This window comes from Natrialba sp. INN-245 (genome assembly GCF_009807105.1).
GTDB classification, from domain to species: Archaea; Halobacteriota; Halobacteria; order Halobacteriales; family Natrialbaceae; genus Natrarchaeobius; species Natrarchaeobius swarupiae.
On record NZ_WUBV01000009.1, the window covers coordinates 1 to 55,285 of the forward strand.

General features: G+C 52.4%; 34 protein-coding genes and 1 pseudogene. 19 read left to right on the forward strand and 16 right to left on the reverse strand.

Annotated elements, in window-relative coordinates:
* Window positions 1-172 precede the first annotated feature (172 nt).
* From GRS80_RS03120 to GRS80_RS03140, 5 genes are all read right to left on the reverse strand, one after another.
* Window positions 173-634, reverse strand: coding sequence for an acyl-CoA dehydrogenase (locus tag GRS80_RS03120; RefSeq protein ID WP_235019624.1), 462 nt, complete (start codon window positions 632-634; stop codon window positions 173-175).
* On the reverse strand, window positions 631-1,626 hold the full coding sequence (locus GRS80_RS03125; protein ID WP_160046295.1) for a ParA family protein: 996 nt from the start codon (window positions 1,624-1,626) through the stop codon (window positions 631-633). The genes GRS80_RS03120 and GRS80_RS03125 overlap by 4 nt, the downstream gene beginning before the upstream one ends.
* 410 nt (window positions 1,627-2,036) lie before the next feature.
* The gene (locus GRS80_RS03130) at window positions 2,037-3,344 is read right to left on the reverse strand and encodes a hypothetical protein (RefSeq protein WP_160046296.1); all 1,308 of its coding nucleotides are present in this window, start codon (window positions 3,342-3,344) and stop codon (window positions 2,037-2,039) included.
* A gap of 338 nt (window positions 3,345-3,682) precedes the next feature.
* Window positions 3,683-7,159, reverse strand: a complete 3,477-nt coding sequence (locus tag GRS80_RS03135; RefSeq protein ID WP_160046297.1) for an AAA family ATPase — start codon at window positions 7,157-7,159, stop codon at window positions 3,683-3,685.
* Window positions 7,156-8,457, reverse strand: a complete 1,302-nt coding sequence (locus GRS80_RS03140; RefSeq protein WP_160046298.1) for a DNA repair exonuclease — start codon at window positions 8,455-8,457, stop codon at window positions 7,156-7,158. The genes GRS80_RS03135 and GRS80_RS03140 overlap by 4 nt, the downstream gene beginning before the upstream one ends.
* 1,249 nt (window positions 8,458-9,706) lie before the next feature.
* Between GRS80_RS03140 and GRS80_RS03150 the strand changes: the two genes are divergently transcribed.
* Complete coding sequence (locus tag GRS80_RS03150) at window positions 9,707-14,629, forward strand: DUF4011 domain-containing protein (RefSeq protein WP_160046299.1); 4,923 nt, start codon at window positions 9,707-9,709, stop codon at window positions 14,627-14,629.
* A 239-nt stretch (window positions 14,630-14,868) separates the two neighbouring features.
* Here GRS80_RS03150 and GRS80_RS03155 read toward each other — a convergent pair whose 3' ends face one another.
* The gene (locus tag GRS80_RS03155) at window positions 14,869-15,405 is read right to left on the reverse strand and encodes a hypothetical protein (protein ID WP_160046300.1); all 537 of its coding nucleotides are present in this window, start codon (window positions 15,403-15,405) and stop codon (window positions 14,869-14,871) included.
* Window positions 15,406-15,759: 354 nt separating this feature from the next.
* Window positions 15,760-16,140 carry a hypothetical protein gene (locus GRS80_RS03160; protein ID WP_160046301.1) on the reverse strand — a complete coding sequence of 127 codons (381 nt, stop codon included), beginning with the start codon at window positions 16,138-16,140 and terminating at the stop codon, window positions 15,760-15,762.
* A gap of 757 nt (window positions 16,141-16,897) precedes the next feature.
* Between GRS80_RS03160 and GRS80_RS03165 the strand changes: the two genes are divergently transcribed.
* The 9 genes and pseudogenes from GRS80_RS03165 to GRS80_RS03210 all read left to right on the forward strand — a co-directional run bounded on the left by GRS80_RS03165 (window position 16,898) and on the right by GRS80_RS03210 (window position 31,290).
* Entirely contained in the window at window positions 16,898-18,637 is a 1,740-nt protein-coding gene (locus GRS80_RS03165; RefSeq protein WP_200840311.1) for a hypothetical protein, read from the forward strand.
* Window positions 18,634-19,455, forward strand: a complete 822-nt coding sequence (locus tag GRS80_RS03170; RefSeq protein ID WP_160046303.1) for a hypothetical protein — start codon at window positions 18,634-18,636, stop codon at window positions 19,453-19,455. Before GRS80_RS03165 ends, GRS80_RS03170 begins: the two co-directional genes overlap by 4 nt.
* 2 nt (window positions 19,456-19,457) lie before the next feature.
* Entirely contained in the window at window positions 19,458-20,603 is a 1,146-nt protein-coding gene (locus GRS80_RS03175) for a hypothetical protein (RefSeq protein WP_160046304.1), read from the forward strand.
* A gap of 2 nt (window positions 20,604-20,605) precedes the next feature.
* Window positions 20,606-21,721: a hypothetical protein gene (locus GRS80_RS03180; RefSeq protein WP_160046305.1), complete on the forward strand. Its 1,116-nt coding sequence runs from the start codon at window positions 20,606-20,608 to the stop codon at window positions 21,719-21,721.
* Window positions 21,714-23,864, forward strand: a complete 2,151-nt coding sequence (locus tag GRS80_RS03185; protein ID WP_200840312.1) for a VirB4 family type IV secretion system protein — start codon at window positions 21,714-21,716, stop codon at window positions 23,862-23,864. The genes GRS80_RS03180 and GRS80_RS03185 overlap by 8 nt, the downstream gene beginning before the upstream one ends.
* Window positions 23,857-28,170, forward strand: coding sequence for a conjugal transfer protein (locus GRS80_RS03190; protein WP_160046306.1), 4,314 nt, complete (start codon window positions 23,857-23,859; stop codon window positions 28,168-28,170). Before GRS80_RS03185 ends, GRS80_RS03190 begins: the two co-directional genes overlap by 8 nt.
* A gap of 387 nt (window positions 28,171-28,557) precedes the next feature.
* Window positions 28,558-29,844: a hypothetical protein gene (locus GRS80_RS03195; protein WP_160046307.1), complete on the forward strand. Its 1,287-nt coding sequence runs from the start codon at window positions 28,558-28,560 to the stop codon at window positions 29,842-29,844.
* 48 nt (window positions 29,845-29,892) lie between these two features.
* Window positions 29,893-30,504: a hypothetical protein gene (locus GRS80_RS03200; RefSeq protein WP_160046308.1), complete on the forward strand. Its 612-nt coding sequence runs from the start codon at window positions 29,893-29,895 to the stop codon at window positions 30,502-30,504.
* Between the two features lie 427 nt (window positions 30,505-30,931).
* Window positions 30,932-31,290, forward strand: a pseudogene (locus GRS80_RS03210) (MarR family transcriptional regulator).
* Window positions 31,291-31,905: 615 nt separating this feature from the next.
* Here GRS80_RS03210 and GRS80_RS03215 read toward each other — a convergent pair.
* A complete protein-coding gene (locus tag GRS80_RS03215) occupies window positions 31,906-33,072 on the reverse strand; it encodes an ISH3 family transposase (protein ID WP_343161425.1) in 1,167 nt (388 codons plus the stop codon).
* A gap of 233 nt (window positions 33,073-33,305) precedes the next feature.
* On the opposite strand from GRS80_RS03215, the gene GRS80_RS03220 reads away from it, so the two are divergent.
* The 5 genes from GRS80_RS03220 (at window position 33,306) to GRS80_RS03240 (ending at window position 39,213) form a co-directional block, all read left to right on the forward strand.
* The gene (locus GRS80_RS03220; protein WP_160046309.1) at window positions 33,306-35,078 is read left to right on the forward strand and encodes a hypothetical protein; all 1,773 of its coding nucleotides are present in this window, start codon (window positions 33,306-33,308) and stop codon (window positions 35,076-35,078) included.
* Between the two features lie 599 nt (window positions 35,079-35,677).
* Entirely contained in the window at window positions 35,678-37,384 is a 1,707-nt protein-coding gene (locus GRS80_RS03225) for an ADP-ribosylglycohydrolase family protein (RefSeq protein WP_160046310.1), read from the forward strand.
* 295 nt (window positions 37,385-37,679) lie between these two features.
* Window positions 37,680-38,402, forward strand: coding sequence for a helix-turn-helix domain-containing protein (locus GRS80_RS03230; protein ID WP_160046311.1), 723 nt, complete (start codon window positions 37,680-37,682; stop codon window positions 38,400-38,402).
* A 71-nt stretch (window positions 38,403-38,473) separates the two neighbouring features.
* A complete protein-coding gene (locus tag GRS80_RS03235; RefSeq protein ID WP_160046312.1) occupies window positions 38,474-38,779 on the forward strand; it encodes an AbrB/MazE/SpoVT family DNA-binding domain-containing protein in 306 nt (101 codons plus the stop codon).
* On the forward strand, window positions 38,776-39,213 hold the full coding sequence (locus GRS80_RS03240) for a PIN domain-containing protein (RefSeq protein ID WP_160046313.1): 438 nt from the start codon (window positions 38,776-38,778) through the stop codon (window positions 39,211-39,213). Before GRS80_RS03235 ends, GRS80_RS03240 begins: the two co-directional genes overlap by 4 nt.
* Before the next feature lie 71 nt (window positions 39,214-39,284).
* Here GRS80_RS03240 and GRS80_RS03245 read toward each other — a convergent pair whose 3' ends face one another.
* From GRS80_RS03245 to GRS80_RS03255, 3 genes are all read right to left on the reverse strand, one after another.
* Complete coding sequence (locus GRS80_RS03245) at window positions 39,285-39,560, reverse strand: DUF3006 domain-containing protein (RefSeq protein WP_160046314.1); 276 nt, start codon at window positions 39,558-39,560, stop codon at window positions 39,285-39,287.
* A complete protein-coding gene (locus GRS80_RS03250) occupies window positions 39,560-40,687 on the reverse strand; it encodes a ComEC/Rec2 family competence protein (RefSeq protein ID WP_160046315.1) in 1,128 nt (375 codons plus the stop codon). The genes GRS80_RS03245 and GRS80_RS03250 overlap by 1 nt, the downstream gene beginning before the upstream one ends.
* Window positions 40,688-41,373: 686 nt before the next feature.
* A complete protein-coding gene (locus GRS80_RS03255; protein WP_160046316.1) occupies window positions 41,374-42,048 on the reverse strand; it encodes a hypothetical protein in 675 nt (224 codons plus the stop codon).
* A 322-nt stretch (window positions 42,049-42,370) separates the two neighbouring features.
* On the opposite strand from GRS80_RS03255, the gene GRS80_RS03260 reads away from it, so the two are divergent.
* From GRS80_RS03260 to GRS80_RS03270, 3 genes are all read left to right on the forward strand, one after another.
* The gene (locus tag GRS80_RS03260) at window positions 42,371-42,712 is read left to right on the forward strand and encodes a hypothetical protein (RefSeq protein ID WP_160046317.1); all 342 of its coding nucleotides are present in this window, start codon (window positions 42,371-42,373) and stop codon (window positions 42,710-42,712) included.
* Between the two features lie 102 nt (window positions 42,713-42,814).
* The gene (locus GRS80_RS03265; protein ID WP_160046318.1) at window positions 42,815-43,195 is read left to right on the forward strand and encodes a hypothetical protein; all 381 of its coding nucleotides are present in this window, start codon (window positions 42,815-42,817) and stop codon (window positions 43,193-43,195) included.
* 859 nt (window positions 43,196-44,054) lie between these two features.
* The gene (locus GRS80_RS03270; protein WP_160046319.1) at window positions 44,055-44,903 is read left to right on the forward strand and encodes a DNA-binding protein; all 849 of its coding nucleotides are present in this window, start codon (window positions 44,055-44,057) and stop codon (window positions 44,901-44,903) included.
* Window positions 44,904-45,891: 988 nt separating this feature from the next.
* Here GRS80_RS03270 and GRS80_RS03275 read toward each other — a convergent pair.
* Window positions 45,892-47,190, reverse strand: coding sequence for a uracil-DNA glycosylase family protein (locus GRS80_RS03275; RefSeq protein ID WP_160046320.1), 1,299 nt, complete (start codon window positions 47,188-47,190; stop codon window positions 45,892-45,894).
* A gap of 406 nt (window positions 47,191-47,596) precedes the next feature.
* Entirely contained in the window at window positions 47,597-48,235 is a 639-nt protein-coding gene (locus tag GRS80_RS03280; protein ID WP_160046321.1) for a hypothetical protein, read from the reverse strand.
* A gap of 249 nt (window positions 48,236-48,484) precedes the next feature.
* Here GRS80_RS03280 and GRS80_RS03285 point away from each other — a divergent pair, with 249 nt between their 5' ends.
* Complete coding sequence (locus GRS80_RS03285; protein WP_160046322.1) at window positions 48,485-49,846, forward strand: GIY-YIG nuclease family protein; 1,362 nt, start codon at window positions 48,485-48,487, stop codon at window positions 49,844-49,846.
* 101 nt (window positions 49,847-49,947) lie between these two features.
* On the opposite strand, the gene GRS80_RS03290 is transcribed toward GRS80_RS03285, so the two are convergent.
* The 3 genes from GRS80_RS03290 to GRS80_RS03300 all read right to left on the reverse strand — a co-directional run bounded on the left by GRS80_RS03290 (window position 49,948) and on the right by GRS80_RS03300 (window position 53,715).
* Window positions 49,948-50,184 (reverse strand): hypothetical protein, encoded by a 237-nt coding sequence (locus GRS80_RS03290; protein ID WP_160046323.1) that lies wholly within the window; start codon window positions 50,182-50,184, stop codon window positions 49,948-49,950.
* A 677-nt stretch (window positions 50,185-50,861) separates the two neighbouring features.
* A complete protein-coding gene (locus GRS80_RS20285) occupies window positions 50,862-52,244 on the reverse strand; it encodes a hypothetical protein (protein ID WP_200840313.1) in 1,383 nt (460 codons plus the stop codon).
* A 175-nt stretch (window positions 52,245-52,419) separates the two neighbouring features.
* On the reverse strand, window positions 52,420-53,715 hold the full coding sequence (locus tag GRS80_RS03300; protein WP_160046324.1) for a hypothetical protein: 1,296 nt from the start codon (window positions 53,713-53,715) through the stop codon (window positions 52,420-52,422).
* Between the last annotated feature and the right edge of the window lie 1,570 nt (window positions 53,716-55,285).

Sequence of the window (55,285 nt, forward strand, 5' to 3'; positions counted from 1 at the left end):
TTCCGTGAAATCGCTCTGATGTGTGTCGTCTACAACATCAAACGTGCCGTCAAACAGTGAAATCCACCGCCTTACAGCGATTCAACAAAGCCGTTTGGACACATTCTTAGCAAGCAGATGGCTCAACTAACCAGATTTGTGAAGACTGGAAATAGTGACACGAAGCATTTGACTAGTCGAGAAGGCCGAATCCTTCCTCGCGCATCAACTTGGCAACGCCCTCGGGATTCTGGAATGCAAATTTGAGTGCAAACTCCCGTGCGTCTGTTTTCGGAACCTCGCCCGTATCAAGGCATTCTGCAAGCTCACTCCGAAAGTCGGATTCTTGACTGCTCACGGTTTTGCGGAGATGAAGCTCAATCCGATTGTCTCGCTCGTCGCCGACGTTGCTCCGGCGGATAAAGTACGGGTACTCTTGTGGATCTTCTCCATTCTCATCTGTGCCTGCTTCTGATTCTAATTCCGTGGAACTGTCCGTCTCATTTACCGGTGACTGCCCCGTATCGTGGGTATCGCCACGCTCAGACACGTCGTCTGGTGATATTTTGGTGTCGGCCTCTTCGGATTCAGTATCATCATTGTCGTCTCCCGAACCGAAATCGAGGTTCCCAGATCCAGATTTGAAGTTGTTCACGAGGCTTTCACCTCCGTTTCACTGTTATCTCGGACGTCGAATTTCTGGACGCCCTGGTCCTGAATTTCGAGTACCAGTTCTGAGTCGATCTCGACGTCGAAAGTTTCCGTTGCGATAAATGCGGCGAGCCCGTAGATGTCTCGAAGTGTTTGGAGCTCTCGATCGCGAATCCGTCGGTGGCCCGGTTTGCTCACCATTTCGTCGTTTTCTTCGAACGTTTTCCATCGCTCCTCGATGACTTTATATGCCGATCCTCGAGCCTCCCACATCGTATCCATGAGGCTTTCGCGGTAGTCGATCGCGACCGGGGTGTCGAAGTCGTCTGTTTCATCGAACTGTTTGTAGTACTGCTTGTGGGCGTTTGTTTGGCCGACCCCGGAGGGAACGACACAGGAGAGTCCGATCTCGATATCTAATTGGTTCCCCATGTTGGTGACGAGTTCTTCGAGCCCTTCGAGACTCAGGTTCCCCTTTCCAGCGGGTTTAACGGGCGCCACGAGTGTCCGCAGTGCGTAGATTGCGTTGTAAAGGAGATCTTCGGCCCGTGCGTTCGGATCGATAAGCACCGCGTCGTACTGCTCATGTAGCTCCTGTTCTTTCCAGAGGCAATCATGAAGCAGTTCATACCGCGGGTACTCCTCTTTTGTCATGTTCTTCATTCCTACCTCATAGGAGATCTTTTGCTCAAGATTAGAGGTAAAGTCGCTGAGCATATCGTGACTTGGAACGACGTCAATGCCCTCGTTTGAGGTTTCGATTAGATCGTCAAAGTCTCCATCCGGCATTTCGAGGATGTGTTTCACCAAATTATCGGCATTTGGGTCACTCCGATGTTTGCCGACATCCAATAGGCTTGTCAAGTTCCCCTCTTGTGGATCAAGATCGATCACACAGACGTCCAGCCCCATCCGAGTTAGGCTGGCCGCTAAATTCGTTGTTGTAGTCGTTTTGAACGTCCCGCCTGATTCTGAGTAGACGACTGCTGTTATCATATCTACTGAATTACGGCGACTGTTACTTAAATCTGTGTCAGACAACTATCTTGGACATCTGTTACGATATTCTATAACAGATGTCTGTAATAGATATCTGTAATATGTGTCTGTAATAGTGATGTCTTGCGATTAGGGCTGATTCTTCTCGAAAAGTGTCTACCTATGAGTTAATAATATGGTCTCTGTACCAGATTTCTGTTACAGTTATCTGTAACTGAAACTCAAAACAGACATCTATACCAGAATTCCGAAACAGACATTTACACAAATACCCGATCGATCTAATTGCACTCGAGACTCTCTCCCTATCTTCTGGGAAATAGTCGAAGATATTCTCGGAGATGTTTGTCCGACGTATCAGTACTCGAACGGCGAAAAATGACTCCCAATCTGGCGATGGTGGCCTGTTATCTATTCTCTCCAAAGGCAGCGTGCAGCTGCTCTCGCATGAATTCACGCCGGATACGGCGAGATCGTGAGTCTGAAAGGTAATTTCGCATGACGACTTGAGGATCGCTACTACCCTGTTCTGCAGCTATGTCTTCGACGCCCTCGAGAACGCCCTCGAGGACTGCTGTATAGGTATCGTACCAGAAGCGACGACAGAGTTGTGGACTCGGGCGCTCGCCTTCGATTCGTTTGGGGAGCCCTGCTTTCGATGCTAGATCTTGGAACCAGTTCCGGATCGTATCTCGTGTTACGTGCGGTGTTTCTCCTTGTGAAGATGGGAACAGATACCCAGTCCACGACTCGTCGTCTGCTAGCTCGTCGATTCGGGAGTCGAGGATATCGAGGCCAAACAGTAGCGACACTTCTCCCGGTCCGTTCTTCCGGTTCTCGAACGCAATGAAAGGGACGTCGTCTTCAGGAACATCGCGATGAAACTGTGAGATGTGTAGTGCTGCGGCCTCACTCGCCCGAAGTCCCCAGCCAGCTAATGCGACCACTAGCAGTTGCTCTCGTGTTGTCGGTGCTGCCTGCATCAGTTTGCGAACGTGCGTCGCTGAAAGGATTGGCGTAGGAGACTCCTCGATCTCCCACTTGAATTCGTCGTAGAGACCACTCGCAGGATTCATCGAGGCGATTCGCCTCCCGACTAGATGCTGGTACCAGGCGTCGACGACCCGTCGCACACGCTGGAGCGTTTGGGCACTGTATGAGCGCTCTGTCCCTTCGTTTAACCAATCGAACGCTGCGTAGCACGCGTCGACGGCTTCGTAGTCTGGTCTCTCTTGTTCCCGCTGAATTGGTGTAAGAAGGTCACCTGTGCCGTTCGCTTCACAGTACGCATAGACGTAGAGATTTAGCCGTGTTCGGAGCGTGTTGACCGAAGAGGTCGAGAGACTGTATCGGGATTTCCGCCGATCGAGGAACTGTTCTAGGGCATCGATCGTATCTTCGTCTTCTGTTGCCCACGTGTAACCATCGTCATCGTCACCGAGACCAAGATTTTCGTCCCAGAACTCTCCGAAGGAGCGATCGTGATGGCGCCGTAGTGCTGCAAGAAACGACCGTGCATCGTGATCTCGAAACCACTGGTGGGTCGGTTTCTCACTTTTCGGATCGATACCCTCTAATTCGAGGCATGGGGCGATTTGGTCCCAATACAGATCGACGAAGTCCTCGAGTGAGCACGACGTCCATCGGACACCATCGAATGAAGGCGTCCGCTCTCCCTCGGTTCTGGCTTCCTGATCGACCTCTGACTGGCTCATTGGACTGTATTCCAGGGGTTTCGTCTGTTCGAATCATGAGTGGCGTGGATTCCTGTTACAAGCCCACTCGCGCTGCCGTCCGGCAATTCTGAGAGTGGCATATTCGGGTTGTTCAGCGTTTTAGTTGGATTCCTTATTAGTTTGTGGGTTTGGCTGACTGCGAGAGTCTGCTGAACCCACGCCATCATCCGAAGTAAAATGCGCCGAGGGAATAAACCCCATATCGCGATACAATTTCCCGGCCTGGCTGATTACTCTCTGATTCTCATCTTCATTGGGCCAGAGACCCCAGAATCGGTGACCAGCTAGGCACAAATACCGAGGTCAACAAGAAAGGATCAATTCTCGCCTAGGCGTGAAAGCAGATCGTCAGTCCTGTCTTTGGCCCCTTCGTGCGAGATGCCTTCATTGACGAAGCGCTCGATGATTCGGGCATGGATCTGGCCGTGATCCAGCGAATTACGTGGTTCGATGTATCCGTTCTCTTCGAGATAGGTCTCCAGCTCGCTCGCCTTCCCACTTTGGAAGCGGTTCACTTCGCCATTGTGCAGGGCCTCAACGATCTGCCTGCCATCCCCATTGGCTGACTTAGCAAGGTCACTGACCTCGTCGATGAAGTTACCACTCACAGCGTTAGAGGCTTCGAGAACCTCTCGATCCACAGGCTTGCCACGACCCACCTTCCAGGCGTCGACGAACTGATCCAATGCTACCGCGTTCTCTTTGGCCACCGTCAATTGATCAGAATCGACTGTGAGGAGGTCTCCGTTGCCCCACTGGAGCAGGTTATTCAACTGTCCCCAGTGCTCGATTCCGAGCTCCAAAAGTTGATGGAGTGTCTCGACATCGTCAACGACGTACCATAGGTGCGCCGTGCCGACGCCGCGATGTGGATTGAACGAATCGACTTCGAGTGCTTCCTTGTACGAGGCGTGGTCGTGACCGTTGGGGCTGGGTAAATTTAGAGTGAACGATTGGATCGAGTCTATGTCGGGAATCTGCACTGAATTTTCGACGTTACGGACTGTCGCGAGGTCGATGATTTCGTGGTTGACACCGTTCGTGTCCTCCAGCGCAGCGGTCCATTTTGCCACTTCGTCCCCCTGGGCCGTGAAGTAGAAGACTTGACGACCGTTCCGAGCAAGTTCAATTGCCGATTCTATGATCGTTTTTCCCCTGCGGTCGTCGGTGTTGGCGAGTGTCTCGTCGAGGAGGAGTGGAATCCGAACTCCCTGTTCCTGTTGTTCGACGAAAGCAATCCGAACGCCGAGCAAAACCTGCACCCGAGTGCCGCTGGAAAGCTCATCGAGTGCGAGTCCCTTCTGTTTGGTTTCGTCGAATGCGCGGAACTTCGCTTCGTTCTCGTCGAAATCCAACCGATACCGGCCTCGGGTGATCGTTGCCAGGATTTCGCGAGCACGCGCGAAGACGTCTGGACGGTTGGTCTCCATCGTCGCCTCCTGAACGTGATCCACCAGCACATCGCCGACCATCTCAGCACAGTCGTCCTCGAGTTGGTCTTTCAGATCATCGAGCGCCCGGTCACGCTCCGCAAGCGCCGTTTCAACCTGGCCGTCGGACTTCGCCTGTCTGATCTCCGCCTTAATATCGGCAATCCGTGACTGCAGGTCGTCGAAATCTTCGGCAGTTCGTTCCGCTTCACGGAGATCTTCTCTGAGGTCAGCAATCTCTTGATCCTTGAGTTCCAGTTCGAAGCCTGGGTAGCTTTGGAGTTCTTCGACCTCCGTGTTCGCCCGAATCTCGGCCTCTCGTACAGCCGCCGTCGTCGATTCGTATTCTTCGACCTGCTTACAGAGTTTCTCCAACCTATCGTGGTCATCGGGATCAAGATCCAGGTCTGCAAAGATTTCGTCGCGTTCGTCCTCCAAGTCATCTATTTTTCCGGTCGCTTCCTGAATCGTATCGGTAGCCTGGTCGAACTCTCTCTGTGCGGTTTCGCGTTGTTGTTCACGGCTCTCGAGATTACGAATTGCCTCGGTCGCCTCACCGGAACTCTGGAGCTCGTCGTAGTCGTAGGGAGCGAGTTTCGCTAGGAGTGTCTCGCGAGCGGTCTCATTCTGCTCGTCGACGGTGACGATGCTCTCTTGAATTCCATCAACCTTGTCATGGACTTCCTGCCAGTCGAGCACTCGCTTGGAAATCACAGCAAGTTCGACATCAGAAGCGTCTGGAGCGGCGCCCAATTGATCTTGGAGTTTGGCACGGGTTCCCTCCAAACCCTGCTCTTTTTGTTCGAGGGTCTCCGAATCCGTCGCCAGGCTGTCGCGCCATTCGGACCGTCGCTCGGCCAACTTATGCTCCGCAATTGCGTCGTACAGCCCGATTAGACGGGACCGAACCTCGTCCTCGTTCCATACCTCCGGTGGATTCAGGCCGGTTTTCTGGAACGACTCGCGGTGAGGTTCTTGTGAATCGCCCCCGTCCGAGACTTGGGAGCGAGTGCGATGCCCATACCATAAGATACCAACGGCAACGACCAGGATGGAGAACAGCAGTGGATGCACCAGTAGACCCAGCGCGATTCCCGTCGAGGCGAGAGAAATGGCCGAGAACACCGCAATTTTGAATGCTTCCAAACCGTCGTTCGAATCGGTAGTAGCGGCGGCAGCCAGCCACTCCTCCAACGATTGACTCGCTCGTTGCAGAGTGGACAGATCGGGCTCAGGATGCTCCCCGTCCTCCAGTAGTCGTTGGACAGCCTCTCGGCTTTCACGTTCGGACTGGAGTTCCTCGGCCTCTCGTGCGAACTTTGAAACGGTCTTCCACGTGACCGGTTTGAGCTCGACAAGGTCCTTGGCATCGACCTCTAATGGGATATCTTCCCGGGCAGTTTTCCGCTGCCGTTTGGCGTTGGCCAGGTCTCCTTGGAGATCACGTTTCCGGTCCTCCGCAGAATTGAGGTCATCACGAAGCTCTTTCAGATGATCGATCCGGCCTGTGGGAAGGCCCTCACCAGGAAGATTGACCTCTTCGAGTCGTTCCTGAGCGTCCGTTTTCGTCTCCTCTGCCTCGTCTTTTTTTTCGGTCCACTCATCGATGTCCTCCTCGAGGGACCGAACTTGGTCGATTTCGTTCCCGTCGACCTGGTCTAATATATCGGGGAACTCGTCGAGTCTCGATTCAGCCTGCTCCAGTTCGTTCCTCGCCTGTGCATAGTCTATCGCCTGCTCGAGCAGCTCGGATCGTTCTTGAGCTTGGCGCGCTGCTTCCAGTTCGCTGCGTAACCGCGAGAGTTCGTTCTGCTCTTGGCGCAGTTCAGAGACCTCATTCCGTGCCTCACGCAACTCCTGAATCGCTCCCTTGGCGTTCTGGACGACGTTGCTGTTGGCCCGACTCGGGGAATCCGAATACCCGAGCTCGTCGTATGCTGCCGAGAGATCGTAACCACCGGCCGATTCTCGTTCAATTATCTCTGCGAACGATTCGTTGTTGTTGTCTCGCTGGAGCAGGTCGTGGAGCGAGAGACGGTAGCGGTCACGTTGATCGGCTGGAGGGAGACTCGGACCGTTTGCTTCCTGGCCGTCGCGTTGGTAGCTCGAGCGTCCATTATCGACTTCGACTCGCCAGGCTTCACTGTTCAGTGAGAGTCGCCCAACGAGAGAAGCGCGTTCGTCGGCGGTCTCTGGCCAGCAAAGCCATTCGAGCGACTCAGCGAGCGTCGTCTTTCCTGCTGCGTTCGGCCCATGAACGATATTGATGCCGGAGCACAAGTCGTCGACAGTGAAGCCGCCAGTTTCGAACCCAGGAGCTTGGACGATCTGGATTTTCTCGACGCAAATCGGATCCCTGGTCATGCCTTACCCTCCTTCTGGCTGAGTAAGGTGTCGAGCAGTACCCGTGCCTGTTGTTCGAGATGGTCGATAGCGTCAGCGTCGTTCAGATCGTTGAGTTCAGTTTCGCGTCGGAGTGGGTTGTACGCGTTCGCGCTGTGAGCCTGCCGCATAGCGGCCAGCGAGTCACCGATCACGTCCCCGTAGTTTCCTCGAGAATTGCCATCCTCGATTTCGAGCAAAAGGTTAGCGAGGTAGGCAGCTGCATTGTCCCCTTCTGCAATGGCTTCGAGATCGATTGTTGGACGGGTATCTACCTCGATTGATTCGATCCGGACCGAAACCGACCCCTCCCGAAATCTGAGATCCCGCTCCATCGATCGATGCTGATCGACAAGCGCTGAATGGGCATCCGTCCGACCGGTGAGACGAACCCTAACGAGGCTGAGTTCCAGCGATCTCGTATCGAGTTCGGATCGGACGTGTTCCTTGATCCCCGCTGAAATCATGGAAGTCACTTTCTGTGGGCCATCCGTGCCGGAAACATCGACCTCAACCTGGTCGTAGCGAATAGATGCTAAGGGAACCTGTTCAGCCCGTACGTCTCCATTTTGAGATATCGTGATCGTCCACGGGCCATGGGCCCGCCGTTCGCCTGGATCGAGGGGTTGTGGCGATCCCGAATACAAAGCAAGCGGACGCGAGTCGATCTGGATACCCGGACTGTGAATATGGCCAAGCAGCCAGGCATCTACCGACGTATCTCGGAGTTCACTCGACTGAACCGGTGCGTATCGGCTCCTTCGCGAGTTCAAGTCGGCATGTAGCACACCAATCTGCGGTATATCGTTCACCTGTGTGGGGGAATACTCGTCGAGCGGTGATTCATAGACGTGTTCGGCCGGGAATGACCACCCGTCGAAGTGCACCAGTGGTTCGCCGTCCCGTTCGAGGGTCCACCGTTCCCACTCACCGCCTCTCCCGAGAAACTGAAGTGTGTCAAAGTCAAAGTTGTCGATCATCTCGGGGAGGGCATCAAAGTCGTGATTCCCGGCCACTACGACCACCGGAATCCCCTGATCATCGAGTCGAGCGACCCCGTCCTCGAACGCACCGTATGCCTCGAAGTACCGATTTTCCTGATCAACGATATCGCCAGCAATCACGACCACGTCGACGTCCCGATCGATGGCTTCCTGGACCGTCGATAGCCAGACAGATTTGGGCGACAGCTCGGGACCATCCAGATCGTCCGGGATTCGGCTTGGGTGACGGCCGAGGTGGAGGTCTCCCGTACAAAGTAATTCTAGAGCATCTTTCATGAGTACGACCAGTCAGTGAGATAGAAGTATAAGTCACTGGTAAATAAATTCCACCCATTCGTATGGAACTGTAGATACACATGCGTATCCGCTTCCATGAGTAGGTATCCGCTAGGGCAGAGTTATACGAGAGGGTTGAATCGTAATTCCATGACAAATGAGCGTAACGCAGAAGGGTGTCTCCTCGGGGGTTGGCCTGTGGTAACGCACTAGGTCGACCAGTCGAATTCAAGAGCGCTGAGGAGATCGCATCCCAGCACGGCTATGTGACAGAGATGCTTAGCCACGGCACGCACGGCCAGCCATCGGGGACGATCACCGACGACACAGATGGCCCTTTGTATCGCGGAGAGCCTCGTTGACTGTCGTGGGTTCGACCCAGCGGATGTGGCGGAACAATTCGTTGACTGGCTTGATTCTGGGCCGTTCGACATTGGACTAATGACGTGTGATTCTCTGTCCCGAATCAGACAGGGTACTTCGTGGGACGATGCTGGCGTGGATGTCTGGGAATCGCGCTCGGAGGGGTCTAACACAGGTAATGGGAACTTGATGCTGTGTGCGCCGCACGCGATCGCATATCGTCAATTCAAGACAGAACTCACCCACGTCAGTCTGCTATCGTTGTCGATCACACATACCGACCCGCGCTGCCAGTGAGGCTGCGTTATTCTCAACCGCACGTTCGTACCTGATCCGCTCGAAACCGCGCTCAAGGGTATCTATAGGGCTCTCGATGAACTTCGGACTGCATTCACAAAGGTGCAAGAAGTCGTCACCGGCGAACGCGACCCGGCAGTGTTTGGATCCCAGCTTGCGACATCTGGGTACGTCGTCGACTCGCTCCAGGCCGGCCTCTATTACGGCTTGACCGCCAAGTCTGTCGAAACGGCGGTCGTTCAGGCTGTGAACAGCGGTGGCGATACAGACACTGTTGGTGCTATTGCAGGGGCTGTCGCTAGTGCGCGATTTGGTTCGACCAACGTACCGAATCGGTGGATGGAGAAGATTAAGGAAGGTGGATGCGTGGCACATGACGATGAGCACGAACCTCGAGGCAATTGTCAATATTGCCCAGATATATTTCGCCGGAATTGATAAGTGTATTCGGGTTTCTCCAAGAGATAACCAATGAATAGATTCCGTATACTCGGTTTGTGGGAACTATCTTGTAATAGAACATACTTTAGAAATGAGTGAGTCTTCGACATTTTCGTGTACAGATTGTGGCCGAACGTTACCTCAGTGGATGCAAGATGAAGCAGTAGGCGAGGTATGCAACGAATGTGACAGCTCGAGTGACACTCACAATGCTGATGAGGAAGCCGATACGAAGGGAACAGCCGACGACACCGGAAGCAACACGAGCAAAAATTCGGTGGTAACCCTAGATCGATCAGCTGAGCGGTTCTGGAAGGGCGCATCAACCAAAGACCTCGATCTCTCTGCAGCAGATCTCGAGCCCTCACAGACCACTGAACAGTCCACGGACGTTGACCCACTCGACCGACGAATCGATAGCTGGAAAGAACAGCTATTGGATCTCACGAAGCGGAACAAACTCGTCGATTTTTCCCCGACGAAAACGAAGTCTCTTCCACTATATAGGGCTGATGCGCTCGCGATCGCAGAGACACTAATGGCGGAGAAGCCACTCAACATCCGGAAGTCCGCTCATAGTGATCATGGTGGAGGGCCACCGGATGAGAGTGAGATCCAGTCAAACGAAATCGCCTCGACACGGTCCGAAGAAAGCACGGCTCGCTCACTTCAGAACCTTCGTCTGAATCAGAAACGGGCAATGGAAGAGAAGGGAGTCAACGCTCTGTTCATCGGCTTCTGTACGCTCCGGTGGTTTGAAGTCGAACACAGCGACGAGCCGCTCCGCTCTCCACTCTTTCTTCTCTCAGTGGACTTAGAGCGAGAGACGTCAAATCATTCTGAGCGACACGACTACGAACTTTCAGTCGCTGATTTCGAACTCACGCTGAACCCGGCACTCCGGAAAAAGCTCGAACACGAACGCGGGTTGGCGCTTCCGTCGGATGAGGCGTACTCACTCGAATACCTTGCCGCCTCGGTCAAACTCGTTGATGACGCGATTTCAGGGTTCGACCGATGGCGGATCGACGGCGAGGTCCTGCTCGGTATCTTCGACTTTACGAAGTACACGCTCTATGAGGACCTCGAGAAAAATCGTGAGGCCGTCAAGGCACATCCACTAATCAAGGCAATCAACGGAGATCCGTCGGCCCTCCGCAATCCACCGGAATCACCACGAGGTGATGAGCTCGACGAGGCGGTTCCACCCGAAGACATTTTCCAAGTCCTCGACGCTGACTCGAGCCAACAGGAGGCGATTGAGGCAGCCAAACGAGGAATCGATTTCGTCCTGCAAGGACCACCCGGGACTGGGAAGAGCCAGACGATCGCGAACATCATCGCTGAAAAGCTGGCTGCAGGGGAGACCGTCCTCTTTGTGAGTGAGAAACAGGCAGCACTGGACGTCGTGAAAAACCGACTTGATGACGTCGGACTTGGCCGATTTTGTTTGGAAGCCCACGGTGAGAAGGCGAACAAAGAGGCAGTCCTCCAAAGTTTAGCATCGGAACTCCGGTCGGACCCAATTCGGTATCCATCTGACCGTGATGACGTCACGTCCAACCTAGCATCGGTCCGACATGAGTTGAACCAATACGGTGATCTCCTATTTGCTCGCCCAGGAGACGGAGAGACGACCGTTTACGACGCGATGGGGCGTGTCGCACAGCATCCGGATGCACCCTCCATCTCTCTCGATCTCGAGACCCCCCTCGAATACGATGATACAGATGTTGACGAGATGCTCGATGTCCTTCAGCGCCTGTCCGAGTATGAATACGAGGTGACAAACTACTCGGATCATCCCTGGAAATCAGCGGCGATTGAATCCTGGCGGATCGATACTGCAGAGACTGTCGAGCGAGACCTTGAGGTCGCTGTGACGTCCATTGAGGGCCTCCGGAAAGCCGCATCTACATTGGCTGACTTTCTAGACGTCTCGGTCTCGACAGCAAGCGAGTTCGAACAAGCAGTTGAGCTGGTTAGGCTCCTCGATGATCGTCAAGACGTTACTCTGGAAGGACGATTCTTCGAGCAATCGTTCTACGCTCGAAAATCACGCTTAAAACGGTTCCAGGAACACGAAACAGAGATCGTCGACCTTCGCCAAAAACTCGCGGCCAACTACGAGCAGAGCTTCTTCGCAGAAGATGGCAACGAACTCTACGCAGAGCTATCAGAGTACGGCCTCTTTAAGATTATTCAGCCCTCGTACCGCTCGTTACGTGGACGACTACTCGAACACACGAACAAAGAGTACGACCCAGGATATGACGATCTCCTCGAGGACGCACGCACCCTAATGGAACTCGAAACCCTGGAAGCGGAGCGCTCAGAGTACAACACCATCCGTACCCAACTTGGGTTTCTCTATGAAGGGGCAGAAACAGACTGGAATCTCATCTGGGAGATTCATGAGTGGATCAACGCATTCCGCGCCCTCGATGACTTCGATACAGACCACATCGAGAAGGCGATCACCAAGGGCCAATTCGATGAACCCCGCTCGCCCGTCCTTACCAAAGCAACTGAAGGGATAGACGCGCTGTCTACGACCAGACAGAAGATCGAAGCTATCATCGATATCGACGAATTCAGCATCCAAGGAGAGTCCCTCGAGCAGGCTCCTTTTACAGCATTGAAAGGCCGACTCGTCACGCTCAACGATTCGATTGACGAACTTCAGCGATGGATCGAGTTCTCACAGCGTCTCGAGGAGGCCCGTGAATCGGGTCCTGCAGTCGCCACCTATCTCGAACAGTTCCTTGGTGGGAAGTATGACGCCGATACCCTTCCAGAGGGCTTCGAGAAGGCGTTCTTCACTGAATGGTTGAACGCTGTTTATGACCATACTGACTTAGGATCGTTTAGCGCGACTGAAATCGAAGGCCAGCTCTCTCGTTTCCGAACTCTCGACAAGCAACAGCAAGAGTACGCCAAGGTTGCAATCCAGCACGAAGTAACGAAGCGGTATCCACAGATCGAACTGGAGCATGCAAAGAGTTCCGAGCAGGTATTCCTCCGCAGGGAGATGAACAAGAGCCAACGACACAAGCCGCTTCGGACGCTCTTCCGTAACGCTCCGTCGTTGATTAGCACGCTCAAGCCGTGTCTTATGATGAGCCCACTCTCGGTTGCGCAGTACATCGAGCATGGAACCATCGAGTTCGATGCCGTCATTTTCGACGAGGCATCTCAAATTATGCCACAGGATGCGGTTAGTAGCCTTATCCGAGCCAACCAGACGATCATTGCCGGGGACACGAAACAGCTCCCACCGACCTCGTTTTTCAACGCCGGCGTTGACAGCGCCGACGGCGTTATGGAGGATCTCGAAAGCATCCTTGACGAGGCGGCGTCAGTCCTCCCCGAAAAACGTCTGCTCTGGCACTATCGGAGTAATACAAACCGACTGATCGATTTCTCCAACCAGAAATACTACGACAACCGGCTGAAAACCTTCCCCGAGAACGCTAGCGACGGAGCGGAACTAGGTGTTGACTTTGAGTACGTCGAAAATGGACTCTACGACCGTGGTGGCTCAAGCACGAATGAGCCGGAAGCCAGACATGTCGTCGACCTAATCGAGGCACATGTTGAGGAGCGTCCTAGCGATAGCCTCGGAGTAGTCGCATTCAGTCAGGCACAGTCTCAAGCGATACGCGACGAACTCGAGCGACGTCGCGACAGTTCCCCAGCGATCGCGAGCTTCATCGATGTCGATGATGCGCTGGAGGGGTTCTTTGTTAAAAGTCTCGAGAACGTTCAGGGTGACGAGCGTGACCGACTCATCTTCACTATTGGCTACGGGCCTGATAGCGAAGGCCGAATCACGATGAATTTCGGCCCGCTCAACAACAGCGGTGGGGAACGTCGACTAAACGTCGCTGTGACACGTGCTCGCGACCAAATCACAGTCGTCTCCTCAATCCGACACTCCGATATCGATCTTACAAAGTCCAACAACCGTGGTGTCGAAGACTTCAAACACTATCTTGAGTACGCGGAGGTTGGCGAGAATGCCCTTCGAAAAGAGACATCGTCTACAGACATCGACCACTTTGACTCTGGGTTCGAGGAAGCAGTTTGTGACGCCTTGCGTGCCCGTGGGTACGATGTCGAGACTCAGGTCCAGAGTGCGGGGTACAGCATCGACTTAGGGCTCAAACATCCCGACTACTCGGGGAAATATGTACTGGGTATCGAGTGTGACGGTGCTGCCTATCACTCCTCGAAGACCGCTCGGGACCGCGACCGAACTCGCCAGGCCGTCCTCGAAGATCTCGGATGGGAAATCCATCGTATATGGTCTCCAGACTGGACGGCGAATCGAGACGGACAGCTCGACGCGATAGATGAAAAGGTCGAGAAATTGTCGGAATTTATGGACACACCAGGTCGAGCTGATGGAGGCATTGCAGAATCAGCCCATACTGAAGCAATCGTACCTGTAGTGCCTGTGCCTATGTCGAATTCAGAGTTTGGCGGCTATCAGGACGAGATAACGGACTACGAGGAGCCGGATACAGTCTCCTCACATTGGGGAGAATTCGATGAGGCAAGTAGACAGCATATCTGCAACGACTTGACGACAGTTGTCGAACGATACGGGCCGATAGAAAAGGAGAACGCGTATCGGGTAGTCGTTGCTGGATGGGACGTCTCGCGACTGGGCAAGAACATTCGGAGTCGATTAGAACGTTATTGCCGTCGCGAACAGCACAGAAACAACCTTCGCCTCAAAAACGGATTCCTCTGGCCAACTGGTACGGATACAGTATACGTTCGAACGAATACAGATCACGCGAATCGGAAAATCGATCAGATCCCGCCACAGGAAATTGCGAAGGCAGCATACATCATCTTGGACGAAGGTGGATCGATGACGCGACCGGATCTCGTCTTGGAGACGGCGAGGCTGTTCGGCTACTCTCGGACGGGGAAACGGATCAAAGAACAGATCGATTCGGCTATCTCTCTGCTCGAGCGTTCAGCGGCAATGCGTCAAACCGACAATCGCGTATCTGCGGTCGTAATAGACATTGACGACGTTCTCACCACACACAAATGATGTAGGCTTTGTTGAAATCCTATTAGTCAGATACAATTCCTGGTGAAATACCTGTTATATAGGTTGGATAATAATCAATAATCCACTTGACAGATTTCGATGATGATTTTAGCGGCATGCAAGACAGAGAGGGTGAAGTCAGCACATTCAACCTTGTCGGAGCACCGCCACGGACTGCTCGATTGCATCGCCATTACCGTCCTTCGTTGAGTTATGAAAGAATCATTAATATATTCGGGTCAGTCGTTTGGTGCTACTTCTAAACCGATCTCAATGTCACGCACATCGCACATTTTTTGGAAATCCTGTTTTGACTCCCAACTAACATCATTTAGAAGAATTGTGACCTCAACCTCCCAGGAGCTTAGAAAGAATTCCGATTTGAAAGTCTCGCTCTCCATCAGGAGTTCACCAATTACTTCCTCCGGAATCTCGCCATCAGTGCTTTTTACCTCAACCAATTCATAACAGTGAATCTCTTTCTCGGGCCAACGTGCTTGATCCCTAGGCCAGCGAACGACGCCATCTATCCGTTTTTGTGTTTGGAGAGCAACCTCTTTGAATACAATTGCATGGTCATCCTTCCGGGTCTTCGATGGGTACTCTCCTGGTACAGTTTCCCAAACATCTGGTCCATCCGATGTTACCTTATCCAACCAGCGATTGAAAATATTTTCTTCCTCTTTATTTTGTATTTTACTTCTAGATTTATCAGTTAGAACATGGAGGAGATCATCTCCTGGTGGCTGTCCATTAGGGTCTGGTATTTTGGACATACTGTTACTAGAATTCGTGACCGTTTCAGTTAGGTCTTTTGACTGGTCACTGAGACGTAATACCTGGAGGCGAGATAATCAACTCCGTCACGAAAACTCTGCTTGGGGAGTAAATACACTAATAGCCATCGGATAGACTCCGTTCAGATTGACACGATCTTCGTCTGTATTGATCGAAACCGAATCAAAAATATCATCTGAGGGTGAGGGTGCGACAGAGCCACTGTTATGATCCTGTCCGACGCGTAGACAAACCATGCGAATTAACGGACACCGCTGATGTGGTGTCCTTGCTCTCTTTGATTCGACAGCCGCAACTGAACAGTATCAACAATCTCCTACAGAAGAGCATAGCTAGTTTTCTTTCGGATTCACTGGCCCAACGTATTCATTTTTCCACGAATCCCCATCACGCCACTGCCAATAATAATAGTGATATCCAGGTTTTGTTTCCTTAATCGTAATGTAGGCTCCGCTCGCAGGTACTTCTTCGTAGTCTTTTGGATCAGTTGAGATGTCACGATCTTCGAGATCCTCGAGATCCTCCTCATCAATCTCTTCTTCGTCTCGTTTTTCTTCGAGTTCACGCTTTTGCTTTGCTCGTTTCCAGGTTGCCAGATTAGCTGCGTACTCGGAGACCAACTCGAGCCGTTTTGGTGACTGGCTCTCGAGCGGATCTAAAACATATGCTGGCAGGTCTGGGGCAGATGGCTTCGATGGTCTGTTTTCGACCATGGTTACCCCACGTAGCCAAATACACTTAGTTTGTGGGGTAACTTTAAATCATGCTCCATCGAAAACTTGTAATTTGTGTGGGAAGTCATGTATACCCGATTCTTGCTGCGAAGCTGAGCGATAGCCTCAATTCACTCTTCACCAATCCACAATACTGCAATAATAAGTTATAGTTATTACCGTAACGGTTGGGTTTATATTAGGGAATATTGTAGTGGCCGGTAGAAAATATGTAGTATGTATTTATTGGAATGAACGAAATATGGGATGAAATGAATACCAATTGAATCAGATGCAATCCAATTCCACAGGATATGACTGACGAAAATCGCGGAAGAGACACCGAATTAGAAACGCACATTTGGGTAAGACGAGTGGCTCGACAGACGCTCTTTGCGGGCCTCATATTGTGTATTGTTGCCGTTCAACCGGCTCTCGCAGAGGATGTTCTCTGTGATACCGAGCGACTTCCAGAGATTATTTCCGGATTTTTTCAGATCACAACGACATTGGGGATCATTGGCATCGTTGTTGTGTGGCAAGCAGACTCTCTCGCAGAGATGTTCACGGTTTCGCCTGAACAACGACGGGGGTTGAAACAGCACAAGCGGTCCGCTCTCAAATCAGTGATCATCCTGCTTGTTCTGGGGCCCCTCTATACCGTTGCTGGATCAATCATGGGACTCCCACTGAGCGATTGTGTTGATCTAGTACCGTGGTAATGCGAGGCGACCATTCCCAACTTCAGGTGTGCATGATGGGACGTATAGCTGTTATACTCGGTGTTCTATTCATTATTGGCGGAGTTGCTACCACTCCTGGAGCTGCTGGTGACTCTCAAATACCGCAATCTGACACACTCGAGGACGAACTTGAGGAGAATGAGGATGCGACACTTTGGTCGAAGGAGGAGAACAACTGCCTGAGCGACGACGAGTACTATGAGGAACACGGTGAGAATCGATCGGCTCTCCACGGTCTTGGTGATTGTACTGACATTACGTTTGCGGAGCCACCAAGAGCTGCTCAGAACTGGACCAATTCTGATTTCAAATCGATCCAACCAGGAGACAGCGATACATCGGTTTACCCAGAACACGCCGAAACAAATTCCTCACAGTGGATCGCTGACGCTCACGCAACGATATTTGCCCTCCAGCCATCGACAATCGTACATCAGGGTCCGAACGAAACTCTATATGTTGCACCCACTGGCGAATTGCGCGGGATGGTCGACTACCGTGTCGATGTCCCTGAAGGCGATAATTCTGGAAATCGGACTGTTGATTGGTCGCTTCTCGAGCACGACATCCGCGAGATACGACTGATCCACGACGGTGAGACGATCGCTAATAATTCCAGCACCCACACGCCACAGATCGAGTACGACCTTGGTGATCGTAACTCGTCTACATTGACTCTCGAGGCAGATGTCGAGGCTGAACTCGAACGCACGGTCACTTACCAACACAGAGATGAAACAACTACCGAGACGTACACGGATTCCGTTACAGTCTCAAGTGAGCGTGAGATCGAGGTCTATAACCTGTCCGCATCGCTCTACTATGCAGCGTATCCGGATGGCGACGACGGTGTCGCGATCTATCAATCGCTTCCATGGCACGGATACGTTCTGTCCGAAGATGGTGAACGCACTGTCCGTGGTGTCTGGCGGTATTACACGGCTCGGGATACGGATTGGGATACGTTCGTTAGAGCATCCACAACTGAAACAGAACTCGACAACGAGACAGCCTCACCAGTTTATGTCAGAGCGTTCCCCTCCCGAATCGGCCCTCGTGCAGATCCAATTCACAGTGGGCCGACCATCGAAGAAGTATGGGGGGACGATAGTCCATCACCGAATCGAACGATCCACGAAAACGTCGAAATAGACGTAGTAGATGAGCCATACACGCGATCTCATGGACTTGCAGTTCGGGATGACGAGATCGATCGTGATCACCTCGAGGTTCAGGGGATCGTGCGCGGTGAAACAGCAACACTCGTGGGTCCCGAAGATGGGTCCGAACGCCAGGTTCACGAGAGCAATATCTCGGTTGAGATTCTCGAGCAAGACGACACGGAAGCCACATTTGAAATAACGTTGACTGATACCGAGTCGGGGAATCCGATCGCTCTCAATAATCCGTACGCAAACGACCCACGATTTGCACCGATCAGTGAACGAACGAGAGATGGGTACATTACGGTTGACGGCGAGCGCGTCGAGACGAACAGTTCTGGCGTCACGACCGTAACTGTGAGTCAGCCGGGACCATACACGGTCGAGTACCACCCTGGATCGTGGCGAACAAATAATCCGGCCTATGTTAGTGACGCCGAGCGTGTCTCGTGGCATCCATTGCTGACGGCACGGGGCTGGTTCGATCTCTTCATATTCGCTGTCTGGCTCACAACCCCATTCTTGATCGCATTGTATGCAGGTCTGAAACTCGGTTCGTTCCTCCGATTACCAGGCGACCATAATCCATGACTCCAACGAGACCATCAACACGACGTACCCTGCTGTGTGGAATCGCAACCAGCGCAGCTATCTCTGTGAGTGGCTGCTTCAACCGGTCTGAGACTGGTTCTGAAGTGGGATGGGACAATCCTACCTTCGAGGACATCTCGGTCGACGGAACGGAACTCGTCCTCGAGTTTGACGATGATGCATCGGTCGATCAAGTGAACGTCATCGATCCGAATGGTGAACTATACACTGAGCTGTCCGTTCCTGCTGGCGTCAGCCGAGAAACAGTTGAGATCGGTACCTCCTATCAGCCCGGTGAGTACGAGGTTGTCGCGCTTGTAGAAAGCAACGAACAAGACATCCAGACGGTGAACATCGAACCTGACATCCAAATCACCGATCTTCGACTTGGACGGAATCATCCTGACGAGATGTTCGAGGGAGCGAGTGATAATGAAATCAGATCTGAAGCAATTCTCACTTTGGAGAACACGGGAACTGGACCTGACGCCGCTACTCGACTGTCGTTTGAGGGAGATATTCCTCGAGAGACACCATCTGACTACGATGAGAGCGGAATTCAAGATATAGAAGACGATGTATCACGTTATGCTGATGCAGTTGACCTGCCCCCTGGTGAGGAAATTTTTCTCTATAGTCGTCGTCGACCATTTTCATCTGCATCGGAGAGGGTGTCTTGCACCCATAGCACTGAGGAAGGAGTGTTTGATGTAGCTGTTAACACCACAAACCGGGATGAGCCAATCACCGAGACGTTCTCGGTATCGTACACAGGTGAGAATCTAGTTGAGTGTGACATTGAGGTTGAGGTGATCTAGATATGTATCCAGCGTCTCTTTCTGAGTTTGGCCGTCGGTGGTTTGAGGATATTGTTGAAACGACCACTGAATGGTTCGAACAAGGGCTTGATGACGGTTATGATGTTCTAGCCGAGGAACTATTCGGAACGCCGGTTCCTGAGACCGATGGTAGCTTCGTCTTTGGAACACCTACGAATGACCCCTGGGTTGACCTCCATAGTTCACTCGTCGCTGGTGAATTTATGCTTTTGTCACTCCTGCTCCTCGTGATTTTTGTTCAGGCACGCCACACGATCCGTATATTCAATTTTGGAAGCGTCTATGAAGCTCGAAAAGCCAGAAGATCTGCCTGGACTGGTGCATTTTTGATTGTGACGTGGTACTGGGCTGCTGTTTTGATTTTGTATCTTGTTAATGGGTTTACTATCGCACTTATTCCTGGAATCGGGACTCTTGCTGATGGCCTGAGAGATTTCTTAGAAGTAACTATACAAAATCACATGCTCGCGTTAGCGCTGGCTTTGGTCGGTGGCCTTTCGATGTGGATGCTGCAAGCGTTGCTTTTCATTCGAACGATACTTTTGTATATATTTCTCTATGCAATGCCGATTATCGTCGCAGTCGCGTTTGGAAATTTACCGGTCATCTCTCGTATTGCGAAACAGTTCGCGATAAAATTTGTTCCATTGGCGATCATGCCGCTGCCAGTCGCCATTCTCTTTCGGGGCTACGACCTTCTCTTCGGTACTGGCGCTGAATCATCACTCGCACCAGAGAGCGCTTTTTTGAGTTATCTTGTTGGTGTATCGCTTCCCGTCTTTGCCCTACTCCTAGTCTGGAAGCTATTTGCGTTCAGTAACCCGCTTGCGGCCAAAGTCATCGGTGGTACGGCAAAAGGCGTTGCGACGATTGGAGCAGCGTTAGTTGCCACGAAAGTCGCTGGACCATTAGCAGGCGCAACAGCAGCACGGTGGGGAACGAAAGCAGCCGCTCTACAGGTAGCTGGACAGCAGTTTCGAGGCCGAGACGGTACTATTGGCCCTCGCTCTGGGAAGAGTGGTGCCTCCACTCGAGGGACGTCCTACGACAATGTCGTGTCCGATGCGTATGGCCAGCAAGGAGTTCCGCAGTATCGCCGCACAGAGAACGATCCTGGATACTACTAACAATGACAGACCGAGATGCAGCAGCACGGCGGATTATGAATGAATTGGGTGAAGAAAACCGTATTCCAATCGTTAACATCGATGAAGGAGATGTCTATGTTCTCCTTGGCTTACCGATTGCTTCCCTTCTGCTTGGTGGTTTAATTGGTGTCGACGGTCTTGTCTTACCCCTAGTCCTCATCGGAATCACACTGGGCGTTGCCTCTGTGTATGCCAGCCCACCACACCTTTCGGCGGCGACGTGGCTTACGGATCTCTATCGCTACTACTGCAAGCGCCCACGGGTCACCTATAGCGTTCCCGAAAATGACGAACACATTCGAGAGGACTCGAATTCAGTACGCAACGAGGGCGGTGTTATCAACTACACACCATTTGCTCCTGACGAGCGAACGCAGGATCTCACGAATATCGAGCGAGCGTGGCCGGGAGCAGGTGCAGTGCAGCGGGCTGATGGATCGATGGAAGCGTTCCTCGAGCTCGAGCCTGGAAACATGGACTTCGCGATGAGTGGTGACTGGGCTCGTATTCAGGAACTCGGTAGCGAATTCGCAAACAAAGAACTTGACTCTCCTCTCAAATTCCACGCAACAACCCGGTCGTTTCCAGTTGCAGACCTCATCACACAGATCGATAAACGGCTTACCGATGATGATGTCTCTGACAACCCTATCTTCGAAGAACTCCTCGAAGAGTACCGTGCGCAGCGACCGCGAGATCTCGATGGCGCTCAACAAATCCGTTACTTTCTCGGCGTTGAAGTCAACTCTCTTGAAGTCTACAACCGCTATCGAGACGAACAATCTCCGGCTGAAAGGTTGATGACACTCCCAGTAATTGGATTTCTGTTCAACCCATTCGTCACACGCCGCGAAAATTTCAGCGATGCAGAGCTTCGAGCGGAAATGTTCGAGAAACTCGATCGTCGGTGCCGGGCAATCCAAACCGAACTCGTTCAGAAAGCACCGGGTTGGTCAGCCAGACGACTGAGTACTGTGGAATTGTTCGTCCTTGCAATGGACTTTTGGACTGGTGAAGAACACGAATACGACGAGGCAGCGAACGCCGTTCGCGAGCAGCCAGTCGTCAGTTCCCAGCGGAGGGAAAACGATGTATAGTGTCCCCGTATTCGTCGATGTCCTCACTAGTTTCGACACAGGATACCTCATGGTCGGTGGTGGCCTTCTCCTCTTGCTTGTTTTCGGAGCTATTGGTATCGCACACTATCGTGGACAAGCACGGACTGACGAGGACGAAGTGGATTTGTCGGATCTTCTTGAGAAAGACATGGTCGAAACTGGAGACACTGAGAGGAAGGTCCTCAACGAAATCTCCGAACGACACAAAGGTGCTATTGCACCGAGCGCAATCTCGTGGGAAACACGGGTTGCACAGGTTGGTGAGCAGTGGACGTCGACGCTGTATATTGCGGACTATCCAGACTATCCGAAAGACGGCTATCTTAACGAATTGGTTGATCTGACCGATATCGAGTTCGATCTGACGGTCCATATCACACCAAAAAATCAGCAGCAAGCCCGTGACGAACTCCAGCGTGTAGCAGACGACTTGCAGGTCGATGCAGAGCTCGAGCAGAGCTCTCGAAGTGCTTACCTACGGGATCGAGCTAACGAAGCGGTTGAGACGTACAAAGCGGTTGAGAACGGGAGCAAAGTCTTCAGCCAGGGGATGTTCATCACTGTTCGCGCAGACACGAAAAACGAGCTTCGCGAGTCCGTTCGAACTGTTCGAAGTCGCCTTCGTGAACAACCAGCTGGTCTTTCACCGAAGACTGCCATCTGTAAACAAGATCTGGCGCTTCAGGCGGCAGCACCGATCGGATCAAATCCCTTTGGCCGTGAAGCGATATCGCTTGGTGGGGCCATTGGTGCATTACTGGCATCGCCGCACAATGCAACCATTCTTGAGGAGGGTGGAGTCGAATTTGGTGTCCACAGAAAGACCCAAAGTCCGGTCGTGATCGATCCGTTTGCTCGTGAAAATGGGTATGCGATGTTCACGATTGGCGATCCGGGATCCGGAAAGAGCTTCGGTGCAAAACAGAATTTTATCCGCTCGATGGAGCAAAGTGAAGATCGGATTGGGATTATCCTTGAGCCATTGAACAACTGGGCTGGTGTCGCCGAAGCACTTGGTGGCTCACGGATCACGGTCGGCGGAGAGATGGGACTAAACCCGCTTGAATTAAAGCCGACGCCAGAACGGATCCAGCGGGCAATGGGTGAGGACGCCAGTCCCTACCGCGAAAAGCTCGATAGTGTGATGAGTTTCCTCTCGAATTATTTTGCGCGTCGTGGAATCCAACTCGGTGATCGGCGAACCACACTCGAGACGGCAATCGAAGAGGCGTACGCTCGAAAAGGTATTACGGACGACATCGCGACACACTACAACGAGAGCCCGACGCTGCGAGACGTCCTCGACATTCTCGAGGAGATGGTGGACAATCCGGAGGGATTCGTCGTCCGAACGGACGAAGAGGCCCGGAAGATCGAGTCGGATGCGACGTGGTTGATCGATCAGTTACGCTCCTTTGCAGAGGATGGTCGCTACGAAAATCTTGGGCGACCAACCGAGTTCGACCTTCGCGACGAGAAGGTGATCTATCTCGACCTGGCCCAACAGGAGGGGAGCCTCGGCGGGAGCACAAGTCTCATCATGCAGTTGCTGATCACACTGGTCTACGAACGGGCGAAAGAGACGGAGAAGGAGGTCGTGTTCGTCATCGACGAAGCTCGATACCTGATGCAGGACGCAGCGAGTCTCAAGTATCTCGAGATTGTGTTTCGTCACCATCGTCACCACAACCTTTCGATTCGGATGGTGACCCAGACTGTCGACGAGTTCTTCCAGCACGCCGAATCCGAGGCGATACTGGACCAGTGTGCAATCAAGCAGTTCCATCACCTCGACGGCATGGATCAGCACTGGGCAGACGAAATGGGCTTGAACTCAGCACAGATGCGTTTCATTCAAGATGCAGTGCCCGGCAGCGAGGATATCGGCTATTCCGAAGCGCTCGTCGGTGTCGACGGTGACTGGCGTGGAATCGAGGTACACGCCCTCGAGAAAGAGAAGGCTGTGATCGACTTCGACCCTAAAGAACAGTCTCGAACTGCGCTCCCAGGTAGTTCTGCTCTAGAACAGTCGGGTACTCGTGAATCATCCATTGAAGAGCATATTGAAACGAATTCTGAACTTCTGACATGGACTGACGAAGGTGCTGGATCCGATGACTGAATACATTCAGGTGACGCCAACATCAGAGGAAGTAGAGTTGGGGGAAGTTCCAACCGCACTCGAGAGCCTGCATACTCTGACGAATCCAGATGCAGGCAGTTTTGCGAATCGGTTGAATCCGCTGTCGGATACGTCACCGCCAACATTTGAGTTTCTCGCAATCAGTGAGGGTGACGACGAACCGGTTGAGTTCTACTACGGCGTCGATCAGGCAGCACATCTCGAGACGTTGGAGAAGCGTCTCAGAACGATTTATCCGACCACGTTCGACGTAATGCGTAGCGAACTCAGTCTCGAGCAGACACTCATGAAGCCAGCCGAGTATCCGAGAGCAGCGTCTCAAGAGGACCTCGGACAAGGAGAGTTGCAGACTCCCCCATCAAATGAGGACGCTCCTGAACGAACTGATGGTGGCTATCCGACCATCGAGAAGGAGAATGCCAATTCGAAAGTAGAGAGTGAGAAAGTCAACGATAACGAGAAAAGCCACCAAATCGAGTTCGACGAAAAAGAAATACAGGATCGATCAGCACCGCCCACAGATCCATCAGAGGAAACGGTTTTCAGCCGTTCCTCACTCGAGGAAACGGAGCCAATCGGCGTCCAGTGGTACGGTCGGGCTGAACGCAAACGAGACTGGATGACGACGCTCAAATCTTTCACAAACCGTGAACCAGACCCGACAGAGTACGATACTGATCAGCCCCCACTGGCGACACTGATCGACCATCTGACGGAGATTGAATCCCTGATCGCCTTTCAGGTTGTCTGGCAACGCAAACCCAACTGGATTGACGACGCTGTGATCCGACAGGAGGACCTCAAAGACGGTCGTGATACATTTTGTCAACGATATATTGGGCCACTGTTCGAGGTCGGCGCTGTCGACCCTGATGATCGGGAACAGTATCCTGGGATCGAAGCTCGGGACCGCGCTGATCGGATCGAGATGAAACATCCAAAGCGGACGTTCACTGTCAACGCACGGGCAGTGGCACTTGCAACAAATGAGTCTCCAGGTAGCAATCGGGATTGTGTCGAAAGTCGACTCGATCAGCTTGCACAGTCGTTGACACCACTTGATGGCCCGTTCTATCAACTTGAAGGAAAACGTCTGCGGTCAAAGGGGGTTCTCAAACGGCGAAAACGTAAGCGTGCACTGTCGATTCTAGAGGCGGTTCTCGATGCCACCCTCGTCACGGGTCGTGGAAAGTGTCGTCCCGATCTCGTTCTGAATGCTGATGAACTCGCAAATCTAACCATCGTTCCCTCGTCTCAGGATCTCACTGTTGAAGGGACTCGTGGAACACGTTCTGAACAGCGATCTCGGAATCCTTTGCCAAGGCCGCATCCAGATCTGATGGAAGAGTTCCAATCAGGGATGGCTATCGGGTATGCACTCGATGAAAACGGTGAACCAGAGGATGTCCCAGTGCGAATCCCCCCTTCACTTCTTCCAACCCACTACGTCCGTGCGGCAACGACCGGCGGCGGAAAGTCGAAATCGTTGACCAACGACAAGCTCTCGCTATACGACCAGACCGACGGGCCGATCATCCTGATCGACGCAAAGGGTGACGGCCTCTGTGAGGACTACATGCGAGCCCACGCTCGTCGATTCGGTGTTGACGACCTCGAGGAGAACGTCCTGCACTTCCCGATTCCCAAGGTACTCCCCGGATTCGCGTTCTTCAACATCGAGCGCCAACTCGAGAACGGGGTCCGTCGTATTGATGCAGTCCAGAACAAGGCGGATCACTACGAAGAGATTCTGAAGATGGTGATGGGGAAGGAGCGCTACGAACGAGCAGTTGTTGCGCCAACGCTCATCAAGTATCTCATTAAGACACTCTATGACGACGAGTACGGCCGTGAGAACGGGCGCTACCGTGAAAGTGAGGAGTACTTCGCCCACGACCAACTCGAGTACATCGTCGATCAACTCTGGAGTGCCGGACCACCAGAGCCCGAGGAGGGCGCTGCACCACGCTCGAGTAACCCACAGGTACAACGGCGGATCGACCGCCAGCTGCAGCTCGATCCGAACACATTTGCGACCGTAATGGGCGGTGTGAGCAATCGCCTCGACTACATCTCCCAGGACGAGCATCTCCGCCGAGTGTTCAACAACACTGAGCCGCAGTTCGACTTCCGTGATGTCCTCGACGATCGGAAGGTCATCCTCTTCGATCTCAGTGGTCTTCGTGATGAGTCGGCGAAGGCGATTACCGGTGTGATCCTGACAGAGCTCTACAACGCGCTGAAAGAGCGTGGGGATGATCTTCAACGGAAGCCGGACGATTATGTGGTCAATCTGCTTATCGATGAGGCCTCGAGCCTGGCCGTCTCTGACGTAATGAACACGCTGTTGGAAAAAGGACGAAGCTTTCGGCTCTCTGTTGGTCTCTCACTGCAGTTCCCCGAGCAACTCGACGTCAAGGGTGGTCGAGAGGTCTACCTGAACGTCCTCAACGACGTCGGGAGCCCGATCATCGGCAAGATCGCCGTCGACAACGAGATTGCAAAGGTGATGGCTCACGAGGATATGGATCCCGTCGAGTTTGCCAACCGGATTCGGTCGCTTCCACGTGGTGAGTGGATTGTTCGCCTCCCCAGTCCGACATTCGGCGAGACCGGTCCAGAGCCGTTCAGTTTGTCTCCGCTTCCGATCCCACCTGGTCATCCCGAGAGTGAGTATCCACTTACCGCTCGCGAAGAACAGGAGTTTCAGGAGACGCTCAAAAGAATCCATGATCGTGCAGATACCGAGTACGGCACTGTAACAAATGTACCTCCCAGTAGTCAGACACCCGCGACTGTTCGCGATGAATTCGACCTCCCCACAGACGATCTCGATGTTGCACTTGCGACAGTTATTCGAAGCGTCCAACTCCAAAAGGGAGTTCGCGAAGAGAACGGTTGGGTGGCTGCTCCAGGAGTGGATCTCAAGCTTCGAAAACGGTTCGAAGCCGTTGATGCAGACCCACCTGCGATTACAGAGCTTGGTCAAATCCGTGAGCGATCGCACCTGATTGAGGTTACACTCGATTCAGAACGAAACGACATTGTTGTCCGACTCACTGACGAGGGTGAAGCGGTGGCTGAGCCCGATACAGGACATGTCAGAGCGGCGGGTGGCGATGAACATGATGCAATACTCCTCGATGTTGAGCGTGTCTTGGCCGAACACGGCTTTCGTATCACGGTATTCACCCAAGATGGCAGTGAAAAACCCGACGCTCGAGCGACACACCCCGACTCTGAGCACGTCTTCGACATAGAAGTAGAGTCAACGACGCCAGAGAATCCGGTGAAGGTCTTGCAGAACCTGAAACGCGCACACGACGCTGGCCATATCCCTCTGTTTGTCGTCGCTGGATCGAAAGAAGAGCATCAGGACGGGTTATCTACAGCTGCCCGTGTCGAACGAATCCTTTCATCGCCCGTCAACACGCTCAAGTCCGGAGAGATCCGTCTGTATACTACTGATTCGCACCTTACGTTTGATGGTGGCGCACACAAACGGGAAGGCGTTACCGCGGTTCGCCCCCTCACAAATGGCTCGAGGCGGACTAACTGGCTTCAGGACGACGAATCATACGTTCTTCTCGATGAAAATGAAGACGAACTCACTCGGGTCACCTCATTTGAGTCACTCACACGGGCCGACGTCCCAGCTGTCTACAGCTATAATCAGACCAGTGGCGAGTTCGTCGTCTATGAAAACGCCGAGAAACACCGCTACGAGACGAAGACGGAGTTTGAGCGTGAATGGACTCGGATCAAGCGTCCGTTTGTCCCTGAATCTGACCTTCCAGAAGTTAATTTCAACGGTCGCGAGTACGCTGTTCTTGTCTTAGGATCTACCGAGAATGACGGCAACTCTCTCGTCATCTACGACAACGGTGAGATAACGCCCTTCGCCGAGATTCACGAATGGCTTTCGAAACCAGAGTTAGAAACCGATCTAGGTCTACCGGAAGCGAGGCCCGACAGCTTCGAAGGGAGTGAACAAGGTGGTACCAACACTATCCCCAAGGAAGCATACAACGATCCAAATGCTGCGATTTCCGCATTTGTCGACGCCCGTCTTCGTACTGGCGAGGATGATTCTCTCACACCGGATGAGGTCTATGATGCGTATGTTATGTGGGCAACGAACCATGAAATTTCAGTCGAGAGCAAAAATTGGTTTGCTCGTCGTCTTGGGGACCACATTGAGTTTGAGCGCGAAACGGTCTATCGAGATGGAAAAACAGTCCGGTGTTATGTGGGGTTGGTACTCGATCAAGCGGAGGATCAATGATCGGGTCATTTTGTACGAGACGGCGTTGTTGGAGAAGGGGTAACTGTTCACTCAACCATTGTAGGCTCCCTTATGTATCAGTGGAAAAGACGCTACGATATTTCGATTCCACATCTAACCAAACACCCTCATTCGGGCAATATCAACGGTTTCACCGCTCTTACGGCAATCTTGAAATTCTCAGACGAGGTCTTACGGTATTTGCATTTGCCGTAAGGCCCTCAAGTCAGGCGATTTTTACTTCCAACCTGCGATTCTCACGGCAAAAACCAACTAGTATAGAGAGGGAGTACCCCGTTGGTAGAGGGATTTCGAGTTGGGGAATAGTCGATATAGTGAGTTGTTTGACTCCTGAGGAGTGCGGAGTCAAATCTGTAGCGAAGAACAATGAGTGAGAACACACCACCTATCGATGTTGAAGCGATACCGGAAACACTCCTGGAGCGGGCACAGTGGATTTGTTGGCGAGCGGAAAATCGAGATGGGAAATCGACGAAGGTACCAGTGGATCCAGAGACTGGTAGTTTCGCGTCGACGATGGACGATCGAACGTGGTCTACTCTTGAGCGGGCACTCGAGTATGCGGGGACAGGTGCAGCCAAGGGAGTCGGATTCGTCTTCACGGCGACGGATCCACTCGTTGGGGTCGATTTGGATGACTGCCGCGATCCTGAGACAGGCAAGCCACTCGAACCGGCGCCGTCGATCATTGAACGGCTGGATTCATTCACCGAGGTTTCGCCATCAGGAACGGGGTATCACGTGATCCTCGAGGGCGACCTTCCCGATGGTCGGAACCGGCATGGGTCGATCGAGATATACGATCACGCTCGCTTCTTTACGGTGACTACAGACCATGTCGGTGGAACGCCGACGTCGGTTATCGGACGACAAGCGGCACTCGAGGCAGTTCACGAGGAGTTCATCGCGTCCGAGACGAGTGATGGGGCTGACGGCGTCGACGGTAAGCCACCGGACACTGAAGCTTGTGATCAGTCACTAAAACTTGAGGACGAGGAACTCCTCGAGAAAGCACGGTCGGCGAGCAACGGGGAGAAGTTCGATCGATTGTGGCGTGGCTCGACTGCTGGGTACGAGAGTCAGTCAGAAGCAGACATGGCATTGTGCTGTTTGCTGGTGTTCTGGACTGGTGGCAACGCCGCTCGAGTCGATCACCTCTTCCGGCAGTCAGGGTTGATGCGAGACAAGTGGGACGACGTCCATTATAGCGATGGCTCAACATACGGTGAGAAGACGGTCGAGCGGGCGATTTCGAATACGAACGATGTATATGATCCGTCGAATGAGAGCGGAACATGTGATGTGGGTGCGCAGACGACAACTACACAGAGTCATACTCGGGAGGATCCCACATCGACGACTGATCGAACTACGGAGGAAACTAACAGCGCACAGGCCGCCTATCTGGCCGAGAAGAATCAGCTTTTGGGTGAGCGGGTGTCGGACCTCGAGGCGACGCTTGAGCAGAAAGACACCCGTATCGAGGAACTCGAGTCAGAGAATCAGACGCTTCGAGAGGCACTCGAGGCCTGTATGGAACAACCCGAGGATTGTGATCAGCCTTCGGCGTTCGGGACTGACGATGAGACAGTTACGGAGCAGGACTCAATTTGGAACCGTACAAAGCAGTTATTCGGCGAGACGAATGAGTAGTCTGAGAACCCGTAGATACACGTTTTATCGGTCCCATAGGAAGAACTGATGGAACTGAGTGATGAGCGACTCTCGCTTTCGAGGACTCTCTCGGAGCTAGATCAAGAGGTGATCGAGTTTACACGTGTTTTGAACTCATGTGATGTTAATTACGTCATTGTGAGCGGGTACGTAGCAATTCTTACAGGCCGATCACGGGCGACTGAAGACATCGATGTCATTCTCGAGCCTCTTTCAAAGACAGAAACGGAACAGCTTGTTTCGGTCCTGAAAGATAGCGGTTACTGGGGAATGGCGATGCCGTTGGATGATATGTACTCGCTGTTGAGTGATGAAGACCGGATTCGAATCGCTGAAGACGGAGAGATGTTTCCTAACTTTGAGACGTGGTTCGTTTCAAATGATCTCGAACGTGAAGCACTCGATAACGCGTTGACGGTGGAGTTTGACGACAGTCAGATTGCGGTTAGCCCGATTGAACTCCAGATTGCATATAAACTTCGGCTCGCACAACAAGCAGGGAGTCTGCACGGAAAATATTTCGAAGACGCACTCCACCTCTACTTTACCTTCGAGGAACAATTTAACACGGAGGAACTCGAAGTGTACGTCACTGAACTGGGTGTTGAAGACTACTATGCTGAACTCAAACGAGCTTGATAAAAGCCAGACCAAGTCTATTGAGCAACGCCGCGCATTTATCAAGCAGTGGGCAGAGTACGTTCGCACCCATGACGATGCGGAGTGGTCACGCCAACAGAATAAATTGATCAACTCTCAGATTCGCTCTGCGAAGGAATCGGCTAAACAGGGAGACACCGATCCTGTTCGATTTCAAGAGGCAATCGATCGGCTGCAAAAGCGATAATCTTCCTCGTCCATATGGGGTGCCATCAGCCAAGAGGTATCTATCGAATATGCTTTTGCTCGATAAACGGACTGAATCACGTCCGGGACAAGTGAAACCACAGCGAAAGAGATTGATAGATCTGTATCTAATCTCGAGATCATTTGAATATATTCTCCTCTATTATCTTCGTAACAGACGCTCCAAATGGATATGTTCCAACAGTACCAACACCAATCTATGTCGGGCGGCTTCATCGATATCGACGAGTTCGAGAACGGCGACGACGACGCATTCAAGGAGCGAAACAACACCGAGCGGATCGAGTCGTTCCTTGACGAGAACGACGATCGTGCGTGGAAGGCAGCGGTGATCGCTAAGCGTCTCAAGCTGGATACGGACGCCGCCAGTGCAATCCTCTCACGACTGAAAGAGCGTAGCCTTTGCGGCACAAGCATCCATACTGGGCGATTACAGACGACGAGGAGCGCCTCGAAACTGCCTACCGGCTACACCAGTATCACGAGGCTGCAGACGAGCAGTACGGAGTGGAACGTCTTGAAGAGCTCCAGACCGACGAGATGGAGAACGTGCAGTGACCGCAGTTGAAGAATCAATTCCAAAAATCAACAGAACTTTATCACTCTATTACTTTGTTGTCGCGTAACGTTTTCTCGCAGCCGTGGGTGTCTCTGTCGATCCATCGCCTTCGACGAGAGCGGAGTCCGTTCCGGTAGATAGCAATGTGCAGTACTCGCGCACCCGCTTGCGGCGGGAGAACGTGACACTCACACCATGACAACCGACCAGATTCCGCCGATGGGCCAACTTGCACCGTTAATTGATCGAATGCAAGAGATCGCTCGAGATGAACTTCCGGAACCGAGATCGTGTCGAGTACAGCTTTGGGACGATGGGACGTTCGATATCAATATCTACCACTCGAGGGGAGGCGATGAACGAGAGTGGATCACCTATGAACGCTCCACAAGTGAAATTCTCTATATCTACGTCGCTGGTGCGGACTGGGAAACAGAATCAGTACCTCACAAAGCGTCACCAGCTAATTCGATCTGAGTCTTCAGTTTCGTCCTGACGAGTCATCACCAGTGGGTGAACTACGCTGATCGAAGAGAGAGCTGTCGCTGTCGGCGGCGATCAGCCGCCGACGCGACGGCATTGCCACTCACGAGCAGGGCTTCCTCGGTCGGTGGTTACCGCTGGAACCGATCGTCCGGTGGCAGATTTGTGGGGACGGCCCGACGCACCGCGAGGGCCGTCCACGCTGCCCGTCGGAACATGTTGATGAACTCCTTGAACGGCCAGGACCAGAGGCGACGCCCGCCACGGCGGGGCGTCGCCACGTATTCCCAGTGTAAATATCGCCAGACGTTCTGCAACAGCAGGCTCACCACGACGTACAACAGCCGTACGACTGGCTCTTGCGTCGATGTTGTCGCAATACTCTGTTCGGACAACCGGTAGCTGGCCTCGATACCGAAGCGTTTCGCGTAGTGGTATCGAGCGTCTCGTGGTGTGTCGATGAACGGCGCGTCAGCGGCGTAGCCGTGACGCGCCACGCCGTGTTCGTCGTAGCGTCCGTTCTGGTAGGTACAGTCAATATAGACGGGAAACTCGACGGTCCAGCTGTGACCGTCGAGTTTAGCCGTCAGATCGTGTTGGATGACGCGACTCCAGCCTTCCGAGAGTTCCTGCTTGATCGTCCTTCCCCAGCGGACGATTGGCATCACGTAGGCATGGTTGTGCGCCTGAAGCAACGTGAGACACTTGCTGTCGTAGAATTCACGGTCAAGATAGACGGCCTTGACACTGAGATCAAGGCCGTCGAGCACACCGAGAAACTCCACGAGGACGCTGCTGGCAGTGTCGCCGTCTTCGAGACGGCGCACTGCCAGCGTGAATCGTTTGTTCGTCACACGCGCGTAGAGTGTGGCGTAGGCGTGGAATACAGTGGTTCCACGTTTCGCTTCCGAATGATAGAGGCCGTCTGTCTCGTCCTCGTCACCGTAGTAGGGCAGCAGGTGGAGGTCTGCGCAGACCTCCACCTGCTCGGGAAGTACATCGAGGACGTCCTTTTGAAGGAGCGTATTGCCGGTTCGTTCGATCGACTCCAGGTCGAACTTCTCACGGAGGTGGTAGAGAACCGTGTTGTGGTGGGGTGAATCTTCGCTCTTCTCACAGAGTGTCGAGACCGAGGTCCCGTCGGCGCACGCGCCGACGAGGACCTCGCAAATATCTTCAGACGTCGTTTCAGCGTTTGGAGCGAGATCGAGTTCGACCTCCTCGTCAACACGATTGACGAGGAAGTTAAGGAGCTGGTCCTCGTTGATCGAACTGTCTGCTTGGATGGTATTAGGCACACCTTCCGCAAGCAGACATCCTTCCTAGTTACTTACTATTTAGCGGAGGGTCTCACGAACAATCGCCGTCGTTGAGCTGCTTTGTGAAGTACTGAAGGTGGGAGAAGGTTTTGAGACTGCTGGTTCGGGAAGTGGGAATGCCGATATAGGAGTTACTGAGTCGTTTCTGCAACCGATAATCTGCGATATATTGCCACCAAATTTATAAGTCCTATATGAGTTATATTTCTCTAATGAAAATCGGTTCTTCTGACAAGATACTTGCAACAGTTAAACAGGTTACCGGGAAGTGTATCTTAGGCACAACAAGTCAGTGGGATAATATTTCTGAGATGGTGATTCTGTGTGATAACGAAAATAAACAAATTGTTCCTGGACAAGAACTCCCAGTCGAAGTGGATCGAGTTGACGGAGACACTGTCTATGTAAGTGTTACTCGCGCACCGTATACAAGATTCGTCTGGCCAGGGGATACAGTAGAACTTACACCAACGCACTTTTCAGAAGACGGTTTATCGGTAGCAGAACATTCAACATCATCGTTTGATGTCGTCCACGTGATCGGAGCTGTGCCAAACGAAACTGTAGTTGTCAAGATTCTTAAAATCGCAGAGAATACCGCAGTTGGGGAAGCCATTGAAACCCATTCTCCAGGGCTCGAAGTGGGCGATGAGTTTAGTATAACAGTGGAAGCAGGGAATTCAGTTGGAACGAATAAAGAAGGAGCATTTGAAATTCAACTGGGTACGCAAGCAAAAGTCAAAGCTGATGTGACCGTTAAAATCACAAATCTTGATGGACAAATTGAAGCAGATATTATTGAACCAGGCATCCTTCCAGTTCCTGGAAATGAGTTGGTTGCATCCGTTGAGAGAAACTCGACAACGGCTTTCGTTCTTGAAGGCGACTATGCTATAGAACTGTCAAAGCCTGCCCTCGTCACTGCAGATGTTAATGTTAGAGTGAATGACTGCGGAGAAGATGAAACTCCAAAAGCAACTATAATCTCGTATGACGACGCAGTTCCTGAAACAGGAGACATCGTTGCTGTATGGTCTATTGCAGGGGAAGCAAGAGCAGAACCGGAAAATGGGACGTACCAAGTTTCATTACATTCTGAAATGCCGGTTCGTACTTGTTTTACCGTGGAGATTACAAATTGTGAAGACAAGATCGAAGGAAAGACAGCCGGTATCGGCGATCTTCCGATATCTGGCAATCAGATTAAGGCCAAAATTGAAAAAGGATCTACTAGAGCAGTTGCGGAAAATGGTAAGTACAATGTGTTACTCCCATCTCCAGCTTTAGCGAGTGGTGTTGCAACTCTTGAGATTGATTCTCCACCAAGAAATGACAGTACAGAAGCTCATATAGCGTCTTATGACGGCTTGATCCCATCAGTTGGAGACACCGTGTTAGCCCATAGCAAATCAGGCAAATCAATCGCAAAACCAGTCGATGGAACGTATACCCTTAATTTGAAGAAAACGACTCCGATCGGTACTAGGATTAAAGTTAAAATAATAAATATATCTAATAAACGAATTAATGGAACGATTGTTGATCAAGGTGAAATACCTAATGAGGGAGATAGAGTGAGAGCAGATGTGTCGTACAAGAAAAATTATGCAAAGAGCAAGGATGGATATAGAATTGATCTAGATAAGGAGTCAATTATGGCCGATACTGTGACCGTTCGTATTAGAGAAGTAACTGGGGCCAGTATTTATGGTTCTATCACTATGTACGATTCTCTTCCGGAAGCCGGTGACACTGTAAATGCTGTAGTAAAGCCAGAAAAACAAATTGCCGAAGCAACTGCCAAACGATATGAAATCCATTTAGAAGAGCAGACAGACTCCAGTGGGATGAATGATATTAAAATAACCTCTGTCGGAGATAAGATCCAGGGGGAAGTAGTAAATAAAAAATCAAGTGGTAATGCGAAAAACCCACTAGATCAAAAGAACTTAGATAATGATATTGTTTCTAGAGGATACAGATGAACAATGAAGTTCTATAGGAAATTGTTCTAATCATTTGACTTGGATACGAGCTATTTTCATCGCCTATAAATATAGAAGTTTGCAGAAATAATCTTGTACAACCGTTATCAACACATCCACATATCTCCAGACCGCATCCGTAGTATTGTCCTGATGTTCAGTAGAAAGACAAACTACGTCGGAACTCTGGACGAAATCCTTGGATTTGTCGACGCACATCACCCGAGGGTGGACGTGCTTGTTGTGTGGCATCGTGGGTCGTTTGCGAACGTATCCAGTCGGGATTCGATTCTGCGATGGGTGAGTTATTCCAGCTGGTCGGATTTCTTCGCCAGACGAACGAGCACTGAGTCCTCGGGGATGCTGGCCGGGAGTACGTCAAGCAGGGTGATGTAGGGACGTTACTTCGCATCATGTGTAATCGGGAACGTTGGACTTCGGAGTCTGCTGTAGAGTGGAGTGATTCGGACTGGACACCGGCGACGAGCGATGCTGAAATGAGTGTTTCGACGTACGCGACGAGGACGCGCTACGTGCTGTGAGTCGACCGTGTACCTGTTTGTAGCGTGATTTATTAGTCTCCCCTCGGTTGGGCCGGTATGGTGGCTTGGAACAGACCGGATGGAGATTCTCGTGCCAAAGGTCTCTTGTTGGGTCTCAGTTATCGTGATGCGCTTGCGAACGAGCAAGGGACTTCGCTCGCTGATTTTAGCGAAGAGTTGGTCCCGCAATCGACTACGCTGTGGTCTGATTTCGTTCGCGCCGAAGCTAATGCTATCAAGGAGCGGAACGGCTTTGATGGGAGGACGGTCGCAACTGCGCTTGTTGATGCTATTTCTGAATCATCAGTCTTGCCCGGGATCCCCGGTCAAACGACTAGAGCACTTGATTTGATAGATGGCGGGGAATGCTGGGAGAGGTCCAGTGCGAAAGCTAGAGAGGGTGGATCGCCGAATTTTGAGCCGCTCGTTCGGAACTGTGCGCTTGCTCCTGCATTTCGATCATTTCCTGCGGAATTAGAATACGTTACTCTTCGGGCGACACGGATCACTTCAAATAGCACCACTGTTATGCATGCGAGCGCGGCGCTGACGGCTCTCCTTGCGGAACTCATCGTTCATGATAGCGAGGAGCACCACTTGGAGATCCTTGCGGATTTGCGACGGGGATATACGCTTGACCGCGATGGATATCTGCGTGCGGATCTTGATGGGGTTCACGATTCGATCGCTAAACTACGGGAAGATGATTCCAGAAGTGTAGCCGATCTCCCTCATTTAGAGAAGGGAATGAGGTCACCGAAACGGTTTCTCAGAGGCCTGTTACTCATCAGTTTTGGGACTGACGATGTGCAAACGGCGCTGACAGCCGCAAGAAACAGCGATTGTCATCCGAGAATCCTCACGCCTTTGGTTGGAGCGATCATGGGTGCGCGATTTGGGAGTGACGTATTCCCGGAGGAGTGGACGGGCCAGTTGGAGAGCGCCACGCAACTCTCTCGCTTGGGGACACAATTACTTCGTGTGGATCAACGTCGTAGTACTATACCGTCTCACGAGGATGTTCCGATCATTCACGGGCGGCCGATTGTCGGTTCGACGTATGTGAAGAGGTCACAGCGGTATCAGAACGCGGAGATGCTCCGTCCGGAACCGGCTCCGCACACATATTCCGGTACTTTGTCCCGAGACCTTACTCCCACTCAGGCTGTGTTCTTCGACTGGGAACACCGAGCGCACCGAGGAGTAACCGATTCCAACGTTTCTGGGAGTGATGAGTGGGTTCGAGTTCCAGAATACACACTTGTTGATGACGTTGAAGACCTCCCTCGACAGGACATGGATCGGTTACGAGGATTAGCTCGACGTGCCTGTGATAATGCGGCAGAGATGATCGAGCTGTACGAGGATACGTGGGAACAAACCCTTCACGATGATTTCCTCGGAGAAGAAGGCGAGCAGCGAATTTCGGCGCACCTTGGGTACATGATTCGGTCGATCAATCCGCTGCTAACCGATCTGGAAGAACAGTTGGCACCCGAGCGGTTGATCGGTTCGTGGGATGCTCTCCTAACCGTGACTCGACTGTTAGTGAAGTTAGAGGACTACATGACCGTCACGAGTGATCTCATGTACTGGAGTGAACGCGACTGGGAAGGGTATTCTGGACTTGTTCCTCGTATCCAGTTCGCTACTGGTGCAATACGGCAAGCTATCGAATCAATTCGGAGCTTAGTAATTCGACACCCAGAATATGATAGTAGAGACTGGCAGCGAGAAGGAGTACGAGCAGTCGAAATGGGATAGATACCTTACGTGTATCAACTATCTCATCTCGTGAGTTACACCAACGAATTCACATGCAGCTTCTATTCGTTCACAGTCAAGTGACCTTTGTTAACTATCTCGTCTGCAAATGACTCTTTGCTGATGGATATCCATATTCAGCAGACGGCTTTTGGCATATTTCGGATAGATCCATAACCGCTTCGGTAACTGCTCGCCCTGTACTGAACAATCACTACGGAGTCAAACAGCCTGTGATCGATTCTATGACACGCTCTCTCAAAAGTAGAGGAAGGCCGGCGCTAGTCTGAAGTACATGGACTTCGAACAAACAGATATGACCGATATGGATCGCCTTCGCCCTGATGGTGGAATTGACGTGTTGGATCCACCACCGACAGACATCATGGATGAAGAGACACTCGACCCAGCGGCGCTTGCCCAGAATGCACCTCGCCTCGAGACAGTTGTTCAACTCCTCAATCGGCCAGCGCTGGCTCGTGTGTACGTCTATGTCTGCTATTGGGGGCCCGTTTCGCCGCCGGAGATCATGGACGGACTCGAGCTGTCGAAATCAACGACCTACGAGTACGTCGACCAGCTGGTCGACCTCGGTCTCGTCGATAGGGATGACTCAACACGTCCACAGCAACTGACGGCCGATCCGATCATCATCGTCGAGCAGCACGTCCCCATCGTCATCACACCAACGGTCCTGCACGCACTCGCACTCCAGGAAGTTGACGAGGACGTCGAGTACTTCATGGACCGCTACGGTGCTGGCAAACTCATCGCTGCACTGCGAGGTTCAGGGCTGCAGTTTGCCGGGAAGACGACCCAGCGGATGGTCGCGACCGATATCGACGTTCGCGACACCGAAGCGATGATGATCATCTACGCGCTCGAGCCAGCACTGACTGTTGGCCGGACGCATGATCCGTTCTTCGAGCATCTGTTTCCAGATGTCCACGACCAGATGGATCTTTCTTCCCTCGACGAGGTAGATGGTGCCCCAGTAGAGTCAGATTCCCTCGAGTGAGGCCGTTGAATGAGTCAGGAAGTTTTTCTACCGACAATTAGTAGTACATCGATCCCATAGTACAACATAATATGTCGAGTAGTACTCGAGACCCAGAGGTCGTACGCGTCTCGCAGAAGGGACAGGCAACGATCCCGAAGCCGCTCCGAGAGAAGTTCGGGATCGACACCCCTGGTGAGGTGTTCATTTACGAGGAAAACGAGCGGATCATCGTCGAACCAATCCCGTCGCTCGACGAGTTAGGTGGGATTCACGCCGACACCGACCGCAACCGTGGTGACGTACTCGAGCGGGTTCGCGAACTGAAACACGAGGAACGCCAGCGTGAAGAGGCCCGTGCTGACCGACTCCGACCAGCTGACTCGGAGGATGAATGAGCGACCGGTACGTCTTCGACATCGAAGCAATCATCGCATACCTCTACGACGAGCCAGGTCGGAGCGTCGTCGAAGAGTATCTTCGAGACATTCGTGACGGGACTGTCGAAGGACTGTTGGCAGAGACCAACGCTGGTGAAGTACTCTATCTCGTTGCACGCTTCGAAGGAATTGACGACAAGCCCACGACAGACTCACTTCGGACTGCCGATCGTGATCTCCGTGCGTTTGAGCGGTGGGGGATTCAAATCGAACGCGCTGACTGGCGGCTTGCCGCCGAGGTGAAGGCGGATGGTCACATTTCATATGCGGACGCACATGGCGTAGCACTCGCCCACGAGCAGGATGCGACACTCATCGCCGGTGCTGATGATGACTTCGAGACGCTTCCGATCGACGTCGATGTCGTTCGATTTCGCGAGGACGGCGTCTAATCGCGGAACTGGGAGGCTACGTGTGGATGAGAGAACCAACAAAAGTCTCGTGCTGCCGCACCCGGGATTGGTTATTCTTGATCCGATAACTTCGTCGAGAGATGATCAAGGCGATCCTGTGCAGACTTTTTGCGAGACTGTGTAGCATCAGGAAGGTATTCCGCTTCTAAGAGTTCGCTCGCTTCAACAGCGACCTCGAGAACGGCCCCTTCGTGCTGAGCCTCCGGCGGCAACGTCGTTACGTCGATATCAAGTTGTTCGACGGTTTCACCGTTTTCCTCGAGCAAGAGCACTGCTGTCTGTCCGTCGACGATCCGGTCGAGGGTTGCGATATAGGTTTCAGTCATTAGCCGACTAGTGGTGCTGGAGCCACGTCAATCGACTGGGTGAGTGAGGCCTGTGTGTCGTCATCAGCTGGTTTCTCCTCGAGAATATCTGCAGCATCAGTCGAGAACTCGTGTTCTGTCTCGAGTTCTACATCGCTCCCGTCGGTCGTGAGCACGACATCGCCGTGGACGGCGGTCCAGTAGGTTTCGATTCCTCGATCGGCAAAGTCCTCGAGAACCTCGTCATGCGGATGACCGTACTGAGAGTCGTACGCACTTGAGATGATCACCACCTCCGGCGTCACCTGGTCCACGAATGGTGCTGTCGAGGACGTCGTCGAACCGTGATGACCCGCCTGGTATGCATCTGCCTCGAGTTGATCACTGTGTTCGTCGACCATTCGTTGTTCGGCGTCGGCTTCTGCATCACCGGTGGTAAGATAAGAGAACTCACCGAACTCGATACCGAGTGCCACACTGTTAGCGTGGAGGTCTGAGCCCGAGTCACCTACCGGTGGGTTGAGGACGTCGACGTTTGCGTCGCCGAACTCGAAGTGGTCTCCCTCTTCGACGACCAACAGTTCGACATCGTGCTCCTCGATCGCATCGAGATATCGATCGTACGTCTGGCTCGTGTGTGCGACTCCTGAGTCGTATGCTATTCCGATGCCATCACGTTCGGTCTCGTAGTGTTCGATAATCGCATCGTGACCGCCGATGTGGTCGGCGTGCCCGTGGGTCGCGACCAGGTGGTCGATGCGATCGACGTCCTGAGTCTCGAGGTACTCGATCACGCCGGAACCCCCCTGGCGCCAGTCGCCGGAGTCGATGAGCATCGTTTCACCGGAGGGTTCGATCAGGAGCGTGGCGTCGGCCTGGCCGACGTCTATGTGGTGGATCTCGAGTTCACCGTTAACGTCGGGAGCATCACCTGGGTCGGAGTCATCTGCTTCGGGCTCGTTAGTCGCTTCCGAATCAGTTTCGTCCTCATTGACTGTTGTATCGTCTTCGTCGCCGTTTGACTCGGCATCCTCGAGGTCATCATCTGTTTCTACGGGTGTTCCATCGTCGTCCGTTCCAGTCCCATCAGCACAGCCCGCAATGACGAACATTGCTGCGACGAGAACGATCAGAAGGAGTCGTTTCATTACCTTCGTGATGTGGTTACCACTACATGATAGTTCGGAGTTCCGTGGGATGGACCCCAGATACAGAGTTGGCGGATTTTCCGATAACCGATCAGAACAACGGAACCGGGTAGCAAGGATGGTGTGACTAATGGGTGTCAAGGTCAAGCCATCCCTGTCCCCCGCAACTGATCGGTCACGCCAACACTTGATAAAATACCCGATAGTTCTGATAATTGTAAGCGGTAACGGAGTCGGATGGCGGGTGTATGTCACGGTTGGGAGCATTGGTATGGCAGATACGTCCCGGCCCAGCGAGTACACTACTCAATCTCCAATTGTGTGCAGATGGGGTTTTATCCGATTATATAACTTGGTTTGTTTAGGAAAAGCGAGGGTATCATAGAACGATTCGCATGTGTTCTTTTCGCCCCACTCGAACTGAACTATCCGTTCACTATAGCTGCAAGTACTTCACCGAGATGTATGGTACTCTGCTCGATCACAACCGAAGCGACACCGAGTTCGAGAAGGGCCTCGAGGCTGTCGACGACGATGCTTCGATGTGGAAACTCGCGCTATATTGGGCGACCGAACGGCAGTTCTGGAGCCCCAGTAACGGTATCAGGGGTGCAATTCGCCTTGTGACAACCGTAGTGACATCCGTCGTGGCGTTGCTGACGCGACGAAAACATCACTCCCTATATCTAAAGAAGTTTAGTTTCGCCCAGATATATTCGATATTCCATATCATCGTCCGTTTCTTCCATCTTCATATCACTAACTTCGAATCGGTATACACATACAGTATTGGATATTTCGTCGTCATCCGTTATCTCTTTAGACAGCTTCTCTGCAGAGTCTGCAACATCTTGATAAGCCCGTAGTACAACACCGTCGTGAGCCGAAGGTTTCAGTGCTGCTTGATAGTATCTTGCTTGGCCATCAATATCGCTTTGTGGACCTACAAAAGCAGATAAATAATTTTTTCCATTGTACTCAATAATTTCTGGTCCATCAGGGTCATCTTTCTTTTCCTCTGCCTGATCTTCTCTTCTTTCTTCTATTCGATTATTCACTTCAGATTGAACCCAGTCTATCTGGTTTGTGACTAAATTATCCCAGTCACTTTCACCGGCTTTTGGAGAAATCGCCACTTGGTACGTTCCTTCTCCGAACCATTTAACCAGTCCTAACATAGTGGTTCGATACAAATCTTGGTAAATCTTATTTGAATCTGGAACGTCCTCCGGATCCTTCTTCCGTAACAACTCTTTTTCTAAGTCATCGGTGCTAAATCGATCTTCGCCGAATATTTCCCAAGCTTGAATATATCTGTTTGTTATACGCTCGACATCTGGCTTTTGTGACGCTGGGGCCATACATCTATATCTACATATGACCGTCATGAACATTTTCATAAAATATATGATTATAAATTCTGGCGATAGTGTAGATATCCTTGATAAACTTAATAAAATAAATCCAAACATCATTCTGACTATACACTCTATATTCAGCAGACGGTTTTTGGCCTACTTCAAATACATCGATAGCTACCTCGGTAACTGCTTGTCCTGTACTTATCGTTTGTTAGCTAGCCACAGGGAATATACGAACTATTCTGTGACACCCTGTAGGCAAATCGGAAAAATCGGAACCGACCCGGGGACGATTATGACAACGGCGGTCACACCGTTGTGTATGTACGAAGCACAGCGGAGACGACGTATCATCCGGTACGAGCTAAGCAAGCGGTTACTGAAACTCCGCGATGGGAATATCAAGCCGATCGTCGATCGATTGAGCAATGGCTTTCTCGACGGCGAATTGGTCGCAATTCGTAACCAAGGTGATGAGGCACTACTGTACGACAGACGCCGCACGAGCTCGCTCGAGGGCAGGCTACTCAGTTACGACGTCCACGTCCGGACCGATTTGGCTCACCTCTCTTTTAGCGATGAAATCTGGGTCGGTGACGATCTCGAAACGTGGTTTGAAGAGAATTGTGACGATCTAGACTGGGTGTACCATGCGTGGCGATGAACCCTGAAAAAGGCTCTAAAGCTCTGTAAGTGGTCGATCAACTGCCGATGGTTCCATCGTGTATGAGGGACCCTCGAGTCGACCGGCGGGGTAACGACGCCGGTGACCGTCGCACTGACCGGTCACGAGGCCCCCATAGACGTCGACGTTCGATCATCGAAGGACCAGGTAGCGGAAGCGGATGCGAGCGGTGGCGCCAGCATCGACGGCCTCGATCTCGAGTACCTCGAACCGAGAGCATACGAGTTCGAGCTACTGGACAACGACAGACGCGAGACGGGAACCCTGACGCTGTCGGCACTCGAGGACGACGACGAACTGCCCGTCGCCGTGCTCGATGTCGGGAATCCGATCGACGGAGCGACCGTCGATGTCGACACAAGGGAGTGGTGTTTCGGTGTCGAGGTCGAGACGGTCACCTCGAGGACCCACTCGATCTCGAACGGGATCGGCGCGTTTTCGAACGGCGACACCACCGGCTGAAGCGTGCGGATGGTTCCAATCGGGTCTACGAGCTGACCGACGGTATCGTACAGGGTCGCTCCGAACGGCACGAACACGATCCCGCCGGCATCTGCTCGCTGACGTGTTCTCTCGAGCGCGAGTCCACGATGCAGCTTAGACTGAAAGCCCCTGACGCGCTCGAGTCCCGCCACTGGCGAGACGCACGCGTCTCGCTGGCCTTCGCTCGTGTCACTCGCGAAGCCCTCGCTGCGCTCCTCACACAGTTGTGGTGCTTGCGTCGTCGGGGTTTCCCGAGCAACGGAAGGCGTCTGCGCCTTCCGAGCATCGCGAACGCGTTTGCGTTCGCTCAACGCGTCAGCCCCTTTCGATCCCACCCACGTGGTTCGATCGGGAGCTGTCCTGGGCGGTTGAGTGCTCCCCGTTTACGGCCCGCTCCGCTCGTCGCTGCCGTCCGTCGCGTACTCACGGCTCACTGCGTTCGCCGTTCGCCTCGAGGCGCTCCCGGTGGTCGCGCCTCGCATCGCTCGCGACCGACCATTCCGGGCGGGCTTCCGCTCCAGTAGGTGCGGTTCCTGCCGGGCATCTGGTTTCGGCGCCAGCACCAAGCGCGCTTTCGGTTGCGTCTCACTCGCTCCGACCGTCGCTCGCTCGACGGACACGAAACCGGCTTGTGTGCTGGCCGCTCGCTCCGGACGGGTCGAACGCGCGGTGCTGGTTGATCTGCTTCATAGGCGCTCTCGCTCGCGCCCCAGAGGGACGCGAGCGAAGGCGCGAGCGAGAGCGCAACGATGATAAGACGGTCGACGTCGGGAGCCACGGCTGGAGAGTCGTGGTGTCGGAAGAAGACGCCGAGTGAGCGCCTTCGGAGTAAAACGCAATGTCTAGTAAGCAGTCAGTCAGTAAGGTCGTTTCGGTTGATGAACAGGCATACGAACACGAACAAGAGCAGGCTCGCGGAGAGCACGAAGACGTCGTCGACGAAACCCCGGAGTTTCGGGCGACAGTCGAGATGGAGATCCAGGCGAAGGTGGATGCGAACCATCCTGAAGGAATCACGGACACCAGCGAGGAGCGGATCTACGGCGCAACCCTGGCTCAAGAAGAGCGCATTCAGGCTCGAGAGGAGGAACTCGAGCGGATCAGTGCACAGGCCGAGTTTGGGAAACAGGATGGGCGAGCACGGCGTACGCGGAGAGCCGTCAAATCGATGCGGAGTGACGAGCGGGCAGTTGACCAGGTTGATCCCCGAGAGCAACTCGAGTGTGAGCAACTGGCGGCGGTCAATCAGCAGGCACAGCGGGTGGCCGACGACGTCAACGGAGGATACACACGGGCAGTCATCGCAAAGCGGATTGCCAGCCGGGTCCGCGAGGGCACGGAGCTGTTCGAGGCGGTAATGGCGACGAAATCGGAACTTCACCACGAAGCCGGGACGATCGTTCCGATTGGAAGACTCGAGGAGATCAATCGTGGCGAGGTCAGCGTCGAGGGGCGTATCATCGACCTGTGGGAACCTGCGTGTCCGAGCCAGCAGCAGGTTGGGTTGATCGAAGACGAGACGGGACGAACGAAATTCACCATCTGGAAAGCGAGTCGGCAGACGATGGTCAACGAGGATGATCGGGTACGATTCAGGGCTGCGGCGAAGAACTGGTACAATAGTCGGTGCTCGATCGCACTCACCCGGTGGTCGGAGATCGTCTTTCCAGAGCGCGACTTGTGGTAAAGATAGCCGTTCGCGGCCCCTTTTTTGCTGATGTGTGCGATCACCGCCGCCGCCCACCACCTCCACGTTCCGGACTGCTCACGGCCTCCGGCCGTTGTGCGGTCGGGCTTTCGCCTACTTGGTCTTTTGGTGAGGCCGCTCGAGCAGTATCTGTGAGCGCGTGAACCTGGGTTTTCCAACGTCCAATATCGACCGTCGCGACTTCGTCCTCGATCAGTTGTAGCTGATGTCGATACTGAGATATTTTTAGGGTGAGAATTCCCGCGCCAGCAGGCTACTTTTGAAGTTGCCTGGCGTCCCCGTGCTGGCACTGATGTCCAGTGTGTGTAGTGAACTGACGATGCAGTCAGTCTAGGATGGCACAACGATGACGACCACGAAGACCTTGAGACAACTCACTTCCAGATCGAGACTGATGAAGACCTAGTCCACGAACCAGGACGCCTCGAGGCGGAAGCGCCACTGAGTGTTCTGGAGACCTGCCTGCAGCGACTCCCTGGAAAGCTCGAGGAGACACTTGCGGGCTGAACTTGGCTACTCTTGATCCGATAACCTCGTCGAGAGACGATCGAGGCGCTCCTGGGCAGACTCTTTGCGAGACTATGTGACTTCAGGGAGCAACCGACTGAGTTCGCTTCGGTAGCTGGTTGACGATAGCTGGCATCAGGCTGGTCAGCCAGTCAACGAGTAGACAAGCCAGTGTCGGGCGCGATCCAGCTGGCAAAAAACCCACAACAGCGACGAGAACGAAGGAAGAACCCAGAACTGTTTTTCGACGGGGCTATGCTATCGTTCACCTTGGTAAGATGAAGGCTCCGGACGATCAGGACTTCATAACTGTCATCAGTGAGTTTGAGGACGGTGAGTTCGGGTTACCGCTTACCGGGACCGGACCCCTCTATTCCGTCCACACTGCTGACGGCGGGACATACAACCGGCAAGAACGGCAAGGTAAGAAGCAGTAAGCCCAGTCTATCGCGTTACACTACTATACTTTAGAATTCCGTTTTGTGAAGGTTTGAATTGCCTGTCTAATCACGGTGATTGAATTATTCACTCGATCATCCGCGACACGAGTGATACCTTGAGGGTAGTATTGCGATTTATATCCGAAGATTTTGTTCATCGCCTTTCGTGGAACTGAGATTGATTCGTAGTTGATTACTGTATAGATGAGGCTAGACGGAGCGCCACCCCAGAAGGTAGTGCTGACCCACTTCTCGCTATCGTCGAATGTCTTACCGACTCGTCCCATCGAAACGTACTGGCCATTATTGTAGAACAGGAGCAGATCTCCCGGGGTCATTTGCTCGAACGTCCTCCTATTACGTGACCCATCTCTTGTCCCCCAGAAGCGGGCCTCCCTTTGACCTGACAGCTCCGGGGCGCATTCGGGATACTCGGCGAGGTCGACCGGGTCTGCCATGGTCCGCTCGAAGTTTCCGTGGTCAAACGGAACCAGGAAGACATCTCGTGAGGATGAATTCGTACCCCTGGACTTTCCAGCGTTTGAATCGAGATGATCTGATGGCTCCATGTAAGTCTCTGTCTTCGATTCGTTGATACTTGGCTTCGTGGTTGTCGACTTCTTTTCGTCTGTTCGGTGCATATTGCTCCTGGTTTCTGGTCCAGTCAAAGGTTCTTGGTTCTCGTTGAGTACATCCTTCAGTGCCTGTTTTACCACTGGGAGGAATTCCGAATGCTTCACCGTTCGCTGTGCCCAGTGGAGGGTAATGATCACTGGCCAGTCGGTGTCAAATTCACAGCGACCGAAATCTTGGGAGACCTTGAGTCGTCTCGCTTTACCAGCGCTGACACCCACGGCCCGAAGAGTTCGCTCCGTGGCTGCGGCACCGAGGGTTACAATCACTTGAGGGTCGACAGTCGCTATTTCGTCCTTGAGGTAGAACAGACAGTGTTGTGCAGCACTGTTCTTATCGAACAGAGCGGAGCCCTTTTCGTCTTCAGGACGGCATTTTAGCGAGTCAGCTATCCATGCATCATCCAACGCCAACCCGAACGGGTCGAGATACTGGCGTTGAAGAAATCGACCGCCCTTCCAGCCCTGGAACTTCCGGGTGTACTCCTCGTTGTAGGACGCCCAGGTCTCGTACCGGCCCCAATCGATCGAATGACTTGGCTCCTCAGTGACGAACATTACCTCCGCGTCGGGATTCGACAATCCGGGGTTCACACACCATCCTTCCGTGGCTTCGTGGGCGGGACAGGATGCGCATGGACCGTCCCCTTCCTGGGCATTCCGAACGATTTCGTCAGCGAGATTCATAGCTTCACCCCGCTAGAATCACAACTGCACCAGGGACACTGTTTGTCCTCTTCCGATGGTTGGTATCTGAGATCGCACTCATCACAGACTACCAGGTGATCGTCGGTAAACGAAGTGTACTCTGCGTTCAGTACCGTAATGATATGTCCATCAGTACTGACCAGAATGGTCCTGCTGGGCGGATGAAGTTTTGTCAGCCCACCTCGAGTTACGTCACCGACGTAGACCCCCTCGAGCCACGCTTCGGCGAGTGCTGTGTTCTGGAAGTTTCCTCGCTGAAGCCATCTGAGCTTTGCATGGTCTGTACTAATGGGCATGTCTTCGATGCTTCTGGACTGAATGGTCTGGTGGCTCTCGTTTGGGGTCGTTTCTGTGAGGTTTCTGGTTGACATTTGAATCAATCTACTCAGTTCCGCTCAAACTGCTGTTTCGCTTCGTTCACGTTCTCGTTCACCGCTTGCCGACTCACGCCTCTGACCTCTCCCCACTCAGTTTGGGTTAGCTGTAGCGAGGGCGGTAATTCCTCGACCATCCAGTAATCCAGCGTCGCGGCACTCGATCCGAGTTGTTCTGCGAGGAGCTGGAGTTCTGCCTTTGCCACCAACCGTCCGATATCGACTGGTGTCAACTCATAGGCGCCTTCTTCAGGTGGATTGAGATAAGAATTGAATACGTTCTTCTCGCCATCGTCAACGAGGATACGACCACTAATACTGGCCAACCCGTATGCATAGTAGATAATCTCAATCTTCCATGCGACATCCTCATCGATCGCTCGTTCGACCTCAATTGCCCTCGCTGTCTCGAATAACGAATCCTCGACATCGAGTTCAGGATCTGTTACCTTCGGTTCTCCATATCCCTCTAACAGCGTTTTCATCTCCGTAAGATTCTGCCAGTATCCTTCTTCTTCCTCGAGGAGCAATCGCCCATCTTCGTCTAGCGGGCAATCGAATGTCGCTGGTGTTGCTCCGATCTCCAATAGCTCCAGTGCGATACCTCCCATCTTATGAACTGCTTCCAATTGTCTCTCGATAGCAACCATATATTGACTAAAGATATAGAACTATTTAATTCTTTCCCCTCTGTATCTCTTTGATGGTTCTGATAGAAGTACATAGCAAGCTATACTTGACTAGTTGGTGGCAGGATTTCGTGCCTATTGAACCACCACCACCCACCACCTCCACGTTCCGGGCTGCTCACGACCTACGGCCGTTTCGCTGCCGGGCTTTCACCCAAGACTCCAACCGATATTTTATTTTGTTTACCAGTCAAAAGACAGACTAACTCGATGAATAAAGCAGCGCTGTGGGACTCATGGCTTGAAGAAACGCTCTTACATGATCTCCACTCTTCTGAGGAACCAGATCCAGTCCCGCTTTTCGAGACGACTGATCACGGACTTGAAACGAGCAGTGCACTAGGGAGCTACAAGTGGGGAAAGAACGATGGTGAGTACCTCTATCTCATATACCTCTTAGACGAGCCAGTCACAGATGCACAAAGCGTGGTCCCCGTGTACGTGGGTGAATCAAGCAACATCAGCTCACGGATTGGGCAACATTCCCGAAAGATTCGCGACGCGCTCCCTATTACAGCATGGGAAGACAACGACCAGTGGGGAGGTTTTTCGAAATACGATCAGATCGCAGCGGTCGAAGAACGCACAGACGACCCGTTGTACGTCTGGATCATCGACGTCGATGATCTCGAGTGCGGTCCATATGGCTACGAGACCTATCGCCAGGAACTTGAGGCGAAACTCGTTGGATTGGTTCACGCACAGTCTCTGTTCGAACGTATCTTCGCCAATCGCGAATTCGTTCCAAATCGAATTCTACACGAAATCGGAAAAGCGGGCCCTGAGTGGGTAGCAGAGGAAATTACGCCGCGGTCTGCACAATCGGGGACTCACAAACCAAATACAGAAGACGGTCTCCCGACGAAAGCCGAGTGCTGGAGGGCATGGACAGAAGAGTACATCTTAGCAGACATTCAGAGCAATACACGATCGGATCCAATTCCACTTTTTGAAGTGACCGACGATTTGCGGGTTCGAACAGACAATAACGGGGTACTCCAGCGCTCTGCAGAGATCGATGCACGGATTCGCCGTGAAGGACAACAGTGTGTCAATAGCGACGGAATCCATGAGGATGGCTGTGACGGATTGTTGTACGTGATGTACCAACTCAAGGAGCCTGCTTCGGCTGCGACTCCTTCTGATATCGTCCCTCGCTACATCGGTAAGGCAGAAGCATACGGAAAAAAGCGAGAGCTCAGTTCGAATTTTACAGAAATCGCATACGAACGGAACGCGACACGAAGCTTTGCACGATGGGGTGACGGAAACTACTGGCACGTTGGGGAGCTCTCGATGGCACTCGCCGCCGAAGACGAACGCAAGCGACACTGGAAGAAAGCGCTCTTTGAACCAGGCTCACAAACATTATCGCAACGGACGTATCTCTGGGTCCACGCGTGGAACAGTGAAGAAGACACCAGTCCGTATCAAACACCCGCGACACTCGCAGAGGTCGAAGCATTGCTGATCGGGACCGCGTACGATGCGTATCCAAACCATCTCCTGAACAAGAGTGGAACACCAGACGACGCACCGATCAAATTGGAGACGCCAACGTCTGCAGACTAGTAACTGTCTGCCCAATACTGGGCGATCACTATAGAGACAAAAGGGGACGTGCTCTCTTCGATGAGTCATTGCCTGTATAAAACGGTGGTGTCTGAGTATCCTCACTCCGAGTCGGCGTTCGGGCGGGCCTCCAGTGTGAACTCGAGCATTCCAATAGCAGCGATGCAGTCGGGACAGTACGTCCTCGTAACAGCTGCGTAGCGGTCGGCGAGTTCGTGGCAGGGTTCGCTCGAGAGGTAGATCACCCGTTCGGCCGGGATCGGTTCGCCACACCGATCACAGACGAGCTCAGTGAGATCGTCATCGGATCCATTCGCGGGGATCTCGCTGGAGCTCATTCGTGGTTCCTCCTTGTGTGTCGCCACTGGCGACAGAGTGACTGACCACTTTGGATCCGGCTTGAGACCTGTAGACGGGCGCGATTCGGAGGGGAACGGGGACTCAGCCAGGGCTGTAACTGATTGTTGGCGATACTCAACCGTCGTGCGAGACCTTTTTGTCTCGGTAGGAGTAACGAAAGCATGGCAGCCAAACGCCGCGCGTTTGGAAGCCACCGTCTCGGGTGTGGTAGCACCCGGGGCATTTCAATACGCAATGCCCCCGCGTCCGCTGTTTTGGAGCGCGATGGCTTCCATCCCAATGGATGTAACCTACAATAATATAATTTCTGGTGTGTCGGTAATGAAGTTGATTGTCTGAAGGTCGGAGAACGCTCGAGTCAAATAGGATCTGTTGAAATCCTCAGGAGACGACAAGAGGTGAATGCTGAACATAGAGCGTGTAGTCAGTAGTGGCTACCGTTGATTTCGACCATTACAAACGAAGCAGTGGTTCAGCAGCGAGGGATATGGACGAACTCTGATCAACACTAAAAGAACTCTATGAGTGCTGAGAACTTGGATTTGCGAGTACCGCGATTAGATAGATGGGCTTATCGAATCCTTACAACATTCTAATGTTTTCACTGCTGACAAATTATATATCAGAAACAATTCGCAGAAGATTTGACTATTTCTCAGGCCGGATCTTCCTCATATGTTGCTATCACCAGTACCGAGTACTCCTCATCAGTCAGCCAACCAGCCAGCCATTCTTCAGCCCACTCGCGTTCAATGTAGAATGCGCCAACCGCACCGTCAGATAACGAATCAGGATCAGGATCACCAACAGCATACACGAACAGATCGTCCGGTGCTTCGTCCGGATGCTCATCGACAAGCCATGCATAGGCATCAGCGACCGCGCCCAGCTCGTACTCCTCGGCATCGATAACGCCCTCCGTCTGATAGTAGAAATACCACGCCTGATCACTCGAATCAGATATATCTAACACTTCTATGCCGTGCGCTTCTCCAATCATCTCGGCCCACTCAGCTAATAGACCGGTTAATTCGTCGGCGGGAGTTTCATCCTCTGGCTCATATTCTTCGAACTCCCAGGGATCAGCAACAGTGCATACGTTATTCTCGTCCATCGCCCATGATTCTATTCGGCACGTATGACATCCACCATCAATATCAATTGAAGCAGTGTCACTGGATCCACTGATATCGGACACGTCAAGAATCACGTCGGACTGAGTCATCCACCATACGACGCGATCCAAGTCAGTATCGGATGTTGAAACATCGAGTTCAAGAGTTGTAGATTCGTCAGCACCAAGCTCGCTCGTGTCTGGCCGGGAGCCATCGACAGTTGGCGGTTCAGGGCCGTCATCAGTGACCGTTACGTCCCAGCGAGAGGCCGCATTATCGACACTAGTAGTTACAGCTGCGTCCACGGTATACGACCCCTCGGATTTGAACGTGTACGTGAAGTACTCGCGGCCAACATCGTAGAAATATGTGCTGGACCGTGGACCCATCGGCGTCGTGATGTACTCGCCATCGACATACCAGTGTGTGATTCCCTGATTCTCCACCAACTCGTCATCGATTTCGAAGTGAACCCTTGTCTCCGGTTGAACCGTTAGTTCTTGATCACGTTCGGGATACGCGTATTGGCTGTCGAACTCGTCCACACCGAGAACATCGACTGTTATCTCTGCTACGTCCGCCTCGGTTTGAAGTCGGGCTGGAAATGAGTCATCGTCTCGTACCGGATACGTCCGGAACTGCAGAAAATCGACTTCTCGTGTCTCCCTTGCCTCGACGGGGATCGTTCGCTGACTCACCACTTCCTCATCCTCTCCTACGACGAAGTCCAGTTCAACACGCTCATCACCGGATCCATTATTCTCAAGTTCGCCGGCCATATCGAGAAGATCGCCACCTTCCAGCGGAGTGTTTGTCTCGGTGATCTCAACTGAGATGTGATCGGTTGCTTTCCTTCTACGTGACACGATCGGCAAAGCACTGATCCCGGCCCCCGCCCCTATTAGATATTGCCGTCGATTCATGCCCCCAATTACGAGAACCATTAACAACAATCTTACATAGATCGCGTATTAGTTAATTCTCCACAGCTAACGAACCGAATTTGTCACCACACCGAACGTTAGAAATTCGCAACACTTGGCTGCGAGGGACACAATCATTGGTGGATTGGACGTAACGCGGGACCGGAAAATTCTGTTACTGGTGGTCGTCTACTGTCGCGAGCACCAGCTGTAAATATTGCTCACCCGTGATATCACCCTGGTTGTATTGGTGGGCCCACTCGGATTCGATGTAATACCAGCCGCCAAAGGTACCATCTTGTTCATAGACATCAACGGTCAACCAATCAGGTGGGTCCTCACCGTTCTCGACGTAATGGGCGTAAGCTTCCCCGACTTCATCAATCTCCATCCGTAATACATCAACATCACCCCTCCAGTTGCTCGCCACTTGAAGATACCCTTCAACGCCTCCAATAACAGTATTTTCTTCGTAGCTGATGATATCTACATTCGCTGTCTGGTCAAGGTGGGTGGCCCACTCGTCAGCAGTGAGTGCCTCTGAAATCACGTCGTCGTCTTCGGTAGGATGCGGGGTTTCTTCGACCTCCCACGGACTAGCCTCAATAACGACGTTGTTCTCTGTAATCACCCACACGGTAGGGGCAGAACCGCCCTGTGTAACACTTGCTGACGTATCCTCACTTCCGCTGATGTCAGATACCTCTTCGATATCCGACGCACCTTCTTCCCACCAGACGACGCGATCAAGATCGTCATCGGGACTCGCAATATCGAGTTCGATGTCGTATTCCTCTTCTGAGTCCCATCCAATTATCTCTGGACGGACTTCCTCGACAGTTGGCGGCACAACACCGTCAGGATCAACTGAAATCGTCCACTGATACGTATAGTTGTGATCCTCGTTGTCGACAGCAGCAGCAATCTCGGAGATACCTTCATCCGAAAACGTGTTCACCCAGTACTCATAGCCGTTAGGCGGCTCATCTCTTGGATACTGCGGCTCTGACGATTGATGCTCATGCTCGCCATCAAGAAACCAGTGAGTGTTTCCGTAGTCGTCCGGGATGGAATCATCGACTTCAAACATCACATCAGTTTCCGGCTGTACTATTACGTCAACATCGGGATTCACGTACTCTTCACCGAGTTCTTCAACACCGAGCACCTCGATCTCCTGTCGGTCCGAAGTACCTTCACCTCCAACACGGACAGTAAATTCAACATCTGCCGTCACTGGATATACTCGATGCTGAAAGTCGATATATTCTGTTTCTTCAGGGCTAACAGTAACGGTTTCGCTCGTAGATTCGATATCTTCTACAAATAGTTCGATATCGAAGTTACCCAACGAATTCTCCTCGTTCGTTACGCTTGCTGATACCTCGAGGAGGTCGCCGCCTTCAATAGGAGCATTCGTCTCGGTGATATCGATCGAAATCGGGTTTATCTGTCCGAACGCGACCGGCACACTCAGACCGATACTTGCTCCGATATTTGATAGGTATCTCCTTCGATTCATATTACTACCTCTTTGGCCAGATATCGGTCTCAGTGGAATGTGATTGAACCATTGCAGACCCATAACTGTGCCGTGGCTGAATCAACCGATAGAATCTACCGGCCATGACCACCGGCGTTAGGGGCGGTAACATCGCGAACTTGATGCGTGCTCGATTGAGCGTTGACTGATGGCTACATTCATATCCGAGTGTTCGGATAAATTAACGGTGCTAATGCTTCCGGTGAACCAGAACGTCTTCCGCTCACCCCCTTCCATCTGATATGAGAAACTTCTGGTTTGATCAGACTCATGAGGTTCTTCGATGTTATCTTCGTGGATATGGCCGCCTGTTACCGAGACAGCGATCTCCCGAGTACAGTTCGAACAGCTTTGGAACGTGATCGATGACTCATACCACGGATCAGTATCCTCCTGGTGATATTCTTCCGGAAGTTCTTCACACGTGAGCGAGAGTGTTTGACCAACTTCTGTTGGATTCTCTTCTAGACATCCGGGACCTTGGTCCATCGTACTATCTGTATCGAAAGACGAACGGTAGCAGTGTGGAACTTCTGCGTGTTCGATTGATCGTTGGCTAATGGCAATATTCATGTCTGCGGGCTCTATATCTATACCACTGATACTTCCAGTGTACCAGAACGTTTTCCGTTCGCCTGATCCGATGGTATATCCAAGTGTCCTCGTTTGATCGGATTCGTGGGGTTCTTCCTCGTTGTTCTCGTGGATATGTCCATCTGTGATCCGACCCGTCAGATGGCGGCCACAGGTCGAACAGTTTTGGAACGTGATCGATGACTCATACCACGGATCAGTATCCTCCTGGTGATATTCTTCCGGAAGTTCATCGCACGGAAGTGAGAGAGTCTGTCCTCTCTCTGCTAAATCTCCTTCGAGACATTCATTATCTCGAGCCACTGCATTACCCGAGACAGCAGAGAATCCTGCCAAGGATCCCACAGCACCCAGTATCGTTCGCCGATCCGGTTTCGTACCGGTATCATCGGTCGTGGTCATATACTCGCCCTCTGAGCCGTAACTGGCTCAGATTTGAACTGCCCACTACACTCATCTTAATACTTGTCGTATTGATAGATAAATCGGACAATCAGACCCATGATTTGGTCAAAGAATGATAACGATAACACCATGAATATTAGTTGTTTATAAATCCATTAATTTTGTTGCTGGAGAAATTTGGGTCTTGTTATCCTGATATCAAACGACCCTTGGCGGCTGTCTCGAGGTTGCAGAAGTCGAAGTTGCTGATCCTATTGACCTCCCGTCACTCTACAACGATATCGACTCCAAGCACTGAACGAGTTGTTTACGTTACGATCTGAATCCGCTGTCGAGCAGCTCACGTTCGAGTACACAGGGTACTCGATTGTGGTTTACGGGAGTGACGAGGTCCGCTCCATCTAAACGGCTTTGTTGAATCGCTGTAAGGCGGTGGATTTCACTGTTTGACGGCACGTTTGATGTTGTAGACGACACACATCAGAGCGATTTCACGGAA

Bases quoted from the DNA above. Each gene is read 5' to 3' on its own strand.
- GRS80_RS03255 (WP_160046316.1), bottom strand. From the start codon at position 42,048: ATGGCCCCAGCGTCACAAAAGCCAGATGTCGAGCGTATAACAAACAGA.
- GRS80_RS03220 (WP_160046309.1), top strand. From the start codon at position 33,306: ATGAAAATCGGTTCTTCTGACAAGATACTTGCAACAGTTAAACAGGTT.
- GRS80_RS03235 (WP_160046312.1), top strand. From the start codon at position 38,474: ATGTCGAGTAGTACTCGAGACCCAGAGGTCGTACGCGTCTCGCAGAAG.
- GRS80_RS03175 (WP_160046304.1), top strand. From the start codon at position 19,458: ATGTATCCAGCGTCTCTTTCTGAGTTTGGCCGTCGGTGGTTTGAGGAT.
- GRS80_RS03130 (WP_160046296.1), bottom strand. From the start codon at position 3,344: ATGAGCCAGTCAGAGGTCGATCAGGAAGCCAGAACCGAGGGAGAGCGG.
- GRS80_RS03270 (WP_160046319.1), top strand. From the start codon at position 44,055: ATGTCTAGTAAGCAGTCAGTCAGTAAGGTCGTTTCGGTTGATGAACAG.
- GRS80_RS03275 (WP_160046320.1), bottom strand. From the start codon at position 47,190: ATGAATCTCGCTGACGAAATCGTTCGGAATGCCCAGGAAGGGGACGGT.
- GRS80_RS03180 (WP_160046305.1), top strand. From the start codon at position 20,606: ATGACAGACCGAGATGCAGCAGCACGGCGGATTATGAATGAATTGGGT.
- GRS80_RS03140 (WP_160046298.1), bottom strand. From the start codon at position 8,457: ATGAAAGATGCTCTAGAATTACTTTGTACGGGAGACCTCCACCTCGGC.
- GRS80_RS03155 (WP_160046300.1), bottom strand. From the start codon at position 15,405: ATGTCCAAAATACCAGACCCTAATGGACAGCCACCAGGAGATGATCTC.
- GRS80_RS03245 (WP_160046314.1), bottom strand. From the start codon at position 39,560: ATGACTGAAACCTATATCGCAACCCTCGACCGGATCGTCGACGGACAG.
- GRS80_RS03290 (WP_160046323.1), bottom strand. From the start codon at position 50,184: ATGAGCTCCAGCGAGATCCCCGCGAATGGATCCGATGACGATCTCACT.
- GRS80_RS03125 (WP_160046295.1), bottom strand. From the start codon at position 1,626: ATGATAACAGCAGTCGTCTACTCAGAATCAGGCGGGACGTTCAAAACG.
- GRS80_RS03135 (WP_160046297.1), bottom strand. From the start codon at position 7,159: ATGACCAGGGATCCGATTTGCGTCGAGAAAATCCAGATCGTCCAAGCT.
- GRS80_RS03230 (WP_160046311.1), top strand. From the start codon at position 37,680: ATGGACTTCGAACAAACAGATATGACCGATATGGATCGCCTTCGCCCT.
- GRS80_RS03170 (WP_160046303.1), top strand. From the start codon at position 18,634: ATGACTCCAACGAGACCATCAACACGACGTACCCTGCTGTGTGGAATC.
- GRS80_RS03260 (WP_160046317.1), top strand. From the start codon at position 42,371: ATGTACGAAGCACAGCGGAGACGACGTATCATCCGGTACGAGCTAAGC.
- GRS80_RS03185 (WP_200840312.1), top strand. From the start codon at position 21,714: ATGTATAGTGTCCCCGTATTCGTCGATGTCCTCACTAGTTTCGACACA.
- GRS80_RS03190 (WP_160046306.1), top strand. From the start codon at position 23,857: ATGACTGAATACATTCAGGTGACGCCAACATCAGAGGAAGTAGAGTTG.
- GRS80_RS03225 (WP_160046310.1), top strand. From the start codon at position 35,678: ATGGTGGCTTGGAACAGACCGGATGGAGATTCTCGTGCCAAAGGTCTC.
- GRS80_RS03285 (WP_160046322.1), top strand. From the start codon at position 48,485: ATGAATAAAGCAGCGCTGTGGGACTCATGGCTTGAAGAAACGCTCTTA.
- GRS80_RS03195 (WP_160046307.1), top strand. From the start codon at position 28,558: ATGAGTGAGAACACACCACCTATCGATGTTGAAGCGATACCGGAAACA.
- GRS80_RS03160 (WP_160046301.1), bottom strand. From the start codon at position 16,140: ATGGTCGAAAACAGACCATCGAAGCCATCTGCCCCAGACCTGCCAGCA.
- GRS80_RS03240 (WP_160046313.1), top strand. From the start codon at position 38,776: ATGAGCGACCGGTACGTCTTCGACATCGAAGCAATCATCGCATACCTC.
- GRS80_RS03165 (WP_200840311.1), top strand. From the start codon at position 16,898: ATGGGACGTATAGCTGTTATACTCGGTGTTCTATTCATTATTGGCGGA.
- GRS80_RS03150 (WP_160046299.1), top strand. From the start codon at position 9,707: ATGCAAGATGAAGCAGTAGGCGAGGTATGCAACGAATGTGACAGCTCG.
- GRS80_RS03200 (WP_160046308.1), top strand. From the start codon at position 29,893: ATGGAACTGAGTGATGAGCGACTCTCGCTTTCGAGGACTCTCTCGGAG.
- GRS80_RS03280 (WP_160046321.1), bottom strand. From the start codon at position 48,235: ATGGTTGCTATCGAGAGACAATTGGAAGCAGTTCATAAGATGGGAGGT.
- GRS80_RS20285 (WP_200840313.1), bottom strand. From the start codon at position 52,244: ATGAATCGACGGCAATATCTAATAGGGGCGGGGGCCGGGATCAGTGCT.
- GRS80_RS03250 (WP_160046315.1), bottom strand. From the start codon at position 40,687: ATGAAACGACTCCTTCTGATCGTTCTCGTCGCAGCAATGTTCGTCATT.